48 protein-coding genes, 5 pseudogenes and 1 riboswitch are annotated in these 56,251 nt (G+C 68.8%); of the genes and pseudogenes, 30 read left to right on the forward strand and 23 right to left on the reverse strand.

Translation table 11 applies throughout. From position 1 onward, the window contains the following. The first annotated feature begins 182 nt into the window (after positions 1 to 182). The 10 genes from ACFWBQ_RS21065 (at position 183) to ACFWBQ_RS21110 (ending at position 10,189) form a co-directional block, all read left to right on the forward strand. A complete protein-coding gene (locus ACFWBQ_RS21065; protein ID WP_385491086.1) occupies positions 183 to 791 on the forward strand; it encodes a CDP-alcohol phosphatidyltransferase family protein in 609 nt (202 codons plus the stop codon). Between the two features lie 112 nt (positions 792 to 903). Continuing rightward, entirely contained in the window at positions 904 to 3,399 is a 2,496-nt protein-coding gene (locus tag ACFWBQ_RS21070; protein WP_385491089.1) for a sugar phosphate nucleotidyltransferase, read from the forward strand. A gap of 99 nt (positions 3,400 to 3,498) precedes the next feature. Then, the gene (locus ACFWBQ_RS21075) at positions 3,499 to 4,419 is read left to right on the forward strand and encodes a DUF881 domain-containing protein (protein WP_385491092.1); all 921 of its coding nucleotides are present in this window, start codon (positions 3,499 to 3,501) and stop codon (positions 4,417 to 4,419) included. Then, a complete protein-coding gene (locus ACFWBQ_RS21080; RefSeq protein ID WP_003970459.1) occupies positions 4,416 to 4,748 on the forward strand; it encodes a small basic family protein in 333 nt (110 codons plus the stop codon). Before ACFWBQ_RS21075 ends, ACFWBQ_RS21080 begins: the two co-directional genes overlap by 4 nt. 5 nt (positions 4,749 to 4,753) lie before the next feature. Then, positions 4,754 to 5,572, forward strand: coding sequence for a DUF881 domain-containing protein (locus ACFWBQ_RS21085; protein WP_385491095.1), 819 nt, complete (start codon positions 4,754 to 4,756; stop codon positions 5,570 to 5,572). A gap of 190 nt (positions 5,573 to 5,762) precedes the next feature. Then, complete coding sequence (locus ACFWBQ_RS21090) at positions 5,763 to 6,560, forward strand: FHA domain-containing protein (protein ID WP_385491099.1); 798 nt, start codon at positions 5,763 to 5,765, stop codon at positions 6,558 to 6,560. Between the two features lie 42 nt (positions 6,561 to 6,602). Next, positions 6,603 to 7,346, forward strand: a complete 744-nt coding sequence (locus ACFWBQ_RS21095; RefSeq protein ID WP_385491102.1) for a MerR family transcriptional regulator — start codon at positions 6,603 to 6,605, stop codon at positions 7,344 to 7,346. A gap of 53 nt (positions 7,347 to 7,399) precedes the next feature. Next, complete coding sequence (locus tag ACFWBQ_RS21100; RefSeq protein WP_006123076.1) at positions 7,400 to 7,873, forward strand: bifunctional nuclease family protein; 474 nt, start codon at positions 7,400 to 7,402, stop codon at positions 7,871 to 7,873. 168 nt (positions 7,874 to 8,041) lie between these two features. Further along, positions 8,042 to 8,659, forward strand: a complete 618-nt coding sequence (locus ACFWBQ_RS21105) for a MerR family transcriptional regulator (protein ID WP_385491105.1) — start codon at positions 8,042 to 8,044, stop codon at positions 8,657 to 8,659. A gap of 75 nt (positions 8,660 to 8,734) precedes the next feature. Continuing rightward, positions 8,735 to 10,189, forward strand: a complete 1,455-nt coding sequence (locus tag ACFWBQ_RS21110; RefSeq protein WP_385491108.1) for a DNA polymerase IV — start codon at positions 8,735 to 8,737, stop codon at positions 10,187 to 10,189. On the opposite strand, the gene ACFWBQ_RS21115 is transcribed toward ACFWBQ_RS21110, so the two are convergent. Further along, positions 10,111 to 10,482, reverse strand: coding sequence for a PRC-barrel domain-containing protein (locus ACFWBQ_RS21115; RefSeq protein WP_385491570.1), 372 nt, complete (start codon positions 10,480 to 10,482; stop codon positions 10,111 to 10,113). The genes ACFWBQ_RS21110 and ACFWBQ_RS21115 overlap by 79 nt on opposite strands. 132 nt (positions 10,483 to 10,614) lie before the next feature. Next, positions 10,615 to 10,710, forward strand: a riboswitch (glycine riboswitch). Between the two features lie 191 nt (positions 10,711 to 10,901). Between ACFWBQ_RS21115 and gcvP the strand changes: the two genes are divergently transcribed. Then, positions 10,902 to 13,787, forward strand: coding sequence for an aminomethyl-transferring glycine dehydrogenase (gcvP, locus tag ACFWBQ_RS21120; protein WP_385491111.1), 2,886 nt, complete (start codon positions 10,902 to 10,904; stop codon positions 13,785 to 13,787). A 70-nt stretch (positions 13,788 to 13,857) separates the two neighbouring features. Here gcvP and ACFWBQ_RS21125 read toward each other — a convergent pair whose 3' ends face one another. Further along, positions 13,858 to 14,064 carry a DUF5999 family protein gene (locus ACFWBQ_RS21125; protein WP_385491114.1) on the reverse strand — a complete coding sequence of 69 codons (207 nt, stop codon included), beginning with the start codon at positions 14,062 to 14,064 and terminating at the stop codon, positions 13,858 to 13,860. Positions 14,065 to 14,352: 288 nt separating this feature from the next. Next, entirely contained in the window at positions 14,353 to 14,958 is a 606-nt protein-coding gene (locus tag ACFWBQ_RS21130) for a hypothetical protein (RefSeq protein ID WP_385491116.1), read from the reverse strand. Positions 14,959 to 15,447: 489 nt separating this feature from the next. Between ACFWBQ_RS21130 and ACFWBQ_RS21135 the strand changes: the two genes are divergently transcribed. Both ACFWBQ_RS21135 and ACFWBQ_RS21140 read left to right on the forward strand, forming a co-directional pair. Further along, positions 15,448 to 16,953: a glutamate--cysteine ligase gene (locus ACFWBQ_RS21135; RefSeq protein WP_385491118.1), complete on the forward strand. Its 1,506-nt coding sequence runs from the start codon at positions 15,448 to 15,450 to the stop codon at positions 16,951 to 16,953. Between the two features lie 1,022 nt (positions 16,954 to 17,975). Further along, a complete protein-coding gene (locus ACFWBQ_RS21140) occupies positions 17,976 to 18,755 on the forward strand; it encodes a CPBP family intramembrane glutamic endopeptidase (protein ID WP_385491573.1) in 780 nt (259 codons plus the stop codon). 44 nt (positions 18,756 to 18,799) lie between these two features. On the opposite strand, the gene ACFWBQ_RS21145 is transcribed toward ACFWBQ_RS21140, so the two are convergent. Next, positions 18,800 to 19,621 (reverse strand): PhzF family phenazine biosynthesis protein, encoded by an 822-nt coding sequence (locus ACFWBQ_RS21145; protein ID WP_385491120.1) that lies wholly within the window; start codon positions 19,619 to 19,621, stop codon positions 18,800 to 18,802. A 299-nt stretch (positions 19,622 to 19,920) separates the two neighbouring features. Here ACFWBQ_RS21145 and ACFWBQ_RS21150 point away from each other — a divergent pair, with 299 nt between their 5' ends. From ACFWBQ_RS21150 to ACFWBQ_RS21170, 5 genes are all read left to right on the forward strand, one after another. Beyond that, a complete protein-coding gene (locus ACFWBQ_RS21150) occupies positions 19,921 to 20,367 on the forward strand; it encodes an SRPBCC domain-containing protein (RefSeq protein WP_385491122.1) in 447 nt (148 codons plus the stop codon). After that, positions 20,364 to 20,732 (forward strand): ArsR/SmtB family transcription factor, encoded by a 369-nt coding sequence (locus tag ACFWBQ_RS21155; protein ID WP_385491124.1) that lies wholly within the window; start codon positions 20,364 to 20,366, stop codon positions 20,730 to 20,732. Before ACFWBQ_RS21150 ends, ACFWBQ_RS21155 begins: the two co-directional genes overlap by 4 nt. A 10-nt stretch (positions 20,733 to 20,742) precedes the next feature. Then, the gene (locus tag ACFWBQ_RS21160; RefSeq protein ID WP_385491126.1) at positions 20,743 to 21,225 is read left to right on the forward strand and encodes a hypothetical protein; all 483 of its coding nucleotides are present in this window, start codon (positions 20,743 to 20,745) and stop codon (positions 21,223 to 21,225) included. A gap of 372 nt (positions 21,226 to 21,597) precedes the next feature. After that, positions 21,598 to 22,803, forward strand: a complete 1,206-nt coding sequence (locus ACFWBQ_RS21165) for an MFS transporter (RefSeq protein WP_385491128.1) — start codon at positions 21,598 to 21,600, stop codon at positions 22,801 to 22,803. Positions 22,804 to 22,901: 98 nt separating this feature from the next. Next, positions 22,902 to 23,507 carry a PadR family transcriptional regulator gene (locus tag ACFWBQ_RS21170; protein ID WP_385491130.1) on the forward strand — a complete coding sequence of 202 codons (606 nt, stop codon included), beginning with the start codon at positions 22,902 to 22,904 and terminating at the stop codon, positions 23,505 to 23,507. Positions 23,508 to 23,596: 89 nt separating this feature from the next. Here the strand turns inward: ACFWBQ_RS21170 and ACFWBQ_RS21175 are convergent, their stop codons facing one another. Further along, a complete protein-coding gene (locus tag ACFWBQ_RS21175; RefSeq protein WP_385491133.1) occupies positions 23,597 to 23,785 on the reverse strand; it encodes a hypothetical protein in 189 nt (62 codons plus the stop codon). Positions 23,786 to 24,034: 249 nt separating this feature from the next. Here ACFWBQ_RS21175 and ACFWBQ_RS21180 point away from each other — a divergent pair, with 249 nt between their 5' ends. The 3 genes from ACFWBQ_RS21180 (at position 24,035) to ACFWBQ_RS21190 (ending at position 26,782) form a co-directional block, all read left to right on the forward strand. Next, positions 24,035 to 24,565, forward strand: coding sequence for a Clp protease N-terminal domain-containing protein (locus ACFWBQ_RS21180; RefSeq protein ID WP_385491136.1), 531 nt, complete (start codon positions 24,035 to 24,037; stop codon positions 24,563 to 24,565). A gap of 67 nt (positions 24,566 to 24,632) precedes the next feature. Next, positions 24,633 to 25,661, forward strand: a complete 1,029-nt coding sequence (locus tag ACFWBQ_RS21185; protein WP_385491138.1) for a DMT family transporter — start codon at positions 24,633 to 24,635, stop codon at positions 25,659 to 25,661. Between the two features lie 158 nt (positions 25,662 to 25,819). After that, complete coding sequence (locus ACFWBQ_RS21190; RefSeq protein ID WP_385491141.1) at positions 25,820 to 26,782, forward strand: DMT family transporter; 963 nt, start codon at positions 25,820 to 25,822, stop codon at positions 26,780 to 26,782. Positions 26,783 to 26,849: 67 nt separating this feature from the next. On the opposite strand, the gene ACFWBQ_RS21195 is transcribed toward ACFWBQ_RS21190, so the two are convergent. Then, positions 26,850 to 27,545 carry a pyridoxamine 5'-phosphate oxidase family protein gene (locus ACFWBQ_RS21195; RefSeq protein WP_385491143.1) on the reverse strand — a complete coding sequence of 232 codons (696 nt, stop codon included), beginning with the start codon at positions 27,543 to 27,545 and terminating at the stop codon, positions 26,850 to 26,852. Between the two features lie 35 nt (positions 27,546 to 27,580). On the opposite strand from ACFWBQ_RS21195, the gene ACFWBQ_RS21200 reads away from it, so the two are divergent. After that, positions 27,581 to 28,912, forward strand: coding sequence for an aminotransferase class I/II-fold pyridoxal phosphate-dependent enzyme (locus tag ACFWBQ_RS21200; protein ID WP_385491145.1), 1,332 nt, complete (start codon positions 27,581 to 27,583; stop codon positions 28,910 to 28,912). Here the strand turns inward: ACFWBQ_RS21200 and ACFWBQ_RS21205 are convergent. Beyond that, positions 28,899 to 29,900: a DMT family transporter gene (locus ACFWBQ_RS21205; protein WP_385491148.1), complete on the reverse strand. Its 1,002-nt coding sequence runs from the start codon at positions 29,898 to 29,900 to the stop codon at positions 28,899 to 28,901. The genes ACFWBQ_RS21200 and ACFWBQ_RS21205 overlap by 14 nt on opposite strands. A gap of 74 nt (positions 29,901 to 29,974) precedes the next feature. On the opposite strand from ACFWBQ_RS21205, the gene ACFWBQ_RS21210 reads away from it, so the two are divergent. Next, positions 29,975 to 30,934, forward strand: coding sequence for a LysR family transcriptional regulator (locus ACFWBQ_RS21210; RefSeq protein ID WP_385491150.1), 960 nt, complete (start codon positions 29,975 to 29,977; stop codon positions 30,932 to 30,934). On the opposite strand, the pseudogene ACFWBQ_RS21215 reads toward ACFWBQ_RS21210, so the two are convergent. Further along, positions 30,828 to 31,363: pseudogene (locus ACFWBQ_RS21215) on the reverse strand (pyridoxamine 5'-phosphate oxidase family protein). The gene ACFWBQ_RS21210 and the pseudogene ACFWBQ_RS21215 overlap by 107 nt on opposite strands. 245 nt (positions 31,364 to 31,608) lie before the next feature. Further along, a complete protein-coding gene (locus tag ACFWBQ_RS21220) occupies positions 31,609 to 32,058 on the reverse strand; it encodes a Rieske (2Fe-2S) protein (protein ID WP_385491153.1) in 450 nt (149 codons plus the stop codon). Positions 32,059 to 32,349: 291 nt separating this feature from the next. On the opposite strand from ACFWBQ_RS21220, the gene ACFWBQ_RS21225 reads away from it, so the two are divergent. Continuing rightward, on the forward strand, positions 32,350 to 32,736 hold the full coding sequence (locus ACFWBQ_RS21225; RefSeq protein ID WP_385491156.1) for a tannase/feruloyl esterase family alpha/beta hydrolase: 387 nt from the start codon (positions 32,350 to 32,352) through the stop codon (positions 32,734 to 32,736). 310 nt (positions 32,737 to 33,046) lie between these two features. Here ACFWBQ_RS21225 and ACFWBQ_RS21230 read toward each other — a convergent pair whose 3' ends face one another. From ACFWBQ_RS21230 to ACFWBQ_RS21245, 4 genes are all read right to left on the reverse strand, one after another. Beyond that, positions 33,047 to 34,144, reverse strand: coding sequence for a hypothetical protein (locus tag ACFWBQ_RS21230; RefSeq protein ID WP_385491158.1), 1,098 nt, complete (start codon positions 34,142 to 34,144; stop codon positions 33,047 to 33,049). Positions 34,145 to 34,384: 240 nt separating this feature from the next. Next, complete coding sequence (locus tag ACFWBQ_RS21235; protein ID WP_385491161.1) at positions 34,385 to 35,719, reverse strand: ABC transporter substrate-binding protein; 1,335 nt, start codon at positions 35,717 to 35,719, stop codon at positions 34,385 to 34,387. 64 nt (positions 35,720 to 35,783) lie between these two features. Beyond that, complete coding sequence (locus tag ACFWBQ_RS21240) at positions 35,784 to 36,743, reverse strand: carbohydrate ABC transporter permease (protein ID WP_385491164.1); 960 nt, start codon at positions 36,741 to 36,743, stop codon at positions 35,784 to 35,786. 3 nt (positions 36,744 to 36,746) lie between these two features. Continuing rightward, positions 36,747 to 37,673: a carbohydrate ABC transporter permease gene (locus ACFWBQ_RS21245; RefSeq protein WP_385491166.1), complete on the reverse strand. Its 927-nt coding sequence runs from the start codon at positions 37,671 to 37,673 to the stop codon at positions 36,747 to 36,749. A 271-nt stretch (positions 37,674 to 37,944) separates the two neighbouring features. Between ACFWBQ_RS21245 and ACFWBQ_RS21250 the strand changes: the two genes are divergently transcribed. Then, on the forward strand, positions 37,945 to 38,940 hold the full coding sequence (locus tag ACFWBQ_RS21250; protein ID WP_385491576.1) for a LacI family DNA-binding transcriptional regulator: 996 nt from the start codon (positions 37,945 to 37,947) through the stop codon (positions 38,938 to 38,940). 124 nt (positions 38,941 to 39,064) lie between these two features. Here ACFWBQ_RS21250 and ACFWBQ_RS21255 read toward each other — a convergent pair whose 3' ends face one another. Continuing rightward, on the reverse strand, positions 39,065 to 39,568 hold the full coding sequence (locus ACFWBQ_RS21255) for a transposase (RefSeq protein ID WP_385491578.1): 504 nt from the start codon (positions 39,566 to 39,568) through the stop codon (positions 39,065 to 39,067). Positions 39,569 to 39,764: 196 nt separating this feature from the next. Further along, positions 39,765 to 40,145 (reverse strand): VOC family protein, encoded by a 381-nt coding sequence (locus ACFWBQ_RS21260; RefSeq protein WP_385491169.1) that lies wholly within the window; start codon positions 40,143 to 40,145, stop codon positions 39,765 to 39,767. Between the two features lie 363 nt (positions 40,146 to 40,508). Between ACFWBQ_RS21260 and ACFWBQ_RS21265 the strand changes: the two genes are divergently transcribed. The 3 genes and pseudogenes from ACFWBQ_RS21265 to ACFWBQ_RS21275 form a co-directional block, all read left to right on the forward strand. Next, positions 40,509 to 41,018 carry a SigE family RNA polymerase sigma factor gene (locus ACFWBQ_RS21265; protein ID WP_385491172.1) on the forward strand — a complete coding sequence of 170 codons (510 nt, stop codon included), beginning with the start codon at positions 40,509 to 40,511 and terminating at the stop codon, positions 41,016 to 41,018. Positions 41,019 to 41,081: 63 nt separating this feature from the next. After that, positions 41,082 to 42,374 (forward strand): hypothetical protein, encoded by a 1,293-nt coding sequence (locus tag ACFWBQ_RS21270; RefSeq protein WP_385491174.1) that lies wholly within the window; start codon positions 41,082 to 41,084, stop codon positions 42,372 to 42,374. Between the two features lie 100 nt (positions 42,375 to 42,474). Continuing rightward, positions 42,475 to 42,600: pseudogene (locus ACFWBQ_RS21275) on the forward strand (IS481 family transposase); the annotation flags it as partial. Positions 42,601 to 42,919: 319 nt separating this feature from the next. Here the strand turns inward: ACFWBQ_RS21275 and ACFWBQ_RS21280 are convergent. Next, positions 42,920 to 44,668, reverse strand: coding sequence for a beta-galactosidase (locus ACFWBQ_RS21280; protein ID WP_385491177.1), 1,749 nt, complete (start codon positions 44,666 to 44,668; stop codon positions 42,920 to 42,922). Between the two features lie 378 nt (positions 44,669 to 45,046). Here ACFWBQ_RS21280 and ACFWBQ_RS21285 point away from each other — a divergent pair, with 378 nt between their 5' ends. Both ACFWBQ_RS21285 and lysA read left to right on the forward strand, forming a co-directional pair. Further along, positions 45,047 to 45,475, forward strand: a complete 429-nt coding sequence (locus tag ACFWBQ_RS21285) for an SAV_915 family protein (RefSeq protein ID WP_385491180.1) — start codon at positions 45,047 to 45,049, stop codon at positions 45,473 to 45,475. A 17-nt stretch (positions 45,476 to 45,492) separates the two neighbouring features. After that, positions 45,493 to 46,872, forward strand: a complete 1,380-nt coding sequence (lysA, locus tag ACFWBQ_RS21290) for a diaminopimelate decarboxylase (RefSeq protein WP_385491183.1) — start codon at positions 45,493 to 45,495, stop codon at positions 46,870 to 46,872. Between the two features lie 571 nt (positions 46,873 to 47,443). Here lysA and ACFWBQ_RS21295 read toward each other — a convergent pair. The 7 genes and pseudogenes from ACFWBQ_RS21295 to ACFWBQ_RS21325 form a co-directional block, all read right to left on the reverse strand. After that, positions 47,444 to 49,484 (reverse strand): annotated as a pseudogene (locus ACFWBQ_RS21295) (ATP-binding protein). 61 nt (positions 49,485 to 49,545) lie between these two features. Beyond that, positions 49,546 to 50,229 (reverse strand): annotated as a pseudogene (locus ACFWBQ_RS21300) (response regulator). A 107-nt stretch (positions 50,230 to 50,336) separates the two neighbouring features. Further along, positions 50,337 to 51,002: a potassium-transporting ATPase subunit C gene (locus ACFWBQ_RS21305; protein WP_385491186.1), complete on the reverse strand. Its 666-nt coding sequence runs from the start codon at positions 51,000 to 51,002 to the stop codon at positions 50,337 to 50,339. A gap of 6 nt (positions 51,003 to 51,008) precedes the next feature. Further along, positions 51,009 to 53,147 (reverse strand): potassium-transporting ATPase subunit KdpB, encoded by a 2,139-nt coding sequence (gene kdpB, locus ACFWBQ_RS21310; protein WP_385491188.1) that lies wholly within the window; start codon positions 53,145 to 53,147, stop codon positions 51,009 to 51,011. After that, complete coding sequence (gene kdpA / locus ACFWBQ_RS21315) at positions 53,144 to 54,808, reverse strand: potassium-transporting ATPase subunit KdpA (RefSeq protein ID WP_385491190.1); 1,665 nt, start codon at positions 54,806 to 54,808, stop codon at positions 53,144 to 53,146. The genes kdpB and kdpA overlap by 4 nt, the downstream gene beginning before the upstream one ends. 7 nt (positions 54,809 to 54,815) lie before the next feature. Beyond that, positions 54,816 to 54,905 (reverse strand): K(+)-transporting ATPase subunit F, encoded by a 90-nt coding sequence (gene kdpF, locus ACFWBQ_RS21320; protein WP_385491581.1) that lies wholly within the window; start codon positions 54,903 to 54,905, stop codon positions 54,816 to 54,818. 861 nt (positions 54,906 to 55,766) lie between these two features. After that, positions 55,767 to 56,015, reverse strand: a pseudogene (locus ACFWBQ_RS21325) (hypothetical protein); the annotation flags it as partial. Positions 56,016 to 56,251 lie beyond the last annotated feature (236 nt).

The following is a 56,251-nucleotide window of genomic DNA, read 5'->3' on the forward strand; positions in this document are numbered from 1 at the left end:
CAGGGGGGACCCTGTGGGAGAGTAGGACGCCGCCGAACAATTATTCCGGGAAAGCCCCGTGCCCTTGTGGCACGGGGCTTTTCTGCGTTCACCACGTTCTTGTACCCCCATGCATCGGCCCTCCGCGGCTGAGGGTAGGGTCAGGGTGCATCATTGGCACGTTCTTCACAGGAGGCCCCCGGGTGGAGGTCCAGGAGACTCGAGTTCAGACGGACCGAGTACTCACCATCCCCAACATCCTCAGCATGGCTCGCCTCGTCGGCGTGCCGCTCTTCCTGTGGCTGATCCTTCGCCCCGTGTTCGGCGGGCCCAACAGCGACGGCTGGGCGCTGCTGGTGCTGATGCTGAGCGGCGTCAGTGACTACCTCGACGGCAAACTCGCCCGCCGATGGAACCAGATCAGCAGCCTCGGGCGACTCCTGGACCCGGCTGCCGACCGCCTCTACATCCTGTCGACTCTCGTCGGGCTCACCTGGCGCGAGATCCTGCCGCTATGGGTGACCGCAGCACTTCTCGCCCGTGAGCTCATGCTCCTTGTCATGGTGGGAATCCTGCGCCGGCACGGCTATCCGCCGCCGCAGGTGAACTTCCTCGGGAAAGCTGCAACGTTCAACCTGATGTACGCCTTCCCCTTGTTGCTGCTCAGTGATGGAAGTGGTTGGCTGGCATCGCTGGGCGCCGTTTTCGGATGGGCGTTCGCTGGTTGGGGTACAACGCTCTATTGGTGGGCAGGGATCCTCTACGTGGTCCAGGTCCGCCGACTCGTCAAGGCGGATGAAGTAGCCGAATAGCTCGTTGATGCGGTGCCGCGCAGTGTCGCCGGTCCGCAACGGATGCTGTGGTTGTTGCCCCGACGGGTGATGTCGGCTAGACCGTCGTCTCTTCAAGGAGGACGTTTCCGACATGAAGGCCGTTGTGATGGCCGGCGGTGAAGGCACTCGTCTTCGCCCTATGACCTCAAGCATGCCCAAGCCGCTCCTGCCCGTGGCCAATCGGCCGATCATGGAGCATGTGCTGCGGCTGCTCAAGCGGCATGGGCTCAATGAGACCGTCGTAACCGTTCAGTTTCTTGCTTCGCTGGTGAAGAACTACTTCGGCGACGGCGAAGAGCTCGGGATGGAGCTCAGCTACGCCAACGAGGAGAAGCCACTCGGTACTGCGGGAAGTGTGAAGAACGCCGAGGAAGCCCTGAAGGACGACACCTTCCTGGTTATTTCCGGTGACGCACTCACCGACTTCGACCTCACGGACCTCATCGCCTTCCACAAGGAGAAGGGCGGCCTGGTCACGGTGTGCCTGACCAGGGTCCCGAATCCACTGGAGTTCGGCATCACGATTGTCGATGAGCAGGGACAGGTCGAGCGTTTCCTGGAGAAGCCGACCTGGGGTCAGGTTTTCTCGGACACCGTCAATACGGGCATCTACGTCATGGAGCCCGAGGTCTTCGACTATGTCCAGGCCGATACGTCGGTGGACTGGTCCGGCGATGTGTTCCCGCAGCTCATGAAGGAGGGCAAGCCGATCTACGGCTATGTCGCCGAGGGCTACTGGGAGGACGTGGGCACCCACGAGAGCTACGTGAAGGCCCAGGCCGATGTGCTGGAACGCAAAGTCGATGTCGAGCTCGACGGCTTCGAGATCTCGCCCGGTGTGTGGGTTGCCGAAGGCGCGGAGGTCCATCCTGATGCGGTACTCCGAGGGCCGTTGTACATCGGCGACTACGCCAAGATCGAAGCCGGCGTCGAGCTCCGTGAACACACTGTCATCGGGTCCAATGTCGTCGTGAAAACCGGCGCGTTCCTGCACAGGGCCGTGGTGCACGACAATGTGTACATCGGCCAGCACAGCAACCTCCGCGGCTGTGTGATCGGCAAGAACACCGACATCATGCGGGCGGCCCGCATCGAGGACGGCGCCGTCATCGGCGATGAGTGTCTGGTCGGCGAGGAGTCGATCATCCAGGGCAATGTGCGGGTGTACCCGTTCAAGACCATCGAGGCCGGGGCCTTCGTCAACACCTCGGTGATCTGGGAGTCGCGTGGACAGGCGCATCTCTTCGGAGCGCGTGGTGTCTCCGGGATCCTGAACGTCGAGATCACCCCGGAACTCGCGGTGCGGCTCGCCGGCGCGTACGCGACAACCCTGAAGAAGGGGTCGACGGTCACGACGGCCCGTGACCACTCCCGTGGTGCGCGTGCGCTCAAGCGAGCGGTCATTTCCGCTTTGCAGGCCAGCGCCATCGACGTCCGGGACCTGGAGAACGTGCCGCTGCCCGTGGCTCGCCAGCAGACCGCGCGGGGCAGTGCCGGCGGCATCATGATCCGGACGTCGCCGGGAGTGCCGGATTCCGTCGACATCATGTTCATCGACGAGCGTGGCGCTGATCTCTCCCAGGCACGTCAGCGAAAGCTCGACCGGGTCTACGCCCGCCAGGAGTACCGCAGGGCCTTCCCCGGCGAGATCGGAGATCTCCACTTCCCGTCGAGTGTCTTCGACTCCTATACGGGCTCCCTGCTCCGAAACGTCGATACGGCCGGCATCGCCGATGCGGGCCTCAAGGTCGTCGTGGATGCGTCCAACGGCAGCGCGGGGCTCGTCCTGCCCAGCCTGCTCGGGCGGCTCGGGGTGGACGCGCTGACGATCAACCCGGGGCTCGACGAGTCTCGGCCCACCGAGTCCGCCGAGACCCGACGGGCCGGACTGGTGCGGCTCGGGGAGATCGTGTCGTCCGCACGGGCAGCCTTCGGCGTGCGGTTCGACCCGGTCGGTGAGCGGCTCTCTCTCGTCGACGAGCGGGGCCGGATCATCGAGGACGACAGGGCCCTGCTGGTCATGCTCGACCTTGTGGCGGCCGAGCGGCGGAGCGGGCGCGTGGCCCTGCCGGTGACCACCACCCGCGTCGCCGAACAGGTGGCCGCGTACCACGGCACGCAGGTGGAGTGGACGACCACGTCCCCGGACGACCTGACCAGGGTGGGGCGCGAGGACGCCACCATCTTCGGCGGTGACGGACGTGGCGGTTTCATCATTCCCGAGTTCAGCAGTGTCTTCGACGGTTCGGCTGCCTTCGTCAGGCTCATCGGCCTCGTGGCCCGGACCCAGCTCACGCTCAGCCAGATCGACGCCCGCATCCCACGTGCCCATGTACTGCGCCGTGACCTTGCAACGCCGTGGGCGGTCAAGGGGCTTGTCATGCGGCGGGTCGTGGAGGCGGCAGGGGAGCGCAGTGTGGACACCACCGACGGTGTCCGGGTGGTGGAGACGGACGGCCGCTGGGTGATGGTGCTGCCCGACAGGGCGGAGGCCGTCACCCATCTGTGGGCCGAAGGCCCCGACGACGCCTCGGCCCAGGCGTTGCTCGACGAGTGGTCGGCGATCGTGGACAGCGCGGGCGACTGAGAGCCGGGCAGGGTGGCCCGGACGCCGTTGTGCTGCGGCTTCCGGGCCACCGGTGGGGCCATTCGGCGGCAGCAGTCATGACGTGCGACGATGTGCGGCATGTCGCAGCCGCCCCCCGATCGGAGTAGCACCCCGACGCGTCCTCGCCCCGACGCGTCCATGTCGCTGCTGACCAATGTGATGGACCACAGCCTCGACGAGGGGTACGCCGAGGCTGCGGCGCGCCGCAAGGCCGACGGGAGTGCGGGCATGCCCCGTACCCTCAAGTCGAAACTGGGTCTCGCAGCAGGTCTCGTGGTGGCAGCTCTCGTCGTGACGCTCGGTGCCGCAGAGGCACAGGTCGCAGCGCCGGTCGTGGCGAAGGAACGCGAAGAGCTCATCGATCGTGTCAACGCGGAGACCACTGCGGCGGACACGCTGCAGGAGGATGTCGACGAACTGCGCAAGGACGTCGGTGAACGGCAGCGCAAGGCGCTCGAACAGCACGGCGGGGACAAGGGCGGACTGGTAGCACTGCTCTCCGGAGCGACTGCGGTCGAAGGGCCCGGAATCAAGCTCGTCATCGATGACGCCAAGGACACCGATCAGGGCGGCGACGGACCGCGTGAGTCGACCGGCTTCGCCGACACCGGGCGGGTGCGCGACCGCGATATGCAGCGGGTGGTCAACGGTCTCTGGCAGTCCGGGGCCGAAGCGATCGCCATCAACGGGCAGCGGCTGACCGCCCTCTCGGCGATCCGTGCGGCGGGCGACGCCATACTGGTCGACAACAGGCCGCTCGTACCGCCGTACACGGTGCTGGCGGTGGGGGACGGCAAGAATCTCTCCGCTGCCTTCCAGGACAGCGCGGACGGCCTGTATCTGCAGGCGCTGCACGAGAGCTTCGACATCCGCACCAGCATCTCCGATCAGGAGCAGGTGCGTCTTCCGGCCGCGCCGAGCCTGATCGTACGCACAGCAGAGCCTCAGGCCGCAGACACGCGCAGTGGTGCGGCAGATACAGGGAAGGGCACATCGTGATCGCCGTACTGGGCCTCGTCGTGGGAGTCGTGGTCGGACTGTTGGTCCGGCCCGAAGTGCCGGCGGTGGTCGAGCCCTATTTGCCGATCGCCGTGGTGGCCGCGCTCGACGCCGTCTTCGGAGGTCTGCGCGCCATGCTTGACGGGATCTTCGTGGACAAGGTCTTCGTCGTGTCGTTCCTCTCGAACGTCGTGGTGGCTGCGCTGATCGTGTTCCTCGGCGACAAGCTGGGTGTCGGAGCCCAGCTCTCCACCGGTGTGGTGGTCGTGCTCGGTATCCGCATCTTCTCCAATGCCGCGGCGATCCGCCGGCACGTCTTCCGGGCTTGAGGCCGATGAGCAACGACGAGAATCCGCGCAACGAAGGACCCGCCGGCGAACTGCCGGCCGAGGTCCCCGCGCCGGCACCCGAGCCCGGCGCCGCGCCCGAGGAGTCCTCCGGGCGCCAACGGCTGCTGGCAGGCCTCTGGCCGCCCAGGGTGAGCAGGGCCCAACTCATCGTGGCGCTCCTGCTGTTCGTACTGGGACTAGGGCTGGCCATCCAGGTCAGGTCGAACAGCGACAACAGCGCGCTGCGCGGTGCCCGTCAGGAGGACCTGGTCCGCATCCTCGACGAGCTCGACAACCGGACCCAGCGGCTCGAGGACGAGAAACAGCGCCTGGACGACCAGCGCACGGAGCTGGAGAACAGCTCCGACCAGGCGGAGGAGGCCCGCAAGCAGACGCTCGAGAAGGAGCGGCAGCTCGGTATCCTCGCGGGTACGGTCGCGGCCAAGGGACCCGGCATCACCCTGACCATCAACGACCCGAGCGGTGCGGTCGAGGCAGACATGCTTCTCGACGCCATCCAGGAGCTGCGGGCGGCCGGTGCCGAAGCGATAGAGATCAACGGCGTGCGGGTGGTGGCCAATACCTACTTCTCCGGTGACGGGGGCGACCTGAGGGTGGACGGCCGGAAGATCCGGGCGCCTTACGAGTTCAAGGTGATCGGCAAGCCCCAGGACCTCGAGCCGGCGCTGAACATCCCCGGCGGAGTCGTGCAGACGCTCGAGAAGGAGCAGGCCACGGCGGAGGTGGCACAGGCCGAGGAGATCGTCGTCGACGCCTTGCGACCGGCGAAGCGGCCTGACTACGCTCGGTCGTCGCCCCAGTGAGGCCTTGGTGCGCGCTGCTCGCAGGACACAGGCATGAGGTTGCGGGGGGTCGGCGCATCGGATCGGTGGCGCGTGGTGGAAACTGTCGGGTGGATACGGACGTTGTGAGGATGTCCGGGTCGGCAGGTGTGTTCATTCAGGGTTCGTCCTGCCCCACGGGCGGGTCTATTTCGGTCAAGGGGAAACGCCCGTGAAGTTGTTTGCGAAGTTGTTCGGAAAGAGTGCACGCGAGGACAGTGGCGCTGCTCGCCACCGTGCTCCGCGCCAGGGTCAGGGCGCCGAGGAGCAGGGCTCGGAGCGCCCGCTCTTCCGCGACGAGGTGCCGGGTTCGGCGGGGGGGCAGCGAGGTGCCCCCGGCGCGTCGTCTGTTGACCCTGCCGGTGCCGGACGCATAGGTTTCGGGGAACCATCGACCTCAAGTACGGGTGGAGGGTTCGCCCCCGCCCCGGAGGGCTCCTCCATGCCGGTCTGTACGAGGTGCGGGCATCGCAATGGCGAGGCCAGCCGTTTCTGTTCCAACTGCGGTGCGCCGCTGAGGGGCGGAGTGCCCGAGCGTGCCTCCGAGACGACCTCGACCATCTCGATCTCCGGCATCGAGGCGTACGAGGCCGAGGTGACGGGACAGACCGCTGTTCCCTCCCTCTCGCCGGAGGCGCAGGCCGCAGTCGACGCCCTGCCCGCAGGATCCGCGCTCCTGGTGGTGCGCCGCGGCCCGAACTCCGGCAGCCGCTTCCTGCTGGACGGCGAGCTGACCACGGCGGGCCGTCACCCGCAGAGCGACATCTTCCTCGATGACGTGACCGTGTCGCGGCGTCATGTGGAGTTCCGCAGGAACCCGGACGGTAGTTTCACCGTGGGCGACGTCGGCAGCCTCAACGGGACCTACGTCAACCGTGAGCGCATCGATTCCGTCCTGCTGTCCAACGGCGACGAAGTCCAGATCGGCAAGTACCGGCTGGTCTTCTACGCGAGCCAGCGGGGCGTGTGACTCTCCCCCGGACTCCGTCCGGGGGGACCCCCAGGAAGGTTCATGCTCCGAACACCGACAGGCGGTGCCGGTCACGGCACCGCCGCCGCGGGCGAGCGCGCCATGAGCATCGGCACGGTGCTTCTGGAGCTGCGCGACGAATTTCCCGAAGTAACGATCTCCAAGATCCGTTTTCTGGAGGCCGAGGGACTCATCGAGCCGCAGCGGACGCCCTCCGGCTACCGCAAGTTCAGCCCGGCCGATGTCGAGCGGCTGGCTCAGGTACTGCGCATGCAGCGGGACCACTACCTGCCGCTCAAGGTCATCCGTGAGCACCTGGACGCCCTCGCCCGCGGTGAGCAGGCCGCGCTGCCGTCCGGCGGCGCACAGGGTGAGCTCGTGGACGGTCGCTGGGACCCCGACCCGGGCCGGACGACAGCCGCCCGAATCGGGCGCTCCGAGCTTCTTGCCGCCGCTGACGTCAGTGAGGACCAGCTCATCGAGTGGGAGTCCTACGGGCTGATCGCGTCCACGCCGGAGGGAAGCTACGACGCCGAGGCGGTTACCGTGGCGAAACTTGTGGCGGATCTGGGGCGATTCGGTCTGGAACCTCGGCATCTGCGGGCCGTGAGAGCGGCCGCGGATCGCGAGGCAGGACTCGTCGAACAGGTGGTCGCGCCCCTGCGCCGACACCGGAATCCGCAGACCAGAGCCCATGCGGAGGCCACCGCGAGAGAGCTCGCGGAGCTGTCCGTCCGGCTCCACGCGGCCTTCGTGCAGATCGCCCTCAAGGTTCGGTTCCACTGACCGCGGCGGAGCCCGACTATCCAAACATGGCGGGCACGTCCTAGGGTTGCTGTGTGAACGAGCTCGACGTTGTGGGTGTCCGGGTGGAAATGCCCTCCAACCAACCGATCGTGCTCCTGCGTGAAGTGGGAGGCGACCGGTACCTCCCCATTTGGATCGGCCCTGGGGAAGCGACCGCGATCGCCTTCGCCCAGCAGGGCATGGCTCCGGCCAGGCCGCTGACCCATGATCTCTTCAAGGATGTGCTCGAGGCCGTCGGCCAGGAGCTCACCGAGGTCCGGATCACGGACCTCAGAGAAGGGGTTTTCTACGCGGAGCTGGTCTTCGCCAGCGGAGTCGAGGTGAGTGCGCGGCCCTCGGACGCCATAGCGCTCGCCCTGCGCACCGGAACGCCGATCTACGGCAGTGACGGTGTGCTGGACGACGCGGGGATCGCCATCCCGGATGAGCAGGAGGACGAGGTCGAGAAGTTCCGTGAGTTCCTCGACCAGATCTCGCCGGAGGACTTCGGTACGAACAGTCAGTGACCGTCCCGCGGGGGTGCTGTCAGCGCATCCGAGAAGCCGTTCCCGGAAATGAGACACGGCAAACCACCCTCAGGGTGATTATCACTCGGCGTGCCGAGTGTGGCGATCGTTGACGCACCCCTGGTGACTGCCTACCTTCGAGATGGCAGGTCAAGGACGGAGGTCGGCGTGAGAAGCAGCGGCGACGGTACGGCTGCGGGTGGGCCGTACCGGCAGTACAGCAGTGCAGCCGACCACACCATCAGGCAGCCGGTTCAGCCGGCGGCGGTGGCAGCGGACGGTGCGGTAGTGGCAGGTGAGATCGGCTACCGGGGGCCCACGGCGTGCGCGGCGGCCGGGATCACCTACCGCCAGCTCGACTACTGGGCGCGCACAGGGCTGGTGGAGCCGAGCGTGCGTCCGGCGTACGGGTCGGGGACGCAGCGTCTCTACAGTTTCCGGGACGTGGTTCTCCTCAAGATCGTGAAGCGGTTCCTCGACACAGGAGTCGCACTGCAGAACATCCGCACCACGGTCCAGCACCTGAGGGCCCGCGGATTCACGGATCTTGAACGCATGACCCTGATGAGCGACGGGGCGACGGTCTACGAGTGCTCCTCGCCCGACGAGGTCGTGGATCTGCTCCAGGGGGGCCAGGGTGTGTTCGGTATCGCTGTGGGCGTCGTCTGGCGCGATGTGGATGCGACTCTGTCCCAGCTCCACGGCGAGCGGGTCGACACGGGCGAGACGCTGATCGGCAACAATCCCGCGGACGAACTGGCCCGGCGGCGTAACCGCGCGGGCTGAGCCACCCGGCCTGCCCCGCGCCGCACGGGCGCCGGGCAGGCCGGTTGTCAGTGGCATAGGGCAGCATCGGTTGATGTGAGAGCCGCTCCCACCATCCTGCATCTGGACATGGATGCCTTCTACGCCTCTGCCGAGCAGGCGGCGAAACCCAGCCTGCGCGGCAAACCCGTGGTGGTGGGCGGGCTGGGGATGCGCGGGGTCGTGGCCACCGCGTCGTACGAGGCCCGGCGCTTCGGTGTGCATTCGGCGATGCCCATGGGACAGGCGAGACGGCTGGCACCCAACGCGGCCTATCTGGTGCCGCGCTTCGCCCTCTACCGGACGGTGAGCGACCAGGTGATGGAGCTCCTCGGGCGGCTGTCCCCGCTCGTCGAGCCGCTCAGCCTGGACGAGGCCTTCGTCGACCTGGAGGCCGGTGGGGTCGCGGATGACTCGGTATCGGCCCGCGTGATCGGTGAGCAGCTGCGTACGGTCATCAAAGGCGTCACCGGACTCAGCGGTTCCGTCGGTCTGGCCGGTTCCAAGATGCTGGCCAAGATCGCCTCGGAGGAAGCGAAGCCGGACGGTCTCCTGCTCATCGAACCGGGTACCGAGCGTGAGCTGCTCGCTCCCATGTCCGTGCGGATTCTGCCGGGCGTCGGGCCCGCCACCGGGGACCATCTGCGGCGCGCCGGGATGACGGTGGTCCAGGACCTGGCCGAGGCGGGGGAGGCCGAGCTGGTCCGTCTGCTGGGCAATGCGCACGGCGTCGCGCTGTACCGCATGGCCCTCGGACACGACGACCGGCCCGTCGTCGCGGAACGGGATGCGAAGTCCGTGTCGGTCGAGGACACCTTCGACGTGGACCTGCACGACCGGGTCCGGGTCAGGACGGAGGTGGAGCGGCTGGCAGGACGGTGCGTGGAGCGCCTGCGGAACGCGGGAAGGTCGGGGCGGACCGTCGTGCTCAAGGTGCGCCGCTACGACTTCTCCACGCTCACCCGCTCCGAGACCCTGCGCGGCCCCACCGACGACCCCACGGTCGTCAGGGAAGCCGCAGCGCGGCTGCTGGAGGCCGTCGATACCACCGGGGGCGTACGGCTCCTGGGAGTAGGCGTCACGGGGCTCGCGGACTTCACCCAGGAGGACCTCTTCGCGCAGGCCGCCGACGCACTGCAGGCGGTGGCGGGCGAGTCGGAGAGCGGGGCCGCCGACATCCCCGACGAGCCGGTCACGCCGCAGGACGCGGCCGAGGAGAGGGCGGACCGGCTTGCCGGCCGGCGGTGGCCCGCCGGCCACGATGTACGGCACGACGTCCACGGCCACGGCTGGGTGCAGGGCAGCGGCGTCGGCCGTGTCACGGTCCGGTTCGAGGAGCCCGGGGAGCGGCCGGGCCGGGTGCGCACCTTCCGCGTCGACGATCCGCAGCTGCAGCCGGCCGACCCGCTTCCCCTCGTGCGAAACCCTGTGGACTATTCCTCGTGGCCGGCCAGCCTGCCGAAGTTCCTGTCCGGCCCCGTCCCGCCCGGCGCGGCGGAGTCCAGCCCGTAGTGACGGTAGAGCTGCAGCTCCTGCTCCGGGGAGAGATGCCGGCCGACACCGAAATCGGGGGCGTCCTTGATCAGGGCGCGGTCGAAGGGGACCACCAGCGTGCCGTCGACGAATTCGCTCGGTTCCAGCGGGACGAACGCGTCCCGGGTGAAGAGTCCGGTGCGAACGGCGGCCCACTCGGGTACACCGGTGGCGTCGTCGAGATAGACCTCGTCCACCGTTCCGATCTTGGAGCCTTGGCGGTCGAAGGCCTTGCGGCCGATCAGGCTGCGCGGATCGATGTCGGTCTGCACGGTGCCTCCCACAGGTCGCACTGCATCAGGGTGGTCGCAACTGCTCCACAGGCACTACGAAAGGCCAGATCCGGGGCTTCGGCCACTCGAGACGGCCGGTGCCGGCCCGCTGGTAGTCTGGAACCTGGCTGCTGACCCTGTGCGGGAGAGTCCTCCGGAGAATTCCGGTGGCGCCGAAGGAGCAACTCCTCCCCGGAATCTCTCAGGCCCCCGTACCGCACGGACGAGGTCACTCTGGAAAGCAGGGCGGGATTCGTACGGCATGTGCCGTGGCGGGCCCCTTCCTCACCGACGGTGAAAGCCGGTCTGCCTCTGGGCATGCCGGTGAAGCTCTCAGGTCGAGATGACAGATGGGGAGGCCGTTCGGGCAGCCACGCCGTGGTGCCCCTCGCAGGTCGTGAGACCAGGAGGCCTCCATCATGACCCCCCGTCGCACTCCGCTCTCCCAGCTGGAGCAGGGCATTCCCTTCGAGCAGCGCCACATCGGGCCCGATGCCGAGGCCCAGGCCAAGATGCTCGCCCAGGTCGGCTACGGCTCCCTCGACGAGCTCACCGACGCTGCCGTGCCCGACGTGATCAAGAGCGCCGAGGCGCTGGATCTCCCGGCGGCCCGTACCGAGGCCGAGGTCCTGGCCGAGCTGCGACGCCTCGCCGACCGCAACCAGGTGCTCGCACCGATGATCGGGCTCGGCTACTACGGCACGTTCACCCCGCCGGTGATCCTGCGCAACGTCATGGAGAACCCTGCCTGGTACACGGCGTACACGCCCTACCAGCCGGAGATCTCCCAGGGGCGGCTCGAGGCCCTGCTGAACTTCCAGACGATGGTCGCCGACCTGACCGGTCTGCCCACCTCCGGTGCTTCTCTCCTCGACGAGGGCACGGCAGCTGCCGAGGCCATGGCGCTGGCTCGGCGCGTCGGCAAGGTCAAGAACGGCGTCTTCCTGGTCGACGCCGACACCCTTCCGCAGACCGTCGCCGTGATCCGGACCCGCGCCGAGCCGACCGGCGTCGAGGTGGTCGTCACCGACCTCACCGAGGGAATTCCGGCTGAAGTCGCCGAGCGTGGCGTCTTCGGTGTCCTGCTGCAGTACCCGGGCGCCTCCGGAGCGGTACGTGACATCAAGCCCGTCATCGACCGCGCCCACGAACTCGGTGCGATCGTCACCGTCGCAGCCGACCTGCTGGCCCTGACTCTGCTCACCCCGCCCGGCGAGCTGGGCGCGGACGTGGCCGTCGGAACCACGCAGCGTTTCGGCGTCCCGATGGGCTTCGGCGGGCCGCACGCCGGCTTCATGGCCGTCCGCGAGAAGTTCGCGCGCAGTCTGCCCGGCCGTCTCGTGGGCGTCTCCGTCGACGCGGACGGAAACAAGGCGTACCGCCTCGCACTCCAGACCCGCGAGCAGCACATCCGGCGGGAGAAGGCCACCAGCAACATCTGCACCGCGCAGGTACTGCTCGCCGTCATGGCAGGGATGTACGCCGTCTACCACGGCCCCGAGGGGCTGCGCACGATCGCGTGGCGCACCCACAGGTACGCCACGATCCTGGCCGACGGTCTGCGGTCCGCCGGCATCGATGTGGTGCACAGCGCCTACTTCGACACGATCACCGTGAGCGTCCCCGGCGCGGCGGCCGGTGTGGTCGCCGGAGCCCGTGAGCGCGGAGTGAACCTGCGGCTCGTCGACGCCGACCGGATCTCCGTCGCCTGTGACGAGACCACCACCCGTACGCAGATCGCGGCTGTCTGGGCCGCCTTCGGAGCAGGCGGCGACATCGAGGCCCTCGACGCCGACGCCGACGACGCGCTGCCCGAGAACCTGATGCGCACCGATACCTTCCTCACCCACCCGGTCTTCCACCAGCACCGTTCCGAGACGGCGATGCTGCGCTACCTGCGCAAGCTCGCCGACCGTGACTACGCGCTGGACCGGGGCATGATCCCGCTCGGCTCCTGCACCATGAAGCTCAACGCCACCGCCGAGATGGAATCGATCACCTGGCCCGAATTCGGCGCGCTGCACCCCTTCGCGCCGGCGGAGCAGGCACAGGGCTTCCTCACCCTCATCCGTGAGCTGGAGGAGCGCCTCGCCGAGGTCACCGGCTACGACGCCGTCTCCATCCAGCCCAACGCGGGCTCCCAGGGTGAATTCGCCGGTCTGCTGGCCGTGCGGGCCTACCACCGGGCCAACGGGGACGAGGGGCGCACCGTCTGCCTCATCCCGTCCTCCGCGCACGGCACCAACGCCGCGAGCGCCGTGATGGCGGGCATGAAGGTCGTCGTGGTGAAGACCGCCGACGACGGCGAGGTCGACATCGAGGACCTCCGCGCCAAGATCGAGAAGCACCGCGACGAACTCGCCGTCCTCATGATCACCTACCCGTCCACGCACGGTGTCTTCGAGGAGCACGTCGCCGCCATCTGCGGCGAGGTGCACGACGCGGGCGGCCAGGTGTACGTCGACGGTGCCAACCTCAACGCGCTGGTCGGCCTTGCCAAGCCGGGCAAGTTCGGCGGCGACGTCTCGCACCTGAACCTGCACAAGACCTTCTGCATCCCGCACGGCGGCGGTGGCCCGGGCGTCGGCCCGGTCGGCGTACGTGCGCACCTGGCGCCGTACCTTCCGAACCACCCGCTCCAGCCCGCCGCGGGCCCGGAGACCGGCGTCGGCCCGATCTCGGCGGCCCCGTGGGGCTCGGCCGGAATTCTGCCCATCTCCTGGGCGTACGTACGCCTGATGGGCGGCGAGGGACTGAAGCGTGCGACGCAGGTCGCCGTACTCGCGGCCAACTACATCGCCAAGCGCCTGGAACCGCACTTCCCGATCCTGTACAACGGCCCGGCCGGGCTTGTCGCACACGAGTGCATCGTGGATCTGCGCCCGATCTCCAAGGCGACCGGGGTCAGCATCGACGACGTCGCCAAGCGGCTGATCGACTACGGCTTCCACTCGCCCACGATGTCGTTCCCGGTGGCCGGGACGCTGATGATCGAGCCCACCGAGAGCGAGGACCTCGCGGAGCTCGACCGGTTCTGCGACACGATGATCGCCATTCGCGGCGAGATCGAGAAGGTCGCATCCGGTACGTGGGGCGCGGAGGACAACCCGCTGAGCAACGCCCCGCACACGGCGGCTGCGCTCGGTGGCGAGTGGACGCACGCCTACAGCCGTGAAGAGGCTGTCTTCCCGGCCGGTGTCACGCCTTCGGACAAGTACTGGCCGCCGGTGCGCCGGATCGACGGTGCGTTCGGCGACCGCAATCTGGTCTGCTCCTGCCCGCCGCTGGACGAGTACGACCAGTAAGCACGCGGACACTCGTCGGGGCCGGTGCGGAGACTTCTCCGGGCCGGCCCCCGTGTTTCTCCGGCCGCGGTCAGGCGGCTTTCATCACCCGGCCGGTCTTCAGCGGCCGGTGCGGGGCAATGATCTGCCCGTCCGGGAGCAGCTCACCGGTGTCCTCGAAGAGCAGGACGCCGTTGCACAGCAGGCTCCAGCCCTGTTCCGGGTGGTGGGCCGTCAGGCGCGCGGCTTCCCGGTCGTTGGAGTCTGCGGTCGGGCAGGGTGGCTGGTGCTGGCACATGGATGGGTTCTTTCGCTGCGTCGAGTCGAGTGTCCTGCGGTGTGACGATGTGTTCATGGCCGCCCCCGTATCAAGTCGGTCCGGTCCCAGTGTTGCCCTACGGGCGTCGTTCCGCAGGGATTTCGCGGCAGCTGCTCTTCTCCTCTCATGACGCATCACCCGGCCGGACGGTTCAATGCAACTGCACTGTCCCTTCGGGTGGTTCGGGGTGGCCTGAAGGGGCTAGTCCGGACGGGTAGGGATGCGCCCCCACCGCGGAGCACGGTGGGGGCGCATGGCGTTCGAGGATCAGGCGGGTGAACCGAGCAGACCGGGCACGCCGGGAAGCGGAGCCGGTGTGACACGCAGTGTCATGACCGGAAGCAGATCGGCGACCCGGTGCGGGCGGTGGGCCGTGATGCCGGGAGGCGCGGGCGCGAGGGGCACCAGCACATCGGTCGGGGCGAGCGTGCCTCCTGCGGCATCGGCTTCGGTGTCGTCGTGCAGCCACAGCGTGAGCATGTAGAGCTCGGGTACGGACAGCAGGCGCGGCTGGTAGTGCGCTGCCGCCGAATCCGCCTGCCGCATGGCGAGTTCGGTCGAGACGATGTACGGCCCCTCGAAGAAATGGGAGAAGGTCCAGCCGTCGGCGGTGAGCATGGTGTCCGCGGCGGCGACGGCGCGCTCGCCGCTGCGGATCAGGAAGCGCCAGCCGGCGAGGCGGGTGCGGGGCGTGGTGCCGTTCGGGACGATCCGGTCCAGTACATGGACCGGGAGGGGGAGATCGGGGCTCAGCGATCCCTGGACGGACCGGAGAGCGGGCGTATGGGCCTCGCGGACTGCGGTGGGAGAACCGAGTGCCGCGAGAACGCTGCGCAGTGCGGGCGCTGGGGCCGGAGAAACATGCAGCGGCATAGTGGGTCGCCTCTCACTTCGGAGACACGGTGATGCGTGGGCGGGTGCAGACGGCGCTGTCGGCGTGCGGGGCCAGAGGAAGGCCGTGACGGGCGGACGGGCCGGTGCGTCAACTCTCTGCCTCGTTCGCAGAGTTTATACGACAAGTGTTCACGCAATGTTTCGGCTAGCCGTCCCGCGTATTGCATGCAAGGCAGGTTCTAGCCTTTGAAATGCGGTGTTCGTGTTGGTTCGGACTGCCCCGACTGTCCTCTGCCAGGTTTTCTTCCGATACAGCGGTAGGCTGAAACCCATCGGTGTTTCCACCACGCATCCGGCACCGAGAACTGCATTGGCTGCATGCCGTAGGAATGTGCCCCCGGCTCCTGTCGTCAGACTACCGGGTACCCATGGGCATCGGGGGCGTTATAGATCACCCCGTCTGGGCATTATCGATCGTGATGCGAGCGGCCTGGGCTGCGGGCCGCCCACTCGAGGAGGGACCCTTCGATGGGAGACAAGGTCGTGGCCGGCGCCTTTGATCTGTCCGATCGGCAGGTGTACCGCAAGAAGCTCTCCCAGTGCCTGGAGGGGCTGGAGAGGCTCCTGGCGGAGGGGAGGTTCGATCGTCCCAGAAATCTCATGGGTCTGGAGATCGAACTCAATCTTGCGGGCTCCGACGGTATGCCGAGGATGCGGAATGCGGAGGTCCTCCAGCGGATCGCCAGCCGTGATTTCCAGACCGAACTCGGGATGTTCAATCTGGAAGTAAATATTCTTCCGCACCGGCTGAGCGGACGCGTATTCGATCAGCTCGCCGAGGAGCTCCGTACCGGGCTCGCATATGCCCACCGGAAGGCCGCCGAGGTCGATGCCGGGATCATGATGATCGGAATCCTGCCGACTCTGGGCCGCCACGATGTGGTCTCGGCCAATCTGTCGGACGTGGACCGGTACACGCTTCTCAACGATCAAATGGCTGCCGCGCGCGGCGAGGATTTCGCCCTCGATATCGAAGGTGTCGAACGGCTGGTCTGTACCTCCGCTTCCATTGCGCCGGAGTCTGCCTGTACATCGGTCCAGCTGCATCTGCAGGTGACGCCGGCCCGCTTCGCAGATGTGTGGAATGCCGCCCAGGCCATCGCGTCCGTCCAGATCGCACTCGGAGCCAACGCTCCCTTCCTGTTCGGTAAGGAGCTGTGGCGGGAGTCCCGGCCGCCACTGTTCCTGCAGGCCACGGACGTACGGTCGCCCGAACTGACGAATCAGGGAGTGCGCCCGAGGACCTGGTTCGGAGAGCGCTGGATCGGCTCCGCACACGAACTCTTCGAGGAGAATCTGCGCTACTTCCCGCCGCTGCTGCCGATCTGCGACGACGAGGAACCCCTGCGCGTGCTGGACGAGGGCGGCGTACCCGCGCTGGCCGAGCTCGTCCTGCACAACGGCACGGTCTACCGATGGAACCGGCCGGTGTACGGCCTGGCCGACGGCATTCCGCACCTCAGGGTGGAGAACCGGGTTCTGCCCGCCGGTCCGACCGTCACCGATGTGATCGCCAATGCCGCCTTCTACTACGGCCTGGTGCGCGCGCTGGCCGACGAGTCCCGGCCGGTGTGGACCCGGCTGCCCTTCGACGCGGCCGCCGAGAACTTCGACGCCGCCTGCCGCCACGGAATCGACGCGGAGCTGCTCTGGCCCCGCCCGGGCCGCTCGGGCGGGGTCGCGAAGGTGCCCGCGGTCAAGCTGGTGCGGGATGAGCTGCTGCCGCTCGCCGCTGCCGGGCTCGACGCCTGGAACATCGAGCCCGCGGACCGTGACCGCTATCTCGGCGTCATCGAGCAGCGCTGCAGGCTCCGGGTGAACGGGGCCTCCTGGCAGGTCGATACATACCACCGGGCGCTGGAGGCGGGTCTCGAACGTGAGGCTGCGCTGGCTGCCACCACCCGGCGTTACGGCGAGCTGATGCAGGCGGGCGAGCCGGTGCACACCTGGCCGGTCGGCTTCCCCGCTCCCTGAGGGCAGGCGGCAGAACCCTGGCGGGACGGAGGCTGCGGCGGGGCTCCGCGACCGCTCTGCCCGGCCGTCATGGCGGCCTGCAGGATGTCACCCTCTCGGCGGGGTCGCTGACCTCGTAGCCGCCTCCGCCGGTGACTTCGGCCCTCTCCGACACCTCCGCGCGGCCGGCGTCCGGGCCGACCGCGACGGCGATGATCGGAACCGGCCTCTTTGCAGGCCGGTTGCGCTGTGTGCCGGATCGGCGGCTCCCAGACGGACCGTGTCCGACGCCATGGCCCAAGCCGCCGACTCGGCCCAGGAGTAGGTCTTCTCGGGCCGGCCCAGCGCCTTGGAGGCGGACGCCACCGTGCCCACGGTCACCGGGGAGGTGGCCACGGAGTCGCCCGGGGTGAACGGGATGCCTTTGCCCGAGCCCTTCGTGCGGTCCAGTCAGAGGCCGCAACCGGAACCCGGCAGCCAGACCTGATAGCGGGATTCCCCGAACCTGTGGCGAACGATTTCGCGACCTCCTGGGAATCGCGGGCGACGACGGTGACGTGGGCCACCGGCCGTCGGATCGCGGCTTATCCTTGCGCGCCCCGGCCGCGACGGCGCGGACGGTGGGGGCGATGTCCGGGGAGGCGACCGTGGTCAGGCGTACTGGGTCAACCCGGTCAGGCGCACTGCCGAGTCCTCGCAGGAGTTCCGAGAGCGGCAGCAGGCCGTCCTGCGCCGCGACCGCTGTTCCCGCCGGCACGAGCACCGTGGGGACGGTGCCGGTGACGGAACGAGGGCGGCGTGGGTGCAGGGTGTCCCCGGTGTCCCTCGGTCGGGTAGCTGTCGGGCAAGCTATGACGTCCCATGTCGGTGGTGCCTCCTTGAGGAAGAACAAGGAAAGGGGACCACGCCATCGGCAACGGTGATCGTCCCCCGGCCTGTCACGCATGATCTTCGTGCATGTATTCGAGACCCTGGCGGGACGGCGGGCGGCATGAGATGCGATTGCGGAACTGAAGGCAGGTGTACTGGTGGAGGCGGGGCGCGTGGCTGAATTGATTCCTCAAGAGGCCGTTTCGCGGCGGATCCTGCGGTCGGAGACGGTGCTGGTGCTGGCCCTCTCGCTGGGGGCCAGCGGGGTGTCTGCCCTGATCAGTTTTGTCGGATCGTTGACGAAACCAGGGGGTTTGAAGGATCAGGCCGCGACGCTGAACGGTTCGTACGCGCCTGGGCGGCCGTGGCTGGATCTGGCCTGGCAATTGTTCGGAATCGCAACGGCTCTTGTGCCCGTCGCGCTGGTGGCTCATCTGCTGACCCGTGAGGGCGCCGGTCTGCGTGCCCTCGGTTTCGACCGGACCAGGCCCTGGTCGGACCTCGGGCGCGGCACCCTGGTCGCGGCGGGGATCGGCAGTGCGGGGTTGGCGTTCTATCTGGCGGCGCGGGCGGGCGGGTTCAACCTGACGGTGGTCCCCGAGTCGCTGCCCGATGTGTGGTGGAAGTTCCCTGTGCTGATTCTCTCCGCGGTGCAGAATGCCGTTCTGGAGGAAGTCATCGTCGTCGGCTATCTGCTGCGCAGGCTCGGGCAGTTGGGCTGGACGCCCATGGCCGCCCTGGTGGCGAGTTCCGTGCTGCGCGGCTCGTACCACCTCTATCAGGGGATCGGCGGCTTCATCGGAAACATGGTCATGGGCGTCGTCTTCGTGCTGCTGTACCGGCGCTGGGGGCGTGTCGGGCCGCTGGTGGTCGCGCATGCCCTGCTCGATATCGGGGCGTTCGTGGGATACGCCCTGCTCGCAGGGAAGGTGGGCTGGCTGCCCACGCCGTGAACGAAGGGGCCGGGGTGCACGGATCCGTGCACCCCGGCCGTAGGTCAGAGTGCGGCCAGCAGTTCCCCGTCGATGACGGTGACGGCGCTGCCGGTCAGCAGGGTGCGGTCTCCGCGCAGTGAGGTGCGGACCAGGCCTGAGCGGGCGGAGGCCTGCAGGCCGGTGAGGTCGTCGCGCCCGAGGCGTGCCGACCAGAACGGGGCCAGGGCGGTGTGGGCGCTTCCGGTCACCGGATCCTCGTCGATGCCGACTCCAGGGAAGAAGCCGCGCGACACGAAGTCGTAGCCGCGCGCAGGGTCCGCGGCCTCGGCCGTGGCGATGATGCCGCGCCGGGAGTGGGCAACCAGACCTGCGAAGTCCGGCGTGAGTGCGCGTACGGCAGCTTCGTCGGAGAGTTCGATCAGCAGGTCGCCGACGTGCGATCCCGTGTCGTGGACCGAGACGGGATCGGCGCCCAGCGCCTTCGCGAGACCGGGCGGAGCGGCGACGGGTGTCAGCGGGGCCGTCGGGAAGTCCAGCGTGAGAGCGCCGTCCGGGTGGGTGGTGGTGCGCAGGATTCCGCAGCGGGTCGAGAAACGCACCGTACCGCTCGCTGTTCCCGTGGTGTGCAGGACATGGGCGGTGGCGAGTGTGGCGTGCCCGCACATGTCGACCTCAGTGGCCGGGGTGAACCAGCGCAGCGCCCAGTCGGCTTCGCCGCCGGGCGGCAACGGGTGGGCGAACGCGGTCTCGGAGAGGTTGACCTCGGCCGCGATCTGCTGAAGCCGGCCGGGATCGGGGAAGGAGCCGGAATCCAGGATCAGGACCCCGGCGGGGTTACCGGCGAAGGGGCGGTCGGTGAATGCGTCGACGATGCGGATCCTCATGACCGTGACCGTAGGCGGGCCGGAACGCATCGTCCAAGGCCAATTGCCGGTTGCCGGCCCTCGTCCTGTCGGGTGGGACATGTGTCCCGTCTCATCGAAGCCCGAGCGCGTCTCCTCGGGTTCGAGCAGTCTCACGGCTCGCGGCCGGCCCGCATACGTCGTCGCCGGCCAACGATGAGCGCCTGGGTGCAACCGGCTGTGGTGAACCCGACCGAGGTGCAACTGTTGAGTTGCACCTCGGGGATGGATGTGCAACCCTGGGGTTGCAATTCAATGGCGGCGATGAATGGAGTCCCCTCATGAGCGAAGACCGGATCGAACGCGAAACCCTGATCGCGGCCCCCCTGGAGCGGGTCTGGTCGCTGGTGTCCCAACCCGGGTTCTGGGTGGCCGACAAGGCGAGCCTGCCCGGCACCGTGGCCAGGGAAGGGGAATCGATGGTCGCGAAGCACGCCGAACACGGTGACTTCCCGGTGCGCGTGGAGAAGGTTGAGCCGCCGACGTACCTGGCGTACCGCTGGACCAGCGCGTTCCCCGGGGAAGAGCTGCGCGAGAACAACAGCACCCTCGTGGAATTCACGTTGGCCCAGGAGGGCGACCGGACACGGCTGCGCGTCGTCGAGAGCGGGTTCGCGGCGCTGGCCGGGTCCGAGGAACTGCGCAGTCAGAACCTGAAGGACCACAGCGAAGGCTGGCCCCTGGAGCTCGACGCGCTCAAGACACGCGCAGAACAGGCCTCCACGTGACGGAAGAACACTCCGGCGCCGCCGAGGTCGTCGACAGCGTCCTCGGCGCGCTGGCCGACCCGACGCGACGACAACTGCTCGATCTGCTCGCCGCGCAGGGCGAGGCCACCGCGACGACACTCGCCGATGGGCTCCCCGTCTCACGCCAGGCGGTGGTCAAGCACCTCGCCGTCCTGGATGCCGCCGGTCTGGTTTCCGGCGGCCGGGTCGGGCGCGAGGTCCGGTACACGGTGCGGCCCGCGGCGCTGGACGCGACGGCACGGTGGATGGCCACGCTCGCGACCGACTGGGACCGACGGCTGGCCACCATCAAACGCGTCGCCGAGGCAGCCGAGCGGGATTCGCCCTCAACACAACCCGACTGAGGAAGTACCCATGGACACGACAGCACTGCGCGGCGCCTACGGCAGGTTGCTCGATGCCGCAGCCGTACCCGACCTCGGCGACGCCGACGACGGAGGATGGAACGCCGACCGGATCCTGGCCCATCTCCTCAGCGTCGATGCCGCGACGGCAGCGGTTGCTCTTCTTGTCGTCGCCGGCTCGCGGCCCTCTTTCGACAACCGGATCTCCCTCGACACCTGGAATCTTGAGCGGATCATCGCCGAGCACTCCGGCAGGGCGGACCTGATTGATCACGTCCGCAGTCAGGCCACCGTTCTTTGTGACGTCGCCGATCGGCTCAACGAGCAAGCCGCCTCGGTTCTGGTGCCTGCGCTCCTCCTGTCCAACGACGCGCTCGTGCTGGACCGGCCGGTCCCGCTTTCAAGCCTCATCGATGGCCTCGCCGAGAACCACGTGCCAGGGCATACCCAGCAGCTCCTCGACCTTCGCCGCGCCGCCCCCGGACGCGCCTGAGAGGCGGGGGGAACAGTGCCGGCCGGCTGCGCTCGCCACTCAGGCCTCGAGGAGGCGGACCTGCCGGTCACCCGAGAGCTCTTCCTGAGTGGGATCGCTGGTTGGGCCAGGAGTTCGTAGTTGTGCCGGTCAGGGCAGGGATGAGCCGTTCGCGTTGCTTCTGGGGGGTGTTCGTTTCTGCGCGCCGTTCCTCTACGCTCGAGGAAGTCACCAACTACTGCATGACATCTGCCCGGTGACGGAGTCGGCGTGGGGTGCGCGTCCCCGCTCCACGCCACCACTGGACGGCTTCAGGCGCAGCCACGGGTCGGCACATCCGGACGCCGACGACCCCGTGCGGCGCGTCCCGCCGGGCGGCGAAAGGGATGCGTCGTGCCTTCGGCATCGACGAACTACCGTACTCTGCTGCGCACTTCGGGGGTTGCGGCCTTCTTCCTTCCCGCCGCTGTCGGGCGTCTGGGCATCGCCATGACGGGAATCGGCATCGTCTGGCTGGTGCACGCGCGCACCGGGTCGTATGCCACCGCAGGTCTCGTCACCGGCGGATTCGCTGTCGCGGACGCCGTCGCCGGGCCCCAAATCGGGAGCCTCGTCGACCGGTTCGGGCAGACGTGGGTGCTTCCCTGCGTGCTGGGCGCACATGCCGGGGCCGTGGCGCTGCTGCTCGCCGGCGCCGTTCCGGACCTCGTCGCCGGAGTGCTCGTCGGGGCAACGCTGCCCCAGCTCGGTGCCCTGTCCGCCGCTCGCTGGTCCGCCCTGCTGTCCGGCGAACGGGCTGCCGCGCTGCCCACCGCCTTCGCCCTGGAGGCCCTCGCCAACGGCGTGTCCTACATGGCCGGCCCGGCGCTGGTGAGCGTCCTCGGTGCGGCGGGCCGCCCGGGCGTTGGGGTGCTGCTCGCCGCCGCGCTCGTCGTCGGCGGTGGGCTCGCCCTCGCCGCCCAGCGCCGCACCATGCCGCCCCTCAGCGGTCGCGCCGAACGCCGGCACGCCGGACGCGCCCTGCTCCGCCCCGCATTCCTGCTGCAGGTCGCGCTCGGCCCCACGCTCGGGGTGTTCTTCGGCGCGATGCAGGTATCCGTCGCCGCGTACGCCGTCGAACGCGGCACGCCGGACGCGGCAGCACTGCTTTATTTCGCCTCCAACTGCACCAACCTGGTGGGTGGTTGGGATTACGGAACTTGGCGCCACGGCGGCTCACCCCGGCGCCACCAGGCCGCAGCCGCCGTCTGCCTCACTCTCGCGAGTCTCCCACTGACCTTCCTCGACGCGCCCCTCGCGGTCGGCGCCACCCTCGCCCTGACCGGACTCGCCGTGCCGGTCCTGCTGATCCTCACCTCCGTCCTCACCGAGTCGTCGGTCCCGCGCGCGGTCCTCACCCAGGCGTTCGCCTGGGGCAACTCCGCAAGCGCGGCAGGAATAGCGGGCGCTGCGGCGGTCGCGGGGCGGGTGGTGGACGCGGGCGGTGCGCACGGCGGTTTCGGTGTGGCGGCGGGGGCCGTGGCGGTGATGGCGGTCCTGGTGCTCGGCGGTCTGTGGGACTCGTCACCGGACGTGACCGAAGTGGTCAACCTTCACTGAGACAGGACAACGGACAACACGGCCGTAGGTTGTCAAGCGATCGGTTCCGATATATCGTCGAAGCATCGCGACAGATCAACGATGGAAGGAGCGTAGCGATGCGTTCACATGGACACGAGCATGAGCACGGACATGGGCATTGCGGGCCCGGTCATCAGAGGCGGGGCGATGACGAGGGGAGGCGGGCAGCTTTCGGGTCGTTCGGTCCGCCCTTCGGTGGCGGCCCCTTCGGTGGCGGACGCGGCCGGGGCGGCGGCAGGGGCAGGGCTCGGCGCGGCGATGTGCGTGCGTCGATCCTGGCGCTGCTCAAGGACCGTTCGATGCACGGATACGAGATGATCCAGGAGATCGGCGAGCGCAGCGGAGGGGCATGGCGGCCCAGTCCCGGCTCCGTCTACCCCACTCTTCAGCTGCTCGAGGACGAGGGCCTGATCGTCAGCGCGAGCGAGGGCGGCAAGAAGCTGTACACGCTCACCGAGGCGGGCCGGACCGAGGCCGAAACCGGTCCGGAGGCGCCGTGGGAAGAGGCCGGGCGTGGAGTCGACTGGGAGGGTGTGAACGAGATCCGCCAGGCCGGCTTCGGTCTGATGGAGGCGTTCGGGCAGGTCTGGAAGACCGGCTCCGCCGACCAGCGGAAGAAGGCGCTCACGGTGATCAACGACGCCCGTAAGAAGCTCTATCTGATCCTTGCCGACGAACACTGATTGCCTGTGGTGTACGCCGTAAGGGCCCTGTTCCGCGGGGCCCTTACGGCGTCCCGGCGTGTGAGGGTGCCCGCATCACTGGCGGGTGATCAGTTCTGTTGCCCCGTCCGCCAGATCGCCGCCGAGTCGAACCGGTCCGAAGCGCGGGGGTGCGGTCCCTCGTCGTGGCAGTGGAATGCCGCCCAGAAGAGGTCGGCGGGCAGTGCGTCGGCGGGGGCGTGGACGCGATAGACGTACTGCCGTCCGTCGAGGGCCGGCAGGGCGACCAACCAGGACACGAAAGGACCCCTCCTCCCACCGGCGCCGTCGGATCGCTGTGGCCTGAGGGACGTATGCCGCGCGTCACCGGTTGCGCCGGGACCGTGGCGCAAGGCGGCGCGCGCACTTTCTCCGGATCGGTGCCCCCCCTCGGAGCGGGATCTCATCCGCAAGGATGAGGAACTCCTCCGGTGCCCGCCCTCGGTGGGACGTGCAGATGGGCCGTAGCGGGGATGTCTCCGCGCCCCGGGGCTGATGGGGTGGGTTGTGTGCACAACCGGACACCACGGATACCCGAACAGCCCGCACCGAACCACGCCGGATTCACCGCTGAACTGGCATCGGTGGTGACGGGTGCGCGCAGGCGGGCCCTGCGTGACGGCGACCGCCACATCGACACGGCTCATCTGCTGCACTCACTCATCGAATCCGACCCCGAGGTCCGCGGGGTTTTCGACGGTGGGCCGCAACTGGCCAGGGTCCTCGGCTATCTCGTGCAGCGCAGCATCGGATACGGGCTCCGCTGGCAGGGAACGCTGGAGCACTCGGGCGCACTGACGGCGGCGCGCGAGCCGGGGGCCGACGGTTGGTCACCCTCGGCCGTCGCGGCCATGGACCGGGCGGAGCGGGGTGCAGCTCTGCGCGGGGAGTCCTGCGCCGGTGGGCTCGACATTCTCGCCGCACTGGTCGGGGACCCGGAGTGTCGTGCCGTTGAGGTTCTGGAGCGGGCAGGCGTGGATGCTGCGTGGCTCGCCGGGCGAACGGCGGACCGGCTGGCCGAGGTTTCACGGCAGAGGTGATCATGGACACCCCTCCGACAGGCGTGACGAGGATGACGCTGCTGACGCGGGCTGCCATGATGTGCCGATGCACGCGTCTCAGGGGAGAAGCGCCGGTCTGGGCCTGGCCTTGGCCTCGGCGCTCGCATTCGGTGGTTCAGGGGTGGCGGCCAAGCCGCTGATCGAGGCGGGCCTCGACCCGCTGCACGTGGTGTGGCTACGCGTGGCGGGCGCCGCTCTCGTCATGCTGCCCGTTGCCTGGCGGCACCGGAACCTGGTGCGTGAGCGGCCGGCCCTGCTGGCCGGTTTCGGGCTGTTCGCCGTCGCGGGCGTTCAGGCCTTCTACTTCGCCGCCATCTCCCGTATCCCTGTCGGCGTCGCCCTTCTCGTCGAGTATCTGGCGCCCGCGCTGGTCCTTGGCTGGGTGCGCTTCGTGCAGCGCAGGCCCGTCACCCGGGCCGCCGCGGCCGGGGTGGTCCTCGCGGTCGGCGGACTGGCCTGTGTCGTCGAGGTGTGGGCCGGACTGAGCTTCGACGCCGTGGGGCTGATGCTCGCGCTCGGAGCGGCGTGCTGCCAGGTGGGCTATTTCGTCCTGTCCGACCAGGGCAGCCACGGACCCACCGACGCCGGGCGGCCTCATCCGTTCGGTGTGATCGCGTACGGACTGCTGGTCGGGGCAGTCGTGCTCACCGTCGTGGCCAGGCCCTGGGGCATGAACTGGGCGGCTCTGGGCGGGAGCGCCGAGATGAACGGGAACGCCGTTCCCGCATGGCTGCTGCTGGGCTGGATCGTGCTGCTCGCGACCGTGCTCGCCTATGTCACCGGTGTGGTGTCGGTGCGGTTGCTCTCACCGCAGGTCGCCGGTGTTGTCGCCTGTCTGGAGGCGGTCATCGCGACCGTACTGGCCTGGGTGCTCCTCGGCGAACACCTTTCCGCGCCCCAGCTCGTCGGCGGCGGTGTGGTGCTGATCGGGGCCTTCATCGCACAGTCCGCCGCGCCCAGGCCCCCGTCAGGGCCGGTGGCATCCGGCGCCGGAGTGCCGGTATCGGACGGTGCGGGCAGCGGTGAGTCCGCTGCCGCCGAGGGTGAGTTGTCCGGGCACCGGACCTCGCCGTAGGGTGGCGATCATGCATCTGACCGTACTTCCGCCGCCTGTCGCTTAGCGCGCGCGGCCACTCCTGACGAAGACCGGGCTCGGGCAGTTCCCGAGCGGTTCGTCGCTGCCCGCGTGCGGAGCCGAGCGACCACCACTCCCTCTTCCTCCGGAGAAGTCACGTGTCCCACCCTGTTTCCGGCCTGCCCGTCGGGCGGAGCCTCCTGTATCTCGTTGTCGCCGGTCTTGCCTGGGGTACCGCGGGCGCGGCTGCGTCCCTGCTCTTCCGGGTCAGCGATCTCGGCCCACTGGCCCTGTCGTTCTGGCGGTGCGCCGGCGGGCTCGCACTTCTGGCGGGCGCGCTGGTGCTGCGCCCGCGTCGCCCGCGCGCCTCAGGTGAGTCCCGCCGTCAGCGGCTGCTGCGCATCCTCGGGACCGGCGTCGGTCTCACCGTGTTCCAGAGCGCCTACTTCGCGGCGGTCGAAGCGACCGGCCTCGCGGTCGGGACCGTCGTCACCCTGGGGGCCGGACCCGTCCTCATCGCCGTCGGCGCACGATGGCTGATGGGGGAGCGGATGGGCCGGGGCGGATTCGTCGCCGTCGCCGGCGCCCTCGCCGGGCTCGCCGTGCTGGTGCTCGGCGGCGGGGCGGCCGAAGTACGGCCGGCCGGGGTGCTGCTGGCACTGCTGTCCGCCGCCGGCTATGCGGCGATCACGCTGCTGACCCGGTGGCTGGGACGCGAGGGCGCGTCCGGCGACGCCCTCTCCACCAGTGCGTGGGCGTTCGGTGTCGGTGCGATCGGTCTGCTGCCCGCGGCGCTGGCCGAAGGGCTCGTGCCGCACACCGCCGCAACGGGGCAGGTGCTGTGGCTGCTGGTCTATGTGGCCGCGGTGCCGACCGCGCTCGCCTATGCGCTCTACTTCGCGGGCGCCGCCGTGGTCCGGTCGGCGACCGTGTCCGTGATCATGCTCCTGGAGCCGGTGAGCGCGGCCTTCATCGCGGTGACCGTCCTGGGGGAGCAGCTCACCGCTGCCACCGTCATCGGCACGCTGATTCTGCTCAGTGCGGTGGCCGGACTGGCCCTCGCAGAGGCGCGCAGCGCGGCTGTCGCCGTCCGGAGGCGCCGGGAGGCCGTGCCCGCCTGATCCCGCGGGCCCCGCGTGGCCGCGTGCCGGGTCCGTTCCCGTGACGGGCCCGGCACGCGCAGGCAGGTCAGAGAGCGGCCAGATAGTCCGGCACGGGCACGGCGGGATCGAGGTCGTCGGACGGAATCGGTGCGGCGTAGCCGGGGGCCAGCGGCACCACACCCGCCCAGTACGGCAGCGCGAGGTCCGCCTCCTCGTCGTTCGGCCCTCCGGTGCGGACCTTGGCGGAGACCTCGTCGAGGTCCAGCCGGATCACCGCTGTAGCGGCGAGTTCCTTCGCGTCGGCCGGCCGCGAGTCCAACGACCTGCCGGGCACGACCTGATCGACGATCGCGTCGAGTGCCACGCGCCGTTCCTCGGGGTCGGTAACCGTGCGGGCGACGCCGTGCACCACCACGGAGCGGTAGTTCATCGAGTGGTGGAACGCGGACCGGGCCAGCACCAGGCCGTCGACCAGCGTGACCGTCAGGCAGACCGCCAGGCCCGGATCAGCCGCACCCGCCGTGCGCAGCGGCCGGGATCCGGTCGAGCCGTGCACGTACAGCCGCTCGCCGACCCTGCCGTAGAGCGTCGGGAGTACGACCGGTGCGCCGTCGCGGACGAATCCGAGATGGCAGAGGTAGCCCTCGTCGAGTATCGAGTGGACGACCTCCCGGTCGTACGAAGCGCGCTGCCTGGCCCGGCTCGGGACCGTGCGCTCGGTCGGCTCGTAAGGGGCGGCGACGCCCGGGCCGGTGCTGTCGGGCGTTGCGGTGTCCGGCATTGCGCTCTCCATTGCACTAGTGCATAATCACGTTTGTGCTAGGAGAGTATCGGATCAGCGGGCGGCGTGCATCGGACATTGCCGCGAGCGTGGAGCGCGGTGTGGGTTCGGGTGACCTCGTCCCCGGTCATGTACTGCCGCCCATGCGGGAGTTGGCGTCCCTGCTGGGGGTCAATCCGAATACGGTGGCCGCCGCCTACCGGACGCTCCGTGAGCGCGGGGTGATCGAGACCGCGGGACGCAGGGGCAGCAGGGTGCGGCAACGCCCGGCGAGCACCTCTCGCGGCTCGCTCCGGATCGACGCGCCGCCGGGTGTACGGGACCTGGGCGCGGGTAATCCGGATCCCGCCCTGCTGCCCGACCTCGGCGAAGCGCTGGCAGCGGCCGCGCGGGCGAACGCGTCGAGGCCCGCGTTGTACGGGGATGCTCCGGTGATCCCCGAACTCGCGGCGTTCGCCCGGGCGGAGATGGATGCAGACGGTGTGCTCGCGGGGCCCGTGGCGGTCGCCTCGGGGTCACTCGACGCGATCGAACGTGTGCTGTCGGCGCATCTCAAACCCGGTGACGTGGTCGCCGTCGAAGACCCGGGGTGGGGTGCCCTGTTGGATCTCGTCCCGGCGCTCGGGCTGCGTGCCGCGCCCGTCGCCGTGGACGACGAGGGTCCGCTGCCCGGCGATGTGGAGCGCGCGCTGAGGGCGGGGGCCGAGGCGCTGGTCGTGACCGGACGGGCGCAGAACCCGACCGGGGCCGCGGTGGGGGCCGAGCGGGCGGGGGAGCTGCGGTCCGTTCTCGCGCAGTACCCAGGGGTGCTTCTGATCGAGGATGATCATGGTCACGCCATCGTGGACCTGCCGCTGCACCCCCTGGCGGGAGCAACGGACCGCTGGGCCTTCGTGCGGTCCGTCGCGAAGGCGTACGGACCGGATCTGCGGGTCGCCGTGCTGACCGGGGATGCGGTGACCGTCGACCGAGTGACCGGCAGGCAGAGCCTGGGGCCGGGCTGGGTCAGCACCCTGCTCCAGCGGACCGTGGTGCACCTGTGGACCTCGGGCGCCGTCGATACCGCCGCCGTTGCCAGGGCCTACGGGGAGCGCCGGGACGCACTCGTCCTGGCGCTGGAGGAGCGCGGGGTGCGGGCGCACGGGCGGAGCGGGATGAACGTATGGGTCCCCGTCGGCGACGAGACCGGCGCGGTGGCCAGACTGCTGCACGCGGGCTGGGCGGTGGCCCCGGGTGCGCGCTTCCGGAACGTCGCTCCGCAGGGGGTGCGCCTGACCGTGTCGTCGCTGACCGGGGCGGACATCACACCCCTGGCGGACGCGGTGGCGGCCGCGGCGGAGCCGGCCAGGCCCATCAGCTACGGCTGAACGGACGGCGGCCCGAGAACCGCGCGGGCTTGGCGGACGAACGGGTCCTGCTCTGGGTGAGCGCCGCACCCGCAAGGACCACCAGGGCGCCGACCGGGGTGTTCCAGTTCAGCTGTTCGCCGAGCACGGCCACGCCGGCCGCGGTGGCGATGACCGGGATGAAGTAGGTGACCATCTGGGCCGTCGTCGGGCCGATCTCCTCGACGAGACCGTACTGGACGAGCAGCGCGAGTCCTGTCCCGAGCGCCCCCAGGGCGATGACGCAGAGCGTCGGGATCAGCGGAAACCGGTGGGGAACCGAGGTGAACAGAGGTGTGACGACGGCCAGTTGGAGAGTCGCGACGAAGAGCTGGCTGCCGGTCAGCGCCAGTGTCGAGAAGCCGGTTCCCGCAAGTGTCCGGCGGACGTAGATCCAGCCGACCGGATAGCTGAGGGAGGCGAGCAGGGCCATTGCCGTACCGCCGAAGTCCAGCCCGGAGAACCCCTGCCAGGCACCCAGGACGGTCAGTACGCCGATGAAGCCCAGGCCGAGCCCGGCGACGCGGCGGCGGGTCGGCCGGTCCTCGGAGAGCGCGACGAGCGAGAGTGCCATGCCCCACAGGGGTGAGGTGGCGTTGCAGATTCCGGCGAGCGTGGACGGAATGGTCAGCTCGGCGTAGGCGAAGAGCGAGAAGGGCAGCGCGTTGAGGAGGAATGCGGCGACGAAGAGATGACCCCAGGTCCGGACGGAGTGTGGCAGCCGTTCGCGGCGCACCGTGATGGCGACGGCGAGCACTGCCGTGCCGAACAGCATTCGGCCGAAGGTGACCTGGAACGGGGCGTATCCGTCGGTGCCGACCTTGATGAGCAGGAAGCTGAAGCCCCAGATGAGGGAGAGCGCCACGAATCGGATGCGCCAGTCCACGGCCCGACGCCGGCTGGGGGAGGGTGCGGCGGGCAGGAGGGTAGGGGAGGACGGCACTGTTACCGGTGCGGAAGGGGCGCTCATGAGGTCAACGATGACAACTGGAATCGCGTAGGACAAGTGAGATTTTGTGGCTCCATCCGCGTAGTATTGCTTACATGTTGAATCTGGAGCGCCTGCGGACGCTGGATGCCCTCGCCCGGCACGGCTCGGTGAGCGGGGCTGCCGAGGGTCTTCACGTCACCACGTCGGCGGTTTCCCAGCAGATGGCCAAGCTGGAACGCGAGGTGGGTCAGCAGCTCCTCGCCAAGAACGGCCGCGGCGTCCGGCTGACCGATGCCGGTCAGCTGCTCGCCGACCATGCCGCACGCATCCTGTCGCAGGTGGAGCTGGCCCAGTCCGACATCGAGGCCCAGCGCGGTGAGGTGGTGGGTGAGGTAAGGCTCGCTGCCTTTCCGACCGCCGCGCGTGGGCTGTTCCCCGCCGCCCTCACCGCGCTGCGCCGAGACCATCCCGAACTAAAAGTGCGTACAGCGGAGTTGGAGCCGGAGCAGGGGATTCGCTCAGTACTCCGGGGCGATATGGATCTGGCCGTGGTGCTCGACTGGAGCAATAAGCGACTACCGGTGCCGGGTGGTCTGGCCAAGGCCGAACTCCTCGACGACGTACCGGACATCGCCATGCCGGCGGGGCATCCGCTCGCGGACCGGACGGAGGTGGACCTCGAGGACTTCGCCGACGACGCGTGGGTGTCCTGGCCGGAGGGCGAATTCTGCTACGACTGGCTGATGTTCACTCTGCGGTCCAGGGGCATCGAGCCGCGCATCGCGCATCTCGCAGGCGAGCACCACACCCAACTCGCTCTGATCGCCGCCGGATTCGGTGTCTGCGTGGCGCCCCGGCTCGGCCGCGGACCGGTGCCGGAGGGTGTGCGCCTGGTACCCGTACGGCAGAAGATGCGACGCCACGTCCACGCGGTGTGGCGGACGGATGCGGACCGGCGTCCGTCGATCAGGGCAGCCGTCGAGGCCCTGCGCGACGCCGGCCGGACCCTGGACGCTCCGGTTGCCCCGGACCTCGGATCGGATCGGCCGGCTTCCGGAAGTCCCAGGATGTGACGGACCTTGGAGTGAGTCGCAGCCAGGCGTGCCGTCCGTCGTGGGGCAGGGTGTCCATGTCGAGGTACTTCGACGCGAACATCCGCTCCGGTGAGTCCAGTTCGGCACACGCCGTACCCTCGCGGGGGACTCGCCCGCAATCCCCGCTTCGCCGGACAGCTCCACACCGGGCAGCTCGCCGTACTCCTCGCCGTCGTCGACCACCACCGCGATCTTCGGGTCGTGCCGCAGCTGCGACCGGCGCAGGCTCCGGGTGAGGGAGTACAACCAGAGCGACGTGCCGTCCCGGACGAACTACAGCGCCCCGACGTGGGGCCGTCCCTCGGCGGAGACCGTGGCCACCCGGCATGTGCGCTGCTCGCCGAGGTAGGCGTTCCGTTCCGCGTCGGTCATCGTGATCCGACGTCCGCGACGCCGGGTGACGGTCATGGGGCGCCCCTTCTGCTGTCCGACCGGGTGTCCGGAAGCATGGAGGTCCTTTCCCCGGAAGTCCACCCGAGGGCCGCGCCCCTGTGACGATCCCCGACGCGGTGAACCTCGGCTGCACGGTGGTGGTGCCATCGCGGGGGTGCCTGCCGAGTACACCCCCGCGATGATCCGCAGCAGGTTCGCTCAGGTGGCCACGATGATCACCACTGACGACGCCGCTGTCCGCCCGGCACGGCCCCCGGCGGTTACACCAGCGTGATCGAGTCGCCCTCGACCTTGATCTCCTTGGCCGGCAGCGGCTGTGTGGCCGGACCGGTCGTGACGCTGCCGGTCGCCGCGTCGAAAGCGCTGCCGTGACATGGGCAGTTGATGGTTCCGTTCGAGATGTCCTTCACCGCGCAGCCCTGATGGGTGCACTTCGAGGAGAAGGCCTTGAACTCACCGGCCTTCGGCTGCGTCACCACGACGCCCCGGTCGGCGAACACCATTCCTCCGCCCTCAGGAATGTCGGCGGTCCTGGCGAGGACCGCGCCGCCCGCGCCGTCTCCCTCCCCGGCGGGCTGAACCGTGTCCGAACCGCCCGAGTCCTTCGAGCCGCCGCACGCGGTGAGTGCGGCGGCCACTCCGGCTGCGCCCACCGCCGCGACGACGGTGCGGCGCCCGAAGTGGACCTGGCGCTCCTGCGATGCGCTCATGCCGGCTTTCCCTTCATCGGAGTTACATGACGTCGTCAGTGGTACGGGCCGGTCGCCTCCAATGTTCAGATGCCCGGGGAATTCCCGGTCGGCACCTTGCCCGGAAGCGCCTTTCGGGTAGTGGTCGTTCCGCTCCACGGAACGCTCGGCTGCGCTGGCAGCCGGGCCGCTCCTACGGTTGAGCCGATCCCCGGGCCTGCCCGCTCGAAGCGGGCCGGTGTGCCCTCACCGCGGAGTGCGGGCGCCCACGTTCCTGCGTCGCCGTGCCGACCGCTTCGCGGACGACGGGCCATGGGCGGCGCGGCGGCGACCAGCAGCTTCGCCCGTCTGTTCCTGCTCCCGGGCGTAGCGCACTGCGGCGGCGGCCAGGGCCCGGACCGTTTCGACGCGCTGACCGCCGTGGTCGACTGGGTGACCGAGGGCAAGGCCCCCAGCAGCCTGGCGACCACATCCGTCGACAGCACCGGCAAGGTCACCGCCGCCCGCCAGGTCTACCCCTTCCCCTACGTCGCCACGAACACCACGGGCCCGGCCGACGAGGCGAGCAGCTATACCTCAGTTGCGTCCGGCGCCGGGGCCGGCCTGACGCTGAACTGGCTCGGCTCCTTCCGCTCCGGCTATGAGACGACGGGCAACTGGGTCGACGGAACGTGGGTGGTCACCAAGGGCAAGGCTTGATCATGTGACGTCATCGCCGGCGGTCAGCCCATATGCGGCTGCGGTGTCCTGCGCCGGACAAGGCTCCGGAGCGGGATCTCCCAGGTCCTGCTCCACAGCCGGCGGGGGCGGCCTCATCCGAGCTGTCGGCGTGGCATCAGCGCCGACGACGGCGACAAGAAGGTCACTCAGCACTTCTCCAGGGCCATCACCTACGTCACCCATCCGGTGAACCCCGACTACCGGAGCCCGGTCGTCAGCGTTTCCGTCGAGGCCGGCGGTGTGCTTCGGCCGCGCACCAGCGGTAGATGCGCGCACAAGCCACTGCCGCTCACGACCGTGTGGCGGTCCCGCAGCCCGCTTCGCTGCCCTCACGCACGCGCGCGTCCAACGACTTGCTCCGGTCGTACGGGTCGACCTCGGGTCCGTCTCCCGAGCCCGTGACCGCGCGTTCGGCGCTGAATGCGGGCGTGAGGTAGCCGGTGAAGGTGTCGCAGCCGCCGTTGGTGGTGTCCACCTTGTAGGAGACGAGGGAGAACGTCCCCGGCTCGATGTTCACCTTCGCCGGGTCGTCCCAGCTCATGACGACCTCGCGGCGCACGATGGTACGGGCGACTTCGTCGCTTCCCGCCGCAGCGCGCACGACCGGGTAGACGTACGTGACATCGGTGGTCACCTCGACCGCACCGCGCTCACCTTGCCGGTAGGTGATCCGTCCGCGTGTCTTGACCTCGATCCCGACGAGCCGCACCTTCGCTTCTGCGAAACGACTGAACAGCAGCAGAGGATCGTTCTCCCGACTCGGGGCGCGGAACGCGGTCGCCAGGTAGTCCTGGACGTCCTGCTGATGCGGATTGATCAACGCGATCGCCTTTTCCGGCCGCTCCCCGCGCAGTACACCCGGATCCAGACTGGACGCGGCGAGGAAGACCCGAGTCCGATCGAGCGCCTGCGCCACCTGCTGCCTGCTCATCCAGCCCGTCGCCCGTGCCGCGGGCAGGAGCAACTCTGACGCACCGTCACCCCACTGCGCCGCGGGAGACCCTCTGAACGGCTCCTCCAATGTGGGTGGTCGGGCTGACACCTCCCTCGCCGGCGGCTGATCCGGACGTTCCGACTCGGCAGCGAGCGGCGCACTCTCGCCGCCTCCGCCACCGAACCACCCAGCCACCCGTCCCGGGAACAGCGTCACGATCAGCAAGCCGACGACGACCAGCAGACCGACCGCGTACCAGCCCTTTCCCCTCCGAGGCCGGGCCGGTTGGTGAGCTCGCCACCCCTCCGGCCGAGCGGGCTCCTCCCGCAGCCGCCGCGCCACCATCCGGGCCCGCGCCGACGGTTCCTCGGGCGCGCCCGAAGTGCCGGCTTCGGCCTCCCGCAGGAAGCGCTCCCACTCCTCGTCCGGTATGGACGCTCCACCCTGGCCCATGCTGCGCTCCCGCCCCGTCTCGCGCGCCCGGTCTCTCCCCTGAGCCGGTCGGCACCGGTGCATCATGGCACAGCGGATCGGAGCCTTCGCGGGCCCAAGTCCCGGCCTGACCAGCCCTGGAGGCCCGCTGTCCCGGTCGGGATCGTTCGTACTTCCCTGGAGTGCAGCGGGCTTGGGAGCCGTATCGGGGGAGGGGCTGTGCAGGACTTTTCCTGCACAGCCGCGTCCTCGTCCGCCGGACTACTTGTTGACGTTGAACCCCTGGTCGGTGCCGTACTTGATACTGGACTGCTGCCAGGCTTCCAGCCCCTGGGACAGGGGAGCCGAGGAGACGTACGACTTGCCCACGGTGTCGTTGAAGACGGAGTTCGCGTACACCTGGTACGGCAGGTACGACCAGTCGCTGCCCACATTGCGGGCCGAGTCGGCGAAGACCTTGTTGGCCTGCTGGCCACCGAAGTAGGGGAACGCGGTCTCCAGGAAGGTCTTCGATTCCAGGTCCGCCCGGGTGGCGGGGAAGGCGCCTTCGGCGACGCGGGTCGACGCGCCGGCACCCGTGGTCGCGTACTCGGCGAAGGCGTAGGCCAGTTCCTTGTTCTTGGCGGCCTTCGGTACGGCGAGGGAGCTGCCGCCGTTCTCGGCGCTGTCCGTCCTGCCCTTGGTCCACTGGGGGAGCGGGGCGACGCGCCAGTCACCGGACGCGGAGGCGACGCCCGAGGTGAAGTTGGCAGGCATCCAGGCGCCGATGGACAGTGTGGCGATGCTGCCGTCGGCCAGGCCCTTGTACCACTCGTCGCTCCAGGAGCTGATCGGCGCGACCAGATCCTCGTCCAGCAGCTTCTGCCAGGTGTTGGTGTACGTCCTGGTACCGGCGTCCTTGAAGTCGACCGTGACGTCGCTGCCCTCGGCCTTGTAAGGGCGGCCCCCCGCCTGCCAGATGAGGCTGGTGGTGGCTCCCGCGTCGCCGGTGTCGTTGGTGATGAAGAGCTTGGGGTCGGCCTTGTGCAGGGTGCGTGCTGCCTCGACGTACTCGTCCCAGGTGGTGGGAACCGTGATGTGGTGCTTGTCGAAGACCTTCTTGTTGTAGAACAGCGCCATCGGGCCGGAGTCCATGGGCAGGGCGTATACGGCCTTGTCGTACTTCACCGCGTTCCAGGGGCCGGTGGTGAACTTCTTGTCGTGTCCGGCCGCGCCGTAGCCGGCAAGGTCCTCCACGGACTTGCCGATCGCGAACTGGCCGAGGGCGTAGTACTCGATCTGCGCCACGTCGGGGGCGCCCGAGCCGGCGGCGATGGCGTTCTGCAGAGCGGTGTACTGCTTGTCGCCGGTGCCTGCGTTGACGAGTTCGACGTCGACCTTCGGGTACTTCTTCTCGAAGTCTGCAGCCACCTTCTTGAGAGTGGGTTCCCACGCCCACACCGTTATCCTGCCGCCCTTCGCCAGCGCGGACTCGACGTCCTTCGCGCCGCCGCCGTCCTCGGCCGGGTCGGAAGAGCCGCAGGCGGTCGCGGAGAGGGTGATGGCGCAGACCGCGGCGACGGCGGCGAGAAGCCGACGAGTGCTGTGTGTCCTCATGCGGGGTGCTCCTGGTTCGGTGTTCGGGGAAGGGGAAAGGGGAGGGCGCACGTGGGGGGCGGAGTCACTCCTTGACGCTGCCTGCGGCCAGGCCGGACTGCCAGTACCGCTGGAGCAGGAGGAAGAGCACGACGATCGGCACGATCGTGAGCAGGGAGCCGGTGATGATGAGGTCGAAGACGGCCTCGCCGCCCGCGGTCTGGGCCTGGGCGTTCCAGGCGTTGAGCCCGAGGGTGAGCGGGTACCAGTCCGGGTCCTTGATCATGATCAGCGGCAGGAAGTAGTTGTTCCAGGTCGCGACCATGGAGAAGAGCAGCACGGTGACCGTTCCCGGCATCAGCAGCGGCAGTGCGATGCGGAAGAAGGTGCGCAGTTCGCCGGAGCCGTCGACGCGAGCCGCTTCGAGGAGTTCGGTGGGTACCGCCTCGGAGGCGAACACCCACATCAGGTAAAGCCCGAACGGGGAGATCAGCGACGGGATGATGACGGCCCACGGAGTGTTCGTCAGTCCCATGTTGCTGAACATCAGGAACGTCGGCACCGCGAGGGCCGTGCCCGGCACGGCCACGGCTCCGATGACGACCGCGAACACGGCGCGGCGGCCGGGGAAGTTGTACTTGGCCAGTGCGTAACCGCCGAGGACGGCGAGAACCGTGGCGCCGCCCGCTCCCGCGGCGACGTACAGCAGGGTGTTGAGCAACCAGCGGACGAAGACACCGTCGTCGTAGGCCAGCGTGCGGGAGATGTTGTCCCAGAGGTTGAAATCCTCGCCGAACCACAGGCCGGCGGAGTCGAGCAGGCCCTTCTGATCCTTGGTCGAGTTGATGACCAGCCAGGCGAGCGGAAGCAGTGTGTAGACGAGGACCAGTCCGGTCAGGAGGGTCAGCGGGATGCTGGGGCGAGGGTTGAGCGGGGTGTGGGGACGACGGCGGGGCCGGAGGACGGGCCGGGAGGTACTCGCAGGCCGGGCCGGGTCGGCGGGGTCCGCGGCGTTCGAGGTGACGCCGGCGAGGTTCGTGGTCATTGCTCAGCCCTTCCGCATTCCGCGCAGCTGGACGGTGTAGGCGATGATCGCGGTGATGACGCCCATCACGATCGCCACCGTGGCCGCGTAGTTGTGCTGCTGGCCGGAGAAGGACAGCGAGTAGGTGTAGAGGTTGGGGGTGAAATCGCTCGTGATCGCGTTCGGGGCGAGCTTCTGCAGGATGCTCGGCTCGTTGAAGAGCTGGAAGCTGCCGATGACCGAGAAGATCGTCGCGATGACCAGGGCGCTGCGGATCGCCGGCAGCTTGACCGCGGTCACGACCCGCCACTCCCCGGCGCCGTCGATCGCCGCGGCTTCGTAGAGCGAGCGTGGAACGACCTTGAGCGCCGAGTAGAAGATCAGCATGTTGTACCCGACGAATTCCCAGGTCACGATGTTGCCTATGGAGGCGAGTACCAGCGAGGGGGAGAGCGGGTCGGGAAGGGCGACACCGAAGGCGTCGTTGATGTTGCCGACCAGGCCGAACCGGGTGCCGTAGATGAAGCCCCACATCAGGCTGGCGACGACGGCGGGGACGGCGTAGGGCAGAAAGATCGAGATGCGGAAGAAGGCCTTGCCGTACAGCCGCCCGCTGTCGATGGCCAGCGCGACCAGCAGCGCGATGCCCAGCATGATCGGCACCTGCACGGCCAGGAACAGCCCGACCCTGACCAGTCCCTCCCAGAACTGCGGGTCCGTCAGCGCCTGTCGGTAGTTGTCCATGCCGACGAATGAGTTCCCGCCGATGAGCCGGTCGCGGAAGAGGCTGAGGTACAGCGCATAACCGATCGGCGCAAGGAAGACGAGGCCGAAGACCGCGACGAACGGACCGGCGAACCCCCACCCGACAAGGGCCTGCCTGCGGAGGCGGAAGCGCGCTCGCAGGCGGGGTGGTGGTAGTGCCTTCGCCGGAGTCGGCAGGAGCGTCATGATTGGTTCCTTGTGTCGGTGACCGACCGGTCTGTTGTGAGGAGAAACGAAGGCCTTCGGGCCGGAAGCGGCCGGATCAGGCTGTGTACGATGAGAAATGTTTACGTAATCATCGGTAGCGTGATGGTGACACTCCCCGTGGGGGTCGTCAAGCATGGAGTGGGAGTCAATGGAAGGAAGACCGGTGACGGAGAAAGACGCAGCCGCTCGCGCGGAGACGGCAGGCAGGAGCGGCCGGCATGTCACGAAAGGCAGGCAGCCTCGCGTGTCGATGGCCGATGTCGCCCGGGTCGCGGGTGTCTCGTCGCAGACGGTCTCCCGGGTGTCCAACGGGGACCCGGCCGTCATCGAGCGGACTCGGCAGAAGGTGCTCGATGCCATGAAGGAGCTCGGCTACCGGCCCAACAGTGCCGCCCGTGCTCTCAAGCGCGGCGACTTCCGGACCATCGGCGTCATCACCATGAGCCTCTCCAGTACCGGCAATGTGCGGACTCTGGAGGCCATCGCGAAATTCGCGTCACATGCGGGGTACGCGGTCACGCTGATCCCGATCGACGCCCCGACGCAGGACAACGTCAGAGGAGCCTTCACGCGGCTCGACGAGCTCGCGGTCGACGCGGTCGTCCTGATCATGGAAGTGCACCTGCTCGACACGGCGTTGCTGACCCTGCCGCCGCATGTGACGGTCGTCGTCGTGGACTCGGACGCCGGTGACCGGTTCCACGTGGTGGACACCGACCAGCACCAGGGTGCCCGTACGGCGGTGCGCCACCTGCTCGAACTCGGGCACCGCACGGTCTGGCACCTGGCCGGCCCGGAGGAGTCGTTCGCTGCGGGCCGCCGGGCGGTCGCCTGGGAGGCGGCCCTGCGCGAGGAGGGGCGGGAGGTGCCACCCCTGCTGCGGGGCGACTGGGCACCCGAATCCGGCTACGAGGCGGGCCTCCGGCTGGCGGACGAGCCCGGCTGCACCGCGGTGTTCGTGGCGAACGACCAGATGGCACTCGGTGTACTGAGGGCACTCCATGAGCGCGGAAGGCGCGTCCCCGAGGACATCAGCGTCGTCGGCTTCGACGACATCGCGGAGAGCGCCTCCTTCATCCCGCCGCTGACCACGGTCCATCAGGACTTCGCCCGGGTCGGGGAGTTGTGTGTCGATGCCATCCTGGCGGAGCTGAGCGGCAAGGCTGTCGAGGGCGGCACGACGCTCGTGCCGACCCGGCTGGTCGTGCGCGCAAGCACGGCTCCGGGCGCGGACGTCCACCAGTGACCTCAGTCCGAGAGTCTCCGACTGAGGTCCACCAGTGACCTCAGTCGGAGATTCTCCGGAGGCAGGCAGCAACTCTGTCGAGGATCTCTGACTCAGGGCCACTGAGGCCTGTCTCGAAGTGAGGTCAGGAGCCGGTCGTTGATGACGGCGATGTGGAGGATGGCTTCGTATCGGACGGCGAGTTCGTCGTATCCGGTGGCGACGGCACGGTGGCGTTCGAGTCGGTTGAATCCGCATGCGACGGCGTGCCGGGCTCGGTAGTCATCCGGGCTGAACCTGGGAGGGCGGCCGCCGCGGCGGCCGCGGCTCCTTCGGTGTTGTCGATGGCCCGCTGGTTCGGGAATGGTGCAGGCGATGCCGTGTCGGCGCAGGTATGCGCGGTTGGCGCGAGAGCTGAAGGCCTTGTCGGGCCGTGCGGGGAACGGACTGCACCGATGCGCGGGACGTCGATGCCGCCCGGGACGGCCTGAACTGGGGCCAGTTGCCGCGCCCAGGAGACGTAGCAGTACGGGGCATCCCGCCAGGGCGCACCGACCCGCACCCGCCGTTTGATCCCGTCGATGAGCTGCCGTTCCGTCCCCGCCGACGGCCGACCCGACCGCGTGGGCACAGGTAACAGCGGTTCCAGCCACGCCTACTGCTCACCGGTCAGGTCAAGCCGCCTCGTCACCGCCAGGGTGGCCACGAGGTCTTCGGCGTTCAGGTTATTTCTTGGTCGATGAACCCTCTACCGCAGACCTCACCTACGTCACGATCGCGACACGCCCGTCACCGGACTTCGAGGCAGACCCTGGACACTGGTGCCGAGGCGTGACCGATGAGCATCAGAGCGGGTTGAGGCGGGCCTTGAGCAGGCAGAACTCATTACCTTCGGGGTCGACCAGGACATGCCACTGCTCTTCCCCTGTCTGGCCGATGTCGGCCGGGCGCGCACCGAGCTTCAGGAGGCGCTCGAGCTCGGCGGCCTGATCGCGGTCGGTGGCGTTGACGTCGATGTGCAGCCGGGATTTCCCCTTCTCCGGCTCATCCCTGCGACTGAGGATGATCGTCGGCTGCGGACCACCGAACCCTTCGCGCGGTCCGATCTCCACCGAGCCGTCGTCCTCGCGATCGAGCACGACGAAGTCCAGGACCTCGCACCAGAACCGCGCCAGCACCTCAGGGTCGCGGCAACCGAGCACGAGCTCACCGATACGACATGCCATAACGAAACCTGCTCTCAACCTGGGAACTGCCGGGGAGGCCAACACGGGAACCTCATGGGCTCCCAGCAGTGAAAACACCCCCGCGACCTTACCGGACGAGGCGAGCACGGGCGAAATGATTTCAGGGCCGACCCTGTCCGGGCAGCCGCGCAAGGCATGCTGGGCCCCCCGCATGCCCTGGCACGTACCACGTCAAGGCCTCGCACGTACCACCTCAAGGCCTCCAGGGGCCAGGGACCTCCATCCCCGTTGCCATCGGTCCCGCCCTGTGCCACGGGGCGCCAGGATGCCTCGGCCTCGCGGGGTGAAACATTTTCCGTCGGTCACTGCATCTATAAGGGTGTAGGTGAGAGGGGGTGGCGGATGAGGCAGCCCAAAGAGGGCGCCTTCCGTGAGTTCGCGGAAGCCCGCATGGGGCATCTGTTCCGTTCGGCGTGCCTGCTGACCGGCGGGGACACGCATCTTGCCGAGGATCTCGTGCAGGAGACGCTCGGCCGGATGTACGCGATATGGGGTCGCACGTCGCGTGTCGGGAACCCGGCGGCGTACGCGCAGACTGTGCTTGTGCGGTGCTATCTCGGGCACCAGCGGCGCAGATCGGCGGCGGAACGACCGAGCGGCGAACTACCGGACCGGGCAGGAGAGTCGGCGGGGGACGCGTCCTTGAGGATGACGCTCCTCGACGCGCTGCGCGGCCTGCCGTCAAAGGACCGGGCGGTGATCGTGCTGCGTTACTGGGAGGACCGGTCGGTCACGGAGACCGCGGACGCGCTGCACGTCAGCTCGGCGGCGGTACGCACCCGCAGCACCCGCGCGCTCGCCCGGCTGCGTGAGCAACTCGGCGGCAGCATCGGCGAGCTGGCCGCGCACTGAATTCTCTTCGCTATTCCCTTTCTTTTTTCTCTTTCCACAGGTGTGGGGACGGTGGTGGACGGCATGCACGGAAACGGTGCTCAGAAGGACGACCGGGACGCCTTCGAGGGCGAGCTCGGCGCGGCAATGAAGCAGGCGGGGGAGGGGTTCTCGGTCGTGGGGCGGCCGCTCGTGGACGGCGGGGTCGCGCGCGGCCGGCGCCGGATGGTGCTGCGCCGCAGCGCCGTGGTGACCGGGAGCGTGGCGGCGCTGGCCGTGATCGGGCTCGGCGGGTCGTTCGTCACCGGTGGCATCGGCGCTTCGCGGGACGGTGGCAACGGGGCTCCTGTGGGCGCGCATTCGACGAAGAACGCCGGCATGTCCAAGGAGGCGTCGGGGCGCACGTACTCCGAGCAGCAGGTGATCAAAACGCTCGAAGGGCTGCTGTCGGATGGCCAGTTCAGCGAACAGACGGGCCGCGGCACCGACGGCACGGGTGACCAGACGGACCTGCACTCGCCGTATGCCTCCGTCGTGTACGACGACGGCCACGGGAAGGCCGCCGTGTCGGTGGGCCTGAGCCGGCAGAGCCCCGATCAGATGCCGAACGACGGCGAACTCTCATGCCCGGACGAGAACGTGAACGAGTTCGAGGCCTGCTCCGCCACGAGGTTGAAGGACGGCTCGCGCCTCGTGCTGTTCAAGGGCTGGGAGTACCCGGACCGGCGCGAGGAGACCAAGTGGTGGTACGCGGACCTGCTGACGCCCGAGGGCTACCGGATCACGGTGTCCGAATGGAACGCACCCGCGGAGAAGGGGGCTCCGGTCAGCCGTCCCACCCCGCCGCTGTCGCTGGACCGGATGAAGGTGCTGGCACAGGCCAAGCAGTGGCGCCCGATCATCGAGTCCCTGCCCGCACCTGGGCAGCCGGCGCTGGAACAGCCGGCCCCGCAGGGCCAGAGCGGTGGCGCGATCCTGGGCAAGCTGACCGAGCTGCTCCCCGACGGCTTGACGGTGAAGGCGTCCGGTAAGCAGGAGACGGAGTACGCGTACGTCGTGGTCGACGACGGCAAGGGCAAGAGCTTCGTACAGATCAACGTCCAGCCGAACATGTCCGACGTCGAGGGCGAGCTCTTCGGCTCCGACGCGAAGGTACTGGCGGATGGCACGAAGGTCACCGCACGTCAGGGGCCGGGCGAGAAGGGCGGTGAGGGCGTGAAGATGAGGCAGGTCGACACGATCCGCCCGGACGGCCTCCGGGTGGTCATCTCCGCCTTCAATGCGGCGAACCAGAACGAGGCCGCCACCCGGGAGGCCCCCGCCCTGACCCTCGCCGAGCTGCAGAAGATCGCCACGAGCAAGGTGTGGCAGAGCTAGGTGTATTGATCACGAGCGTCGTCGGCACGGGGGTTTTGATCAAAGGCGAAGACCTCCGGTGTGGTGGAGCTGTCTAGGACTGCACCACACGGAGGTCTTCGTGTCCCACCGTAATGCTCTGCTGACTGGTCATGGCAGGCGGCTGTTCATCCAGCGTGTCCGTTCACGCCGCCCGGTCGCTCATGTGGCCGAGGAGATGGGGACCTCGCGTCCAACTGGGAGACGTACGCCCCTGCCGTCCGCGGTCCCGTAGGCCGGCTCAATACGCACACGTACGGGACGAACGGCCGTACCGGCGTGCGTGGCATAGCCAAGAGCAAGGGCCACCGGCAAGCTGCTCGACGTCACCGGCGCCGCCACGAGCGACGGGCCCCCGTCGGCGTCCATCAGCCCACGACGGGACGCAATCAGTCCTGGACCTTCCGCGGCCTCGCGGCGGACGGACAGAGGGCACGGACGGGATGACGCCGAACGGCGGAGCGTCGACCATGAGGTCGGCGCCCCGCCGTTCGGCGGGGATTCGTGCCCCGGTGCCCGGCCTGCCCCTACTCCTCGGTGGGACCGAGGTCGTGGGTCTCCCGGAAGTCGACGGTGCGGGCGCGGTGGGCTGCGTGCAGTTCGAGTACGACGATCTCGTTGGTGCCCTGGTGGAGCACCGGAGCGGGTACGTACAAGGACCGCTGGGGCCCGCGGGACCAGTACCGGCCCAGTGCGAAACCGTTGATCCACGCATTGCCCTTGGTCCAGCCGTCGAGGTGGAGGAAGGTGTCCGCCGTCCCGCTGAGTTCGAAGGTGCCGCGATGGAAGGCCGGACCGGTCGGTGTGGTGGTGGCGGCGAAGCTCAGCCTGTCGAGCGAGGTCAGCGGCAGCGGCCGGTTGGTCCAGCCGGCGAGCTCCGTGCCGTTCAGTACGACTTTGCCGGGCAGCCCCTTGCGGTCGTGGATGCCCGGCCCGTAGTTGACGCGGCCCTGGTTCTCGACGAGCAGGCTCAGGACACAGCCCGCGCGGGGCACGGTGAAGGTGAGAGCGTGCTCATGGTTCTCCCGCTCCAGGACCCCGACGGGCTGGCCGTCGAGGAAGACCTGGGCGCGGTCGCGGACCTGCTCCAGTTCGAGCAGAGCGGGCCCGGCGGCCGGCAGGACCGTCTCGTAGAGGACGAATCCGAAGTCCTGCCGGAGCTGCTCCATCGTCAGCGGATTCCGGGACACGACGGTGTCACCGAGGCTCGGAGCGCACTCGAGCAGGCCGGCACTCTCGTTCAACGCCACTGCTGCCAGGGAGAGTTTGGCCGCGCGCGCGGGAACAGGCTCCGCGGGAACCTTCGAGTACTTGGCGATGACCTCGCGGAAGGCGGTGAACTTCTCGGTGGGGTCGCCGGCTTCGTCCAGGGGTGCGTCGTAGTCGTAGGACGTGACGGTCGGCCGGTAGGTGTGCTTGTCGTTGGCGCCGTTGGTGAACCCGAAATTCGTACCGCCGTGGAACATGTAGAAGTTGACCGATGCCCCGGCCGCCAGCACTGCGTCCAGCTCCTGTGCTGCCCGGTCCGGGTCACGGACCACGTGGTGGCCGCCCCAGCGGTCGAACCAGCCGATCCAGAACTCGGTGGACAGCAGCGGGCCCGTGGGCCGGTGCGCGCGCAGAGCTGCGAGGCTCTGGCTGGAGCGGCTGCCGAAGTTGGCCGTCGCGAGGACACCGGGCAACCCGCCACGCTCCAGGTCCGCGGGCTGGTCGCAGGTGAACAGCGGCACGTCGACACCGCATCGGCGGAGCGAGTCGGCGAGGTGTTCCAGGTAGGCGGAGTCGTCGCCGTACGCCCCGTACTCGTTCTCCACCTGCACGGCGAGTACCGGCCCGCCGCGCGTGGCGAAGTAGGGCAGGAGCGGGGTGAGGAGCTGGGCGAAGTAGTCGTCGACCGCGGAGAGATAGCGGGGGTCGCGGGTGCGCAGGCGGATGTCGGGATCGGCCAGGAGCCAGGAGGGCAGGCCCCCGCCCTCCCATTCGGCGCAGATGTAGGGCCCGGGGCGGAGCAGGACGTGAAGGCCCTCTGCGGCAGCGAGGTCGAGGAAAGCAGGCAGGTCGAGCCCACCGTCCATGTGGAACCGGTCCGGCCGCGGCTGGTGGAGGTTCCAGGGGACGTACGTCTCGACGGTGTTGAGGCCCATGAGCCGGGCCTTGTGGAGTCGGTCCGCCCACTGAGCCGGATGGACCCGGAAGTAGTGCAGCCCACCGGACAGGAGCCGGAAGGGTTCGCCGTCGAGTCGGAATCCGCCGTCGTCGATCTGAAGAACGGACATGTGCTGCTGCTCCTGTGCTCAAGGGGTGCGCGAGTGATCCGGCGCGTGTCGGCGGGAATCCCTGCTCCCTCATGTTTGCGTAAACATGAGGGTGATGGCAAGCCTTTGCGGGAAGGGGCGGGGTAAGGGGTGGCCGAAGCATCGGAAGTGCTCGCGCCACGGAATGCTGGGCCGCGCTGTCTGTTTGTCCGCGATGTCCGGCATGGCGCCGAAGGCGTCGGTGCGAGGGGCTGTTGTCAATTGCGCGTCAAGGGTCGGGCGTGCCGGATCAAGGAATCGCCAACGGATATGTCGGGCCCGGTAGGAGCGGGCATAGCGTCACCGGTATGCCCGGCTTGCCAGTGGCCCGGGCGACGTACCGTTTTCACGAGGAGTGCCATGAACGACAACCAGCGCGCCGAGGACCCCGATCCGCTTCAACTGAACCGGGCCGGAGCATTGTTCGTTCCGGTCCGGCCAGGTTCCTTGGGCTGCTGCGCCCGCCTCTTTCGTACGCCCCTCGGTGTCCGCACAGCAGTCGCCTTCACCGACGAGCGACAACTGACCCTCACGCTGGGACAGCAGCAATCCTGGATCCGTCTCTCCGCGCCGGCGGTTCGCGCCCTCGTCGCGCCCTTGGGAGTCGTCGGTCTCATCGTCGACCCGCTGCTCGCCGCCCCCGGGGCCGGTGCCACATCCGCGGCCGGGCTCGGCAGCTCTACGGCCGGTGAGCCGCAGCGCAAGCCCCGGTCGGCCCGGGATCCGCGAGCAGCCGATGCGCTGCGCGCGACCGGCGCGCAATCGTTGTCTCCCGCATCAACCTCTTGACCGGCTGGGGGAACACCATGAACACAACACTGCCAGGACTGCCGGCTCCGGCAGCGGTGCCGAGCACGCCGCAACCAGTACCCGTGCCGCCGGACAACACGGCAGGTCTGTCCGTCTGGCCCGCCTCCGCCCGGCTCGCCTCCCACGGCGATGTCGCGGTCGGAGGTGTCTCGCTCGTCGAGGTGGCCGAGCGGTTCGGCACGCCGGTCTATCTCCTCGACGAGGGAGAGGTGCGGGAGCGCTGCCGCGCCTATCTCCGGGCCTTCCCGGACACCGACATCGTCTATGCGGCGAAGGCATTCCTGTGCCGCGCGCTCCTGCACTGGGTGCAGGAGGAGGGCCTCGGTCTGGACGTCTGCTCCGCGGGAGAGCTCGAGTTCGCCGTCACCAGCGGCTTCCCTCCCGAGCGCATCGTGCTGCACGGCAACGCCAAGAGCCAGGCAGATCTGAACGCCGCGCTCCGTCTGGGTGTCGGAAGGATCGTCATAGACAGCGCGTGGGAGATCGCTCGCCTTTCCGCGCTCGTCCCGGACGGCGCCCGCCAGAAGGTGCTGGTACGCGTGGTCCCGGGCGTCAGCGCGGGCGGCCACGCCGCGATCCGCACCGGCACGGAGGACCAGAAGTTCGGGCTCTCCCTCACCGACGGCAGCGCCCGGCACGCCATCGCCCGGATACTCGACCAGCCGCACCTGGAACTGGTCGGACTGCACTGCCACATCGGCTCGCAGATCACCACGGTCAAGCCCTACCTGACCGCGCTCCGACGCATGGTCGGGCTGCTGGCCCAGGTACGCCGGCAACACGGAGTCATGCTGCCGGAGCTGGACATGGGAGGCGGGCACGCGGTCGCCTACCGGCCGGGGGAGTCCCCGCTGGACATCCCGTCCCTCGGCGCTCGCATCCGCCGCGAACTGGCCACGAACTGTGCGGCAGCCGGCATCCCCGTGCCCCGGCTCACCATCGAGCCCGGTCGCGCAGTGGTCGGGCCCGCAGGCGTGGCGCTCTACCGGGTACTCGCCGTCAAGAGGACCGGCGACCGCGTCTTCGTGGCCGTCGATGGCGGAATGAGCGACAACCCGCGGCCCGCCCTGTACGGCGCCCGCTATGCGCCCCAGCTCGTCGGCCGCCGCTCGACGGCCGAGCCCTGCACGGCGACCGTGGTCGGCCGGCACTGCGAGGCGGGTGATGTTCTCGCTGCCGATGCGGCATTGCCGGGCGACATCCACCCGGGCGACCTGGTGGCCATTCCGGTCGCGGGCGCCTACCACCTCTCCATGGCGTCCAGTTACAACGCGGTCGGGCGACCACCGCTGGTCGCTGTCCACGAAGGCCGCGCCCGGCTGTTGATACGCCGCGAATCCCTCGCCGACATCAACGGCCGCGACATCGGACTGTGAATCGTCCGCGCCGCGCCGTCGCGTTTCCCCTGCCCACCGACCTGAAAGGGGCTGCCAGTTGTGCGTCCCGTGTGGTCTTCCGTGAGCACTGAGAACATCGTCGGCCTGATCGTCGCTGCGAGCCGGCCGCTGGTGGGCGGACAGCGATCTCCAGCCACAGGTCGTTGCCGTGAGCTGTGCGAACCGTGTAGTCCTGCGCGGCGATCCGTATGCCCTCGGCCTGGGGTCTTCTGCCCTCTTCGCCAACAGCTACGTGGAGGCGCCGTCCCGATTCCTGCCCATGCTGCACGCCTCGTTCGAGAGGGTCGTGCCGGGGGGAGCGGGTGGTGTACGTCCGGCGGGCGCTCGCATCCTCTTCGGCGCCGCGACCCATGCATGGTGTGACGATTGCATGGTGTGACGATTCGCCCGCTCGTGCCCGAGGACGGCCGGGGCCCTCGCCGCGCCGGTGCCGGAAGCAGCCTGGATGCATGCCGGTTGGAAGGGCCTCGTGGCGTGGGCCTGGCGGCTGCCGCTGGACGTCCGGGAGCTGACCGGCCCTGTGCCTCCGAGGCCCGGCAAAGGGCAGGTGTCATGACGTCATCGTGGCCGGAAGGTCGGGCCTGACCGGGGGCCCGCCGCCCGCGGCGCGCAGCGTGAACACCATGGTGAGGCCCCCTCCCGGGGTGTCCTCCGCGGCGAGCACTCCCCCCATCGCCTCCACGAAGCCACGGGCCACCGCGAGACCCAGGCCGACACCGGCGCCGCGCGGCGTGTCGCCGTGGCGTTGGAAGGGCGCGAAGATCCGTTCCTTGGCCTCGTCCGGTACGCCCGGCCCGCGGTCGATCACCCGGACTTCGACACGGTCGGCCATGGCGCTGACCGCTACCAGCACCGGTTCGCCTCGTGGGCTGTACTTCACCGCGTTCTCGACGACGTTGGCGACGGCGCGCTCCAGCAATCCCGGATCGACCGCCACCAGTGGCAGATCCTCCCGGATGTCCAGTCGGACGCTTCCGTCCGGAACACCACCGAGCGCCATGGGAACGACCTCGTCGAGGTCCGTCGCCCGGATCAGCGGCCGAACCGTTCCGGTCTCCAGCCGGGACATGTCCAGAAGGTTCCGGATCAGATGGTCGAGGCGGTCGGCGCCCTCCTCGATTCCGACCAGCAACTCGGCCCGGTCCTTCGCGGACCACTCCACGTCGGCGGAGCTCAGGGACGTGACGGATACCTTGATGGTCGCCAGGGGAGTCCGCAGATCGTGGCTGACTGCGGCCAGGAGTGCCGTGCGGATCCTGTCGCCCTCCGCGTGCTCACGAGCCTGTTCGGCCTCGCCGCGCAGGCGCTGACGGTCGAGCACGACGGCGGCCTGGGCGGCGAAGGCGGCGAGTACCCGGCGGTCCTCGGCCGGCAGCACACGCCCGGAGAGGGCCAGTGCCATGTGTCCACCGACGGGCATGTCCGCATCGGCATCCTCGGGGCGGGCGACGGGCGTCGGCCCGACGCTTCCCGTGCAGTTCCATGACTCGACCTCGCTGTGCCGCTCCAGCAGTGCGACGGACTCCATGCCGAAGGTCTCCCGTACCCGTTCCAGCAGCGCGTCCAAGGTGGTCTCGCCGCGCAGGACACTGCCCGCGAGGAAGGACAGGATCTCGGACTCGGCGCGCAGCCTGGCGGCCTGGTGGGTGCGGCGGGCCGCCAGATCCACCACAGAGGCCACCGAGACCGCCACACTCACAAAGATGGCGAGGGCGAGGATGTTCTTCGGATCGGCGATGGTCAGCCGGTGCAACGGTGGTGTGAAGTAGTAGTTCAGCAGAAGCGATCCGAGCGCGGCGGAACCGAGCGCCGGAAGCAGCCCGCCCATCAGTGCGGCGGCCACCGTCAGCGACAGGAACAGAAGCATGTCGTTGGCGAGCCCGAGATCCGCGTCGATGTTGGTGAGTACCGCAACCAGAAGGGCAGGGCCGGCCACACCCACCACCCAGCCCCAGACACTTCGGGCGGTGCTCAGGCGGGCATGCCGGGCCACGGGCAGCCTCCGCCCGCGGGCGACTTCTTCGTGCGTGACGATGTGGACGTCCAGGTCGGGACCGGAGTCCCTGGCCACCGTCGCGCCGACGCCCGGTCCGAAGATGTACTGCCAAGCCTTGCGCCGGCTGGAGCCGAGAATGATCTGGCTGGCATTCACACCGCGCGCGAACTCCAGCAGGGACTGCGGCACATCGTCGCCGATGACGTGGTGGAACGTGCCACCGACGTTCTCGACCAGAGTGCGCTGGACGGCAAGGTCCTTGGGAGAGGCGGAGGTCAGGCCGTCGCTTCTGCACATTCGTGTGTGCCAGCTCGTCCACCAGAGCCACCGCCGGAGCACGCTCCAGGACGGCGTCGACGTCCATCTCGGTGAAGACGGCGGAGCGGTACTGCATCGTGTGCCGTTGGACCTGCTCCAGGCCGTGCAGCATGACCTCGGTGCGCGGGCGGTCGTGATGTTCCACGAGGCCGACGACGCAGTCGGTGCCGCGCTCCACTCGGCGGTGCGCCTCCGAGAGCATCGAGTACGTCTTGCCTACGCCCGGCGCTGCGCCGAGGTAGATCCGGAGCTTCCCGCGTCCCCTTGGTCCCGACAGGTTCCGTTCTTTGAAGTCGACTGGATTGGAGGGGAACTTCGAGGAGGATGCGTGCCGGCCCTCACCTCTCGAAGCGGTATCCCATGCCCGGGGCGGTGATGAAGTGACGGGGATGCGCAGGGTCGGGTTCGAGTTTCCGTCTCAACTGGGCCATGTACACGCGGAGATAGTTACTGTGCGTCCGGTGTGGAGGCCCCCCACACCTCGTCCAGCAGCTGTCGTCGGCCGACGAGCCGGCCGGTGTTTCCGATCAGGATTTCCAGCAACTGCCACTCGGTCGGGGTGAGTCGGACGGTGTGCCCGTCGTGCCTGGCCTCCTTCGTGACCAGGTCGAGGACGAACCCGTCGGTGACGACCGTCCCCTCGCCACCCGCAGGGGATGCGGAGCCTGCGCGCCGGGTCGCGACCCGCAACCGTGCGAGGAGTTCGTCCATGCCGAACGGCTTGGTGATGTAGTCGTCGGCACCCGCATCGAGTGCTCTGACCTTCTCGTCGGACGCGTTTCGCGCGGAGACCACCAGGATCGGCGCCCGGGACCACCGCCGCAGCCCTTGCGTCACCTCGATGCCGTCCATGTCCGGCAGTCCGAGGTCCAGCAGGACAGCGTCAGGGGGGTGTGCCGCGGCCAGCCGTAGAGCCATGTTTCCGCTGGGGCGGCGTCCACCTCGTATCGGCGGGCATGCAGATTGATCGCGACAGCCCGGACGAGCTGCGGTTCGTCCTCCTCCACCAGTACCCGAGTCATCGGCGTTCCGCCTTCCCTGTTGTGCGCGAGCCGTGGCGACCGGGAACAAGGGCGGGAACCGGGGCGTGTGCTTGCAGCCCCGGCTCCCGCCCACTGCTGTGACCCGGTCACTGCTCGACGAGGTCCTTGAGCGCGATGTTGAGCTGGAGGACGTTGACGCGGGGTTCGCCGACGAAGCCGAGGATCCGGCCGTCGGTGTGCTGGTCGACGAGCTTCTCGACCTGCGCGGTGTGGAGGTGGTTGCGCTCGGCGACGCGGTTCACCTGGAGCTGGGCGTAGGCCGGGGAGATGTCGGGGTCGAGGCCGGAGCCGGAGGAGGTGACGGCGTCGGCGGGCACCTGGGAGGGGCTGACGGGGTGGCCGGGGACGGAGTTGTCCTTGACGACGGCGGCCTTGGCGGTGGTGACCCAGTCGATGAGTTCCTTGTTGTCGCCGGAGCGGTTGGTCGCGCCGGAGAGGATCAGTGAGTACTGGGTGTTGACGCTGTTGGTGCCGAGGCCGTTGGAGGGGCGGGGCTGGAACCACTTGAGGTCCGGGGCCGGGGTCTCCTGGCCCTCCTTCAGGGGCAGGTCGTAGCGCTGGCCGATGAGTTCGGAGCCGACGACCTTGCCGTTCGCCGTGAGCTCGGAGCCGTTGGAGCGGCCGGGCATGAGGCCCTGGGCGACGCCGGTGACGGCGAGCGGGTAGATGACGCCGCAGACCAGGGTGAGGACGAGCAGGGCGCGCAGTCCTGCCCAGAGCAGTCGGGCTGAGTTTCCTACGGAGTTGTTCATGGCAGGTCAGCCGATTCCGGGGATGAGGGAGATGATCAGGTCGATGATCTTGATGCCGATGAACGGGGCGACCAGGCCGCCGAGTCCGTAGATCCCGAGGTTGCGCCGGAGCATCGTGTCGGCGCCGCTGGGCCGGTAGCGCACGCCCTTCAGGGCGAGCGGCACCAGGGCGATGATGATGAGCGCGTTGAAGATGACGGCGGACAGGATCGCGGACCGTGGTGAGGACAGGTCCATGACGTTGAGCTTGTCCAGGCCCGGATAGACCACGGCGAACATGGCGGGGATGATCGCGAAGTACTTCGCGACGTCGTTGGCGATGGAGAACGTCGTCAGTGCGCCACGGGTGATCAGGAGCTGTTTGCCGATCTCGACGATCTCGATGAGCTTGGTCGGGTTGGAGTCCAGGTCCACCATGTTCCCGGCCTCCTTGGCGGCCGAGGTTCCGGTGTTCATGGCCACGCCGACATCGGCCTGGGCGAGCGCCGGGGCGTCGTTGGTGCCGTCGCCGGTCATCGCGACGAGTTTGCCGCCGGCCTGCTCCCGCCTGATGAGGGCCATCTTGTCCTCGGGGGTGGCCTCGGCGAGGAAGTCGTCGACACCCGCCTCCTCGGCGATGGCCTTTGCGGTCAGCGGGTTGTCGCCGGTGATCATGACGGTACGGATGCCCATCCGGCGCAGCTCGTCGAACCGCTCGCGCATGCCCTCCTTGACGACGTCCTTGAGGTGGACGACACCCAGAACCCGCGCACCCCGGTCATCGTGGACGGCCACCAGGAGTGGTGTACCGCCGGCTTCGGAGATCGCGTCGGCCAGCCGACCGGCGTCCTCGGAGACCGCACCGCCCTGGTCGCGGACCCAGGTGAGCACCGATCCCGACGCCCCCTTTCGGATCCTGCGCGCGGTGCCCTTCTCGGTGAGGTCGACACCCGACATCCGGGTCTGGGCGGTGAAGGCAACCCATGCGGCACCGGACAGTTCGCCCTGGTGACGCTCGCGCAGCCCGTACTTCTCCTTCGCCAGCACGACGATCGAACGCCCCTCGGGCGTCTCGTCGGCCAGCGAGGAGAGCTGGGCGGCGTCCGCCAGTTCGGCCTCCGTCGCGCCCGCGACCGGGAGGAACTCGGCCGCCTGCCGGTTGCCGAGGGTGATGGTGCCGGTCTTGTCGAGCAGCAGCGTCGACACGTCGCCCGCGGCCTCGACGGCCCGCCCGGACATGGCGAGCACATTGCGCTGCACGAGCCGGTCCATGCCGGCGATGCCGATCGCGGAGAGCAGCGCGCCGATGGTGGTCGGGATCAGGCAGACCAGCAGGGCGGCCAGCACGATCATGGACTGCTCGCTGCCTGCGTAGATCGCGAAGGGCTGCAGGGTGACGACGGCGAGCAGGAAGACGATGGTGAGGGACGCCAGCAGGATGTTGAGGGCGATCTCGTTGGGTGTCTTCTGCCGTGCCGCGCCCTCGACCAGGGCGATCATCCGGTCGATGAACGTCTCACCGGGTTTGGTGGTGATCTTGACGACGATGCGGTCGGAGAGCACCTTCGTACCGCCGGTCACCGCCGAGCGGTCACCGCCCGACTCACGGATGACGGGCGCGGACTCACCCGTGATCGCGGACTCGTCGACGCTCGCCACGCCCTCCACCACATCCCCGTCGCCGGGGATGATGTCACCGGCCTCGCAGACGATGAGATCACCGATGCGCAGGTCGGCGCCGGGAACTCGCTCCTCGTTCCTGCCGATGATCCGGCGGGCGACGGTGTCGGTCTTCGCCTTGCGGAGCGTGTCGGCCTGGGCCTTGCCGCGGCCCTCGGCGACAGCCTCCGCCAGATTGGCGAAGATCGTCGTGAGCCACAGCCAGACGGTGATGGCCCAGCCGAACCAGTCGGTCGGATCCAGTGCCGCGAGCACGGTGGTGAACACCGAACCGACCAGCACCACGAACATCACCGGGGACTTGACCATCACCCGGGGATCGAGCTTGCGTACGGCGTCGGGGAAGGACCTGATCAGTTGCTTGGGATCGAACAGGCCCCCGCCGACGCGTCCTTCGCCCTGGTGACCTGTGGGCGCGTCCTGGTGCGGTGCCCGGGAAGGGGTGACTGTGGACATCGAGTCCTCTTGCTTCAGACGAGTGGTCATGACGCCAGCCCCTCGGCCAGCGGCCCCAGCGCGAGGGCCGGGAAGTAGGTCAGGCCGGTGATGATGAGGATCGTGCCGACCAGCAGCCCGCTGAACAGCGGCTTGTGCGTGCCCAGGGTTCCGGCCGTCGCCGGTACGGGCTTCTGCTCGGCGAGCGAGCCCGCCAGGGCGAGGACGAACACCATGGGCAGAAAGCGGCCCAGCAGCATCGCGAGTCCGATGGTGGTGTTGAACCACTGGGTGTCCGCGTTGAGCCCGGCGAACGCCGAGCCGTTGTTGTTGGCACCGGAGGTATAGGCGTAAAGGATCTCCGAGAAGCCGTGCGCCCCGGTATTCGTCATCGAATCGGCAGGTGTCGGCAGAGCCATAGCGGCGGCTGCGAAGCAGAGCACCAGGGCCGGTGTGATCAGGATGTAGCAGGCGGCGAGCTTGATCTCGCGGGTGCCGATCTTCTTGCCGAGGTATTCCGGCGTACGGCCGACCATCAGACCGGCGATGAATACCGCGATGATCGCCATGATCAGCATTCCGTAAAGACCGGAACCGGTACCACCGGGAGCGATCTCACCCAATTGCATACCGAGCATCGTGATGCCGCCGCCGAAGCCCGTGAACGAGGAATGGAACGAGTTCACCGCGCCGGTCGACGTCAGCGTCGTGGCCACCGCGAAGATGGACGAGCCACCGACGCCGAACCGGTTCTCCTTGCCCTCCATCGCCCCGCCGGCGATATCGAACGCGGGCCCGTGGTGGGCGAATTCGGTCCACATCATCAGCGCGGTGAAGCCGAGCCAGATGACGCCCATCGTGGCGAGGATCGCGTACCCCTGTTTGAGTGAACCGACCATCCGGCCGAAGGTGCGCGTCAGGGCGAACGGGATGACGAGGATCAGGAAGATCTCGAAGAGGTTGGAGAGCCCGTTCGGGTTCTCGAAGGGATGGGCCGAGTTGGCGTTGAAGTACCCGCCACCGTTCGTACCCAGTTCCTTGATGACTTCCTGGGATGCGACCGCACCGCCGTTCCACTCCTGGGTGCCCCCCATGAACTGGCCGACCTCATGGATGCCGGAGAAGTTCTGGATCGCACCGGTCGCCACCAGTACGAGGGCCCCGATCGCGGAGATCGGGATCAGGATCCGTACCGTGCCGCGTACCAGATCGGACCAGAAGTTGCCCAGCTCACCGGTGCGGGAGCGGGCGAAGCCGCGTACTAGGGCCACGGCGACGGCGATGCCGACGGCGGCCGAGACGAAGTTCTGCACCGCGAGGCCGCCGGTCTGCACGACGTGGCCCATGGCCTGCTCGCCGTAGTACGACTGCCAGTTGGTGTTCGCGACGAACGAGGCCGCCGTGTTGAACGCCTGATCGGGGTCGATCGAGGAGAAGCCGAGCGAACCGGGCAGGGAGCCCTGGAGTCGCTGCAGCAGATACAGGAAGAGGACGCTCACGGCCGAGAAGGCGAGTACACCGCGCAGATAGGCGGGCCAACGCATCTCCGTATTCGGATTGGCGCCGATGGTCCTGTATATCCACTTCTCCACCCGCAAATGCTTCGGAGAGGAATAGACGCGGGCCATGTAGTCGCCGAGCGGGCGGTACGCCAGACCCAGCGCCACGACGAGCGCGAGAACCTGGAGAACGCCGGCGAGGACGGGGCTCATATCGGGCTCAGAACCTCTCCGGGTAGAGAAGGGCGAGGACGAGATAGCCCAGCAGAGCGGCAGCCACAACGAGGCCGACGATGTTTTCGGCGGTCATAGCTTGGCCACCCCCCTGGCGACAAGTGCCACCAGCGCGAATACCGCGATCGTGGTGACGACGAAGGCCACGTCGGCCATCGTGTGCTCCTAGGTGAGATTCGGACACTCGGACACCTTGAGCAAAGACCCATACCGAGCGTTTGTGTCTTCCGTTGACAGGTCCCTTACGTCCATCGGAGCCTCTTTGACGGGACCCATACGCCGCTGTGCCCGCCTGTGGAAATCCGACGGCCTTTAAGGGCTGTCCCGTAATCCCTGGCGGGCGCACGACGACAGCTACGGCGCCTCGCCGCGTTGTCGGAACGTCCGAATACATCCAGTATGCGGACGTCCCTCCGCCTTGCGATGCACCGCATCTGACGTCGTGCGCTGATCCACCAGGGATTACGGAACAGCCCTTAGCCCGCCCGGGCTCCCCCGCGTCCGCTACCAGCGCATCCCGGCCATTCCACGGTCGCGTCCTCGGCGAGGGGACTGCCGATGTCTCCACGTCTGTCCGGCCGGGGCTGTCGGAAGGGTGTCGATGTCCGCGCCCGCAGCAGGGCGCCCGCCCGGCCGTCGCCTGGATTCCGTACGCCGCTCGAGGTGGCGAACGCCGACGACATCGCCGGGTGCCGGGACCCTCCCCTCCTCGCTCCCGGCGTCGTCGGCGGTGGAACGCGGCGGCGTCCCCCGCTCTGCGTTCGCGCACGTTCCTGCCGGTACCGGATCTCGATACCGGCAGGGACCCAGCGGCTCTCCCTCGGTCTACCGGTCCGGTCTCCTCAGGAGGTCGTCCTCGATGCGTCCCGCTGTACTCACCAAAGCCCGCCCGCGAGACGCGGTCTGTCTTGTTCGGAGCGGTATTTCCGCAGCGCCTCGTATGGGTGTGAGCGAGTTCGTCGACGAGCGCGGCCTGAGGGCGTCTCCGCAGCACGGCTTCGCGGTCCAGTTCGGCCCGCTCACCGCTCAGGTCCGCGTGCTGCTGGGTGCCGGCGATCTCGCGGAGGTGGGAGAGCCGTTCGACCACGGCCCTGCCGGAGCGCACGATCAGCCCTCTGGGCGAGCACCGCCTCGAAGGCGCGTGCTGTGCCATCTGCCCGACGGCGGCGTACCGCTCGGGCAGCATGAGAGCGGTGGTCAGGGACCGGCCCTATCACGAAGATCGCGAACCATCCACGGGGTCCGTGACGTGAAGGCGGTCGGCCGGCTCGGTGTGACCGCTCGGCTCTCTGGATGAGGGCGCTGACGCGTCAGAGGTGGCGATCGGTCAGACTCGGTCAGGCCCACGGCGCGCCGTCATGCTCCGTGTTGCGCTTCGAGGTGCTGGACACAGCATGCCCCTGCGTAATCGGCTTTCGCCTG

The sequence above is a fragment of the Streptomyces sp. NPDC060035 genome, from assembly GCF_042736635.1.
Classification (GTDB): Bacteria; Actinomycetota; Actinomycetes; order Streptomycetales; family Streptomycetaceae; genus Streptomyces.

What these genes read in the sequence shown, in the direction of transcription:
- ACFWBQ_RS21070 (WP_385491089.1), top strand. Translation starts at nt 904, where the DNA reads ATGAAGGCCGTTGTGATGGCCGGCGGTGAAGGCACTCGTCTTCGCCCT.
- ACFWBQ_RS21075 (WP_385491092.1), top strand. Translation starts at nt 3,499, where the DNA reads ATGTCGCAGCCGCCCCCCGATCGGAGTAGCACCCCGACGCGTCCTCGC.
- ACFWBQ_RS21085 (WP_385491095.1), top strand. Translation starts at nt 4,754, where the DNA reads ATGAGCAACGACGAGAATCCGCGCAACGAAGGACCCGCCGGCGAACTG.
- ACFWBQ_RS21095 (WP_385491102.1), top strand. Translation starts at nt 6,603, where the DNA reads ATGCTCCGAACACCGACAGGCGGTGCCGGTCACGGCACCGCCGCCGCG.
- gcvP (WP_385491111.1), top strand. Translation starts at nt 10,902, where the DNA reads ATGACCCCCCGTCGCACTCCGCTCTCCCAGCTGGAGCAGGGCATTCCC.
- ACFWBQ_RS21125 (WP_385491114.1), bottom strand. Translation starts at nt 14,064, where the DNA reads ATGTGCCAGCACCAGCCACCCTGCCCGACCGCAGACTCCAACGACCGG.
- ACFWBQ_RS21130 (WP_385491116.1), bottom strand. Translation starts at nt 14,958, where the DNA reads ATGCCGCTGCATGTTTCTCCGGCCCCAGCGCCCGCACTGCGCAGCGTT.
- ACFWBQ_RS21135 (WP_385491118.1), top strand. Translation starts at nt 15,448, where the DNA reads ATGGGAGACAAGGTCGTGGCCGGCGCCTTTGATCTGTCCGATCGGCAG.
- ACFWBQ_RS21145 (WP_385491120.1), bottom strand. Translation starts at nt 19,621, where the DNA reads ATGAGGATCCGCATCGTCGACGCATTCACCGACCGCCCCTTCGCCGGT.
- ACFWBQ_RS21150 (WP_385491122.1), top strand. Translation starts at nt 19,921, where the DNA reads ATGAGCGAAGACCGGATCGAACGCGAAACCCTGATCGCGGCCCCCCTG.
- ACFWBQ_RS21160 (WP_385491126.1), top strand. Translation starts at nt 20,743, where the DNA reads ATGGACACGACAGCACTGCGCGGCGCCTACGGCAGGTTGCTCGATGCC.
- ACFWBQ_RS21170 (WP_385491130.1), top strand. Translation starts at nt 22,902, where the DNA reads ATGCGTTCACATGGACACGAGCATGAGCACGGACATGGGCATTGCGGG.
- ACFWBQ_RS21185 (WP_385491138.1), top strand. Translation starts at nt 24,633, where the DNA reads ATGCACGCGTCTCAGGGGAGAAGCGCCGGTCTGGGCCTGGCCTTGGCC.
- ACFWBQ_RS21195 (WP_385491143.1), bottom strand. Translation starts at nt 27,545, where the DNA reads ATGCCGGACACCGCAACGCCCGACAGCACCGGCCCGGGCGTCGCCGCC.
- ACFWBQ_RS21205 (WP_385491148.1), bottom strand. Translation starts at nt 29,900, where the DNA reads ATGAGCGCCCCTTCCGCACCGGTAACAGTGCCGTCCTCCCCTACCCTC.
- ACFWBQ_RS21210 (WP_385491150.1), top strand. Translation starts at nt 29,975, where the DNA reads ATGTTGAATCTGGAGCGCCTGCGGACGCTGGATGCCCTCGCCCGGCAC.
- ACFWBQ_RS21220 (WP_385491153.1), bottom strand. Translation starts at nt 32,058, where the DNA reads ATGAGCGCATCGCAGGAGCGCCAGGTCCACTTCGGGCGCCGCACCGTC.
- ACFWBQ_RS21225 (WP_385491156.1), top strand. Translation starts at nt 32,350, where the DNA reads ATGGGCGGCGCGGCGGCGACCAGCAGCTTCGCCCGTCTGTTCCTGCTC.
- ACFWBQ_RS21230 (WP_385491158.1), bottom strand. Translation starts at nt 34,144, where the DNA reads ATGGGCCAGGGTGGAGCGTCCATACCGGACGAGGAGTGGGAGCGCTTC.
- ACFWBQ_RS21235 (WP_385491161.1), bottom strand. Translation starts at nt 35,719, where the DNA reads ATGAGGACACACAGCACTCGTCGGCTTCTCGCCGCCGTCGCCGCGGTC.
- ACFWBQ_RS21240 (WP_385491164.1), bottom strand. Translation starts at nt 36,743, where the DNA reads ATGACCACGAACCTCGCCGGCGTCACCTCGAACGCCGCGGACCCCGCC.
- ACFWBQ_RS21245 (WP_385491166.1), bottom strand. Translation starts at nt 37,673, where the DNA reads ATGACGCTCCTGCCGACTCCGGCGAAGGCACTACCACCACCCCGCCTG.
- ACFWBQ_RS21250 (WP_385491576.1), top strand. Translation starts at nt 37,945, where the DNA reads ATGGCCGATGTCGCCCGGGTCGCGGGTGTCTCGTCGCAGACGGTCTCC.
- ACFWBQ_RS21260 (WP_385491169.1), bottom strand. Translation starts at nt 40,145, where the DNA reads ATGGCATGTCGTATCGGTGAGCTCGTGCTCGGTTGCCGCGACCCTGAG.
- ACFWBQ_RS21265 (WP_385491172.1), top strand. Translation starts at nt 40,509, where the DNA reads ATGAGGCAGCCCAAAGAGGGCGCCTTCCGTGAGTTCGCGGAAGCCCGC.
- ACFWBQ_RS21270 (WP_385491174.1), top strand. Translation starts at nt 41,082, where the DNA reads ATGCACGGAAACGGTGCTCAGAAGGACGACCGGGACGCCTTCGAGGGC.
- ACFWBQ_RS21280 (WP_385491177.1), bottom strand. Translation starts at nt 44,668, where the DNA reads ATGTCCGTTCTTCAGATCGACGACGGCGGATTCCGACTCGACGGCGAA.
- ACFWBQ_RS21285 (WP_385491180.1), top strand. Translation starts at nt 45,047, where the DNA reads ATGAACGACAACCAGCGCGCCGAGGACCCCGATCCGCTTCAACTGAAC.
- lysA (WP_385491183.1), top strand. Translation starts at nt 45,493, where the DNA reads ATGAACACAACACTGCCAGGACTGCCGGCTCCGGCAGCGGTGCCGAGC.
- ACFWBQ_RS21305 (WP_385491186.1), bottom strand. Translation starts at nt 51,002, where the DNA reads ATGAACAACTCCGTAGGAAACTCAGCCCGACTGCTCTGGGCAGGACTG.
- kdpB (WP_385491188.1), bottom strand. Translation starts at nt 53,147, where the DNA reads ATGACCACTCGTCTGAAGCAAGAGGACTCGATGTCCACAGTCACCCCT.
- kdpA (WP_385491190.1), bottom strand. Translation starts at nt 54,808, where the DNA reads ATGAGCCCCGTCCTCGCCGGCGTTCTCCAGGTTCTCGCGCTCGTCGTG.
- kdpF (WP_385491581.1), bottom strand. Translation starts at nt 54,905, where the DNA reads ATGACCGCCGAAAACATCGTCGGCCTCGTTGTGGCTGCCGCTCTGCTG.